At 60.9% G+C, this 55971-nt stretch carries 62 protein-coding genes and 2 tRNA genes (1 of these 64 running past the window's edge); 10 read left to right on the top strand and 54 right to left on the bottom strand.

Annotated features, from left to right (window positions below; translation table 11 throughout):
• From BMOU_RS08725 to BMOU_RS08705, 5 genes are all read left to right on the top strand, one after another.
• On the top strand, window positions 1-633 hold the final stretch of the coding sequence (locus tag BMOU_RS08725) for an amidohydrolase family protein (RefSeq protein WP_034876769.1). It extends 768 nt beyond the left edge of the window; 633 of the gene's 1401 nt are visible here — the last part of the coding sequence; its start codon lies beyond the left edge, outside the window; it ends in the stop codon at window positions 631-633.
• Between the two features lie 83 nt (window positions 634-716).
• Window positions 717-1181 carry a cupin domain-containing protein gene (locus tag BMOU_RS08720; protein ID WP_034876767.1) on the top strand — a complete coding sequence of 155 codons (465 nt, stop codon included), beginning with the start codon at window positions 717-719 and terminating at the stop codon, window positions 1179-1181.
• 149 nt (window positions 1182-1330) lie between these two features.
• Window positions 1331-2197, top strand: a complete 867-nt coding sequence (locus tag BMOU_RS08715) for an ABC transporter substrate-binding protein (RefSeq protein ID WP_034876765.1) — start codon at window positions 1331-1333, stop codon at window positions 2195-2197.
• Between the two features lie 26 nt (window positions 2198-2223).
• On the top strand, window positions 2224-3102 hold the full coding sequence (locus BMOU_RS08710; protein WP_034876763.1) for an amino acid ABC transporter permease: 879 nt from the start codon (window positions 2224-2226) through the stop codon (window positions 3100-3102).
• A complete protein-coding gene (locus BMOU_RS08705; RefSeq protein WP_034876761.1) occupies window positions 3099-3845 on the top strand; it encodes an amino acid ABC transporter ATP-binding protein in 747 nt (248 codons plus the stop codon). Before BMOU_RS08710 ends, BMOU_RS08705 begins: the two co-directional genes overlap by 4 nt.
• An 85-nt stretch (window positions 3846-3930) precedes the next feature.
• Here the strand turns inward: BMOU_RS08705 and ribF are convergent, their stop codons facing one another.
• The 5 genes from ribF to nusA form a co-directional block, all read right to left on the bottom strand.
• Entirely contained in the window at window positions 3931-5148 is a 1218-nt protein-coding gene (gene ribF, locus BMOU_RS08700) for a bifunctional riboflavin kinase/FMN adenylyltransferase (protein WP_034876759.1), read from the bottom strand.
• On the bottom strand, window positions 5145-6233 hold the full coding sequence (gene truB, locus BMOU_RS08695) for a tRNA pseudouridine(55) synthase TruB (protein WP_034876757.1): 1089 nt from the start codon (window positions 6231-6233) through the stop codon (window positions 5145-5147). The genes ribF and truB overlap by 4 nt, the downstream gene beginning before the upstream one ends.
• Window positions 6214-6723: a 30S ribosome-binding factor RbfA gene (gene rbfA, locus BMOU_RS08690; protein ID WP_034876755.1), complete on the bottom strand. Its 510-nt coding sequence runs from the start codon at window positions 6721-6723 to the stop codon at window positions 6214-6216. The genes truB and rbfA overlap by 20 nt, the downstream gene beginning before the upstream one ends.
• A 104-nt stretch (window positions 6724-6827) precedes the next feature.
• Window positions 6828-9620, bottom strand: coding sequence for a translation initiation factor IF-2 (gene infB / locus BMOU_RS08685; protein ID WP_034876753.1), 2793 nt, complete (start codon window positions 9618-9620; stop codon window positions 6828-6830).
• A gap of 208 nt (window positions 9621-9828) precedes the next feature.
• Window positions 9829-10869 (bottom strand): transcription termination factor NusA, encoded by a 1041-nt coding sequence (nusA, locus tag BMOU_RS08680; RefSeq protein WP_034876751.1) that lies wholly within the window; start codon window positions 10867-10869, stop codon window positions 9829-9831.
• Between the two features lie 75 nt (window positions 10870-10944).
• On the opposite strand from nusA, the gene BMOU_RS08675 reads away from it, so the two are divergent.
• Together BMOU_RS08675 and BMOU_RS08670 are read left to right on the top strand one after the other, a co-directional pair.
• On the top strand, window positions 10945-11808 hold the full coding sequence (locus tag BMOU_RS08675) for a hypothetical protein (RefSeq protein WP_235143756.1): 864 nt from the start codon (window positions 10945-10947) through the stop codon (window positions 11806-11808).
• A gap of 104 nt (window positions 11809-11912) precedes the next feature.
• A tRNA-Ser gene (locus tag BMOU_RS08670) sits at window positions 11913-12001 on the top strand.
• 114 nt (window positions 12002-12115) lie between these two features.
• Here the strand turns inward: BMOU_RS08670 and BMOU_RS08665 are convergent.
• The 34 genes from BMOU_RS08665 to adhE all read right to left on the bottom strand — a co-directional run bounded on the left by BMOU_RS08665 (window position 12116) and on the right by adhE (window position 35484).
• The gene (locus BMOU_RS08665; RefSeq protein WP_034877446.1) at window positions 12116-12916 is read right to left on the bottom strand and encodes a transglutaminase family protein; all 801 of its coding nucleotides are present in this window, start codon (window positions 12914-12916) and stop codon (window positions 12116-12118) included.
• A gap of 99 nt (window positions 12917-13015) precedes the next feature.
• On the bottom strand, window positions 13016-15196 hold the full coding sequence (locus BMOU_RS08660; RefSeq protein ID WP_034876747.1) for a circularly permuted type 2 ATP-grasp protein: 2181 nt from the start codon (window positions 15194-15196) through the stop codon (window positions 13016-13018).
• Between the two features lie 290 nt (window positions 15197-15486).
• Complete coding sequence (gene truA, locus BMOU_RS08655; protein WP_235143755.1) at window positions 15487-16395, bottom strand: tRNA pseudouridine(38-40) synthase TruA; 909 nt, start codon at window positions 16393-16395, stop codon at window positions 15487-15489.
• Between the two features lie 71 nt (window positions 16396-16466).
• The gene (gene rplQ, locus BMOU_RS08650) at window positions 16467-16961 is read right to left on the bottom strand and encodes a 50S ribosomal protein L17 (RefSeq protein ID WP_051428949.1); all 495 of its coding nucleotides are present in this window, start codon (window positions 16959-16961) and stop codon (window positions 16467-16469) included.
• A gap of 89 nt (window positions 16962-17050) precedes the next feature.
• A complete protein-coding gene (locus BMOU_RS08645) occupies window positions 17051-18046 on the bottom strand; it encodes a DNA-directed RNA polymerase subunit alpha (protein ID WP_003837338.1) in 996 nt (331 codons plus the stop codon).
• 80 nt (window positions 18047-18126) lie between these two features.
• The gene (gene rpsK / locus BMOU_RS08640; RefSeq protein WP_003827267.1) at window positions 18127-18525 is read right to left on the bottom strand and encodes a 30S ribosomal protein S11; all 399 of its coding nucleotides are present in this window, start codon (window positions 18523-18525) and stop codon (window positions 18127-18129) included.
• An 85-nt stretch (window positions 18526-18610) separates the two neighbouring features.
• Entirely contained in the window at window positions 18611-18988 is a 378-nt protein-coding gene (rpsM, locus tag BMOU_RS08635; RefSeq protein WP_003808138.1) for a 30S ribosomal protein S13, read from the bottom strand.
• 137 nt (window positions 18989-19125) lie between these two features.
• A complete protein-coding gene (rpmJ, locus tag BMOU_RS08630) occupies window positions 19126-19239 on the bottom strand; it encodes a 50S ribosomal protein L36 (RefSeq protein WP_003842636.1) in 114 nt (37 codons plus the stop codon).
• 22 nt (window positions 19240-19261) lie between these two features.
• Window positions 19262-19480 (bottom strand): translation initiation factor IF-1, encoded by a 219-nt coding sequence (gene infA, locus BMOU_RS08625; protein ID WP_003808114.1) that lies wholly within the window; start codon window positions 19478-19480, stop codon window positions 19262-19264.
• Window positions 19481-19624: 144 nt separating this feature from the next.
• Window positions 19625-20185 (bottom strand): adenylate kinase, encoded by a 561-nt coding sequence (locus tag BMOU_RS08620; RefSeq protein ID WP_034876739.1) that lies wholly within the window; start codon window positions 20183-20185, stop codon window positions 19625-19627.
• A gap of 20 nt (window positions 20186-20205) precedes the next feature.
• The gene (secY, locus tag BMOU_RS08615) at window positions 20206-21543 is read right to left on the bottom strand and encodes a preprotein translocase subunit SecY (RefSeq protein WP_034876737.1); all 1338 of its coding nucleotides are present in this window, start codon (window positions 21541-21543) and stop codon (window positions 20206-20208) included.
• A 225-nt stretch (window positions 21544-21768) separates the two neighbouring features.
• Window positions 21769-22215, bottom strand: coding sequence for a 50S ribosomal protein L15 (gene rplO / locus BMOU_RS08610; RefSeq protein WP_034876735.1), 447 nt, complete (start codon window positions 22213-22215; stop codon window positions 21769-21771).
• Between the two features lie 2 nt (window positions 22216-22217).
• Window positions 22218-22403, bottom strand: a complete 186-nt coding sequence (rpmD, locus tag BMOU_RS08605) for a 50S ribosomal protein L30 (RefSeq protein WP_012901881.1) — start codon at window positions 22401-22403, stop codon at window positions 22218-22220.
• Complete coding sequence (gene rpsE / locus BMOU_RS08600) at window positions 22400-23131, bottom strand: 30S ribosomal protein S5 (RefSeq protein WP_034876733.1); 732 nt, start codon at window positions 23129-23131, stop codon at window positions 22400-22402. The genes rpmD and rpsE overlap by 4 nt, the downstream gene beginning before the upstream one ends.
• The gene (rplR, locus tag BMOU_RS08595; RefSeq protein ID WP_034876731.1) at window positions 23128-23499 is read right to left on the bottom strand and encodes a 50S ribosomal protein L18; all 372 of its coding nucleotides are present in this window, start codon (window positions 23497-23499) and stop codon (window positions 23128-23130) included. Before rplR ends, rpsE begins: the two co-directional genes overlap by 4 nt.
• Before the next feature lies 1 nt (window position 23500).
• Entirely contained in the window at window positions 23501-24040 is a 540-nt protein-coding gene (rplF, locus tag BMOU_RS08590; protein ID WP_034876729.1) for a 50S ribosomal protein L6, read from the bottom strand.
• A gap of 16 nt (window positions 24041-24056) precedes the next feature.
• A complete protein-coding gene (gene rpsH, locus BMOU_RS08585) occupies window positions 24057-24455 on the bottom strand; it encodes a 30S ribosomal protein S8 (RefSeq protein ID WP_003808048.1) in 399 nt (132 codons plus the stop codon).
• 84 nt (window positions 24456-24539) lie between these two features.
• Complete coding sequence (locus BMOU_RS08580; protein ID WP_003808046.1) at window positions 24540-24725, bottom strand: type Z 30S ribosomal protein S14; 186 nt, start codon at window positions 24723-24725, stop codon at window positions 24540-24542.
• A gap of 1 nt (window position 24726) precedes the next feature.
• Window positions 24727-25299 carry a 50S ribosomal protein L5 gene (rplE, locus tag BMOU_RS08575; protein ID WP_003837355.1) on the bottom strand — a complete coding sequence of 191 codons (573 nt, stop codon included), beginning with the start codon at window positions 25297-25299 and terminating at the stop codon, window positions 24727-24729.
• Window positions 25296-25631: a 50S ribosomal protein L24 gene (gene rplX / locus BMOU_RS08570; protein ID WP_034876726.1), complete on the bottom strand. Its 336-nt coding sequence runs from the start codon at window positions 25629-25631 to the stop codon at window positions 25296-25298. The genes rplE and rplX overlap by 4 nt, the downstream gene beginning before the upstream one ends.
• A 1-nt stretch (window position 25632) precedes the next feature.
• Window positions 25633-26001 (bottom strand): 50S ribosomal protein L14, encoded by a 369-nt coding sequence (rplN, locus tag BMOU_RS08565; RefSeq protein ID WP_003837358.1) that lies wholly within the window; start codon window positions 25999-26001, stop codon window positions 25633-25635.
• Between the two features lie 91 nt (window positions 26002-26092).
• Window positions 26093-26353 (bottom strand): 30S ribosomal protein S17, encoded by a 261-nt coding sequence (gene rpsQ, locus BMOU_RS08560; protein ID WP_003837360.1) that lies wholly within the window; start codon window positions 26351-26353, stop codon window positions 26093-26095.
• Window positions 26353-26610, bottom strand: coding sequence for a 50S ribosomal protein L29 (rpmC, locus tag BMOU_RS08555; RefSeq protein WP_003808034.1), 258 nt, complete (start codon window positions 26608-26610; stop codon window positions 26353-26355). The genes rpsQ and rpmC overlap by 1 nt, the downstream gene beginning before the upstream one ends.
• Entirely contained in the window at window positions 26610-27029 is a 420-nt protein-coding gene (gene rplP / locus BMOU_RS08550; protein WP_034876723.1) for a 50S ribosomal protein L16, read from the bottom strand. Before rplP ends, rpmC begins: the two co-directional genes overlap by 1 nt.
• A gap of 8 nt (window positions 27030-27037) precedes the next feature.
• On the bottom strand, window positions 27038-27841 hold the full coding sequence (gene rpsC / locus BMOU_RS08545) for a 30S ribosomal protein S3 (RefSeq protein WP_034876721.1): 804 nt from the start codon (window positions 27839-27841) through the stop codon (window positions 27038-27040).
• 2 nt (window positions 27842-27843) lie between these two features.
• Window positions 27844-28203, bottom strand: coding sequence for a 50S ribosomal protein L22 (gene rplV / locus BMOU_RS08540; protein ID WP_034876719.1), 360 nt, complete (start codon window positions 28201-28203; stop codon window positions 27844-27846).
• A 16-nt stretch (window positions 28204-28219) separates the two neighbouring features.
• Entirely contained in the window at window positions 28220-28498 is a 279-nt protein-coding gene (gene rpsS / locus BMOU_RS08535) for a 30S ribosomal protein S19 (protein WP_003808025.1), read from the bottom strand.
• A 15-nt stretch (window positions 28499-28513) separates the two neighbouring features.
• Window positions 28514-29344 (bottom strand): 50S ribosomal protein L2, encoded by an 831-nt coding sequence (rplB, locus tag BMOU_RS08530; protein WP_034876716.1) that lies wholly within the window; start codon window positions 29342-29344, stop codon window positions 28514-28516.
• A gap of 36 nt (window positions 29345-29380) precedes the next feature.
• The gene (gene rplW, locus BMOU_RS08525; RefSeq protein ID WP_003808021.1) at window positions 29381-29677 is read right to left on the bottom strand and encodes a 50S ribosomal protein L23; all 297 of its coding nucleotides are present in this window, start codon (window positions 29675-29677) and stop codon (window positions 29381-29383) included.
• 5 nt (window positions 29678-29682) lie between these two features.
• Window positions 29683-30348: a 50S ribosomal protein L4 gene (rplD, locus tag BMOU_RS08520; RefSeq protein WP_034876714.1), complete on the bottom strand. Its 666-nt coding sequence runs from the start codon at window positions 30346-30348 to the stop codon at window positions 29683-29685.
• 6 nt (window positions 30349-30354) lie between these two features.
• The gene (gene rplC, locus BMOU_RS08515; protein WP_034876712.1) at window positions 30355-30996 is read right to left on the bottom strand and encodes a 50S ribosomal protein L3; all 642 of its coding nucleotides are present in this window, start codon (window positions 30994-30996) and stop codon (window positions 30355-30357) included.
• Window positions 30997-31013: 17 nt separating this feature from the next.
• Complete coding sequence (gene rpsJ, locus BMOU_RS08510) at window positions 31014-31322, bottom strand: 30S ribosomal protein S10 (protein ID WP_003808013.1); 309 nt, start codon at window positions 31320-31322, stop codon at window positions 31014-31016.
• 359 nt (window positions 31323-31681) lie between these two features.
• Complete coding sequence (locus BMOU_RS08505; protein WP_081738532.1) at window positions 31682-32488, bottom strand: YwiC-like family protein; 807 nt, start codon at window positions 32486-32488, stop codon at window positions 31682-31684.
• 263 nt (window positions 32489-32751) lie between these two features.
• A complete protein-coding gene (adhE, locus tag BMOU_RS08500; RefSeq protein WP_034876704.1) occupies window positions 32752-35484 on the bottom strand; it encodes a bifunctional acetaldehyde-CoA/alcohol dehydrogenase in 2733 nt (910 codons plus the stop codon).
• Between the two features lie 411 nt (window positions 35485-35895).
• Between adhE and BMOU_RS08495 the strand changes: the two genes are divergently transcribed.
• A complete protein-coding gene (locus BMOU_RS08495) occupies window positions 35896-37032 on the top strand; it encodes an ROK family transcriptional regulator (RefSeq protein WP_235143774.1) in 1137 nt (378 codons plus the stop codon).
• Here the strand turns inward: BMOU_RS08495 and BMOU_RS08490 are convergent, their stop codons facing one another.
• The 3 genes from BMOU_RS08490 to BMOU_RS08480 all read right to left on the bottom strand — a co-directional run bounded on the left by BMOU_RS08490 (window position 37033) and on the right by BMOU_RS08480 (window position 40048).
• A complete protein-coding gene (locus tag BMOU_RS08490) occupies window positions 37033-37431 on the bottom strand; it encodes a VOC family protein (protein ID WP_034876699.1) in 399 nt (132 codons plus the stop codon).
• Window positions 37432-37534: 103 nt separating this feature from the next.
• Entirely contained in the window at window positions 37535-38866 is a 1332-nt protein-coding gene (locus BMOU_RS08485; RefSeq protein WP_034876697.1) for an MFS transporter, read from the bottom strand.
• 177 nt (window positions 38867-39043) lie between these two features.
• On the bottom strand, window positions 39044-40048 hold the full coding sequence (locus BMOU_RS08480) for a zinc-dependent alcohol dehydrogenase family protein (protein ID WP_034876695.1): 1005 nt from the start codon (window positions 40046-40048) through the stop codon (window positions 39044-39046).
• A 294-nt stretch (window positions 40049-40342) separates the two neighbouring features.
• Here BMOU_RS08480 and glgX point away from each other — a divergent pair, with 294 nt between their 5' ends.
• Window positions 40343-42793, top strand: a complete 2451-nt coding sequence (gene glgX / locus BMOU_RS08475) for a glycogen debranching protein GlgX (RefSeq protein WP_034876693.1) — start codon at window positions 40343-40345, stop codon at window positions 42791-42793.
• A 69-nt stretch (window positions 42794-42862) separates the two neighbouring features.
• On the opposite strand, the gene rpsI is transcribed toward glgX, so the two are convergent.
• The 9 genes from rpsI to BMOU_RS08430 all read right to left on the bottom strand — a co-directional run bounded on the left by rpsI (window position 42863) and on the right by BMOU_RS08430 (window position 51430).
• Entirely contained in the window at window positions 42863-43354 is a 492-nt protein-coding gene (gene rpsI, locus BMOU_RS08470; protein ID WP_003837387.1) for a 30S ribosomal protein S9, read from the bottom strand.
• A gap of 20 nt (window positions 43355-43374) precedes the next feature.
• Window positions 43375-43824 (bottom strand): 50S ribosomal protein L13, encoded by a 450-nt coding sequence (gene rplM, locus BMOU_RS08465; protein WP_034876691.1) that lies wholly within the window; start codon window positions 43822-43824, stop codon window positions 43375-43377.
• 244 nt (window positions 43825-44068) lie between these two features.
• Window positions 44069-46231 carry a 4-alpha-glucanotransferase gene (gene malQ / locus BMOU_RS08460; RefSeq protein ID WP_034876689.1) on the bottom strand — a complete coding sequence of 721 codons (2163 nt, stop codon included), beginning with the start codon at window positions 46229-46231 and terminating at the stop codon, window positions 44069-44071.
• Between the two features lie 75 nt (window positions 46232-46306).
• A complete protein-coding gene (locus BMOU_RS08455) occupies window positions 46307-46975 on the bottom strand; it encodes an AbrB family transcriptional regulator (protein ID WP_034876687.1) in 669 nt (222 codons plus the stop codon).
• Between the two features lie 34 nt (window positions 46976-47009).
• Entirely contained in the window at window positions 47010-47648 is a 639-nt protein-coding gene (locus BMOU_RS08450) for an IMPACT family protein (RefSeq protein ID WP_034876685.1), read from the bottom strand.
• 34 nt (window positions 47649-47682) lie between these two features.
• A complete protein-coding gene (locus BMOU_RS08445; RefSeq protein WP_034876683.1) occupies window positions 47683-48672 on the bottom strand; it encodes a D-2-hydroxyacid dehydrogenase family protein in 990 nt (329 codons plus the stop codon).
• Window positions 48673-48736: 64 nt separating this feature from the next.
• A complete protein-coding gene (locus tag BMOU_RS08440) occupies window positions 48737-50104 on the bottom strand; it encodes a CapA family protein (RefSeq protein WP_081738531.1) in 1368 nt (455 codons plus the stop codon).
• A 145-nt stretch (window positions 50105-50249) separates the two neighbouring features.
• A tRNA-Ser gene (locus tag BMOU_RS08435) sits at window positions 50250-50337 on the bottom strand.
• Window positions 50338-50512: 175 nt separating this feature from the next.
• Entirely contained in the window at window positions 50513-51430 is a 918-nt protein-coding gene (locus BMOU_RS08430) for an EamA family transporter (protein WP_034876681.1), read from the bottom strand.
• Window positions 51431-51560: 130 nt separating this feature from the next.
• On the opposite strand from BMOU_RS08430, the gene dinB reads away from it, so the two are divergent.
• The gene (dinB, locus tag BMOU_RS08425; RefSeq protein WP_051428948.1) at window positions 51561-52853 is read left to right on the top strand and encodes a DNA polymerase IV; all 1293 of its coding nucleotides are present in this window, start codon (window positions 51561-51563) and stop codon (window positions 52851-52853) included.
• Here the strand turns inward: dinB and dapC are convergent.
• The 3 genes from dapC to BMOU_RS08410 all read right to left on the bottom strand — a co-directional run bounded on the left by dapC (window position 52850) and on the right by BMOU_RS08410 (window position 55959).
• Complete coding sequence (gene dapC, locus BMOU_RS08420; RefSeq protein WP_034876679.1) at window positions 52850-53998, bottom strand: succinyldiaminopimelate transaminase; 1149 nt, start codon at window positions 53996-53998, stop codon at window positions 52850-52852. The genes dinB and dapC overlap by 4 nt on opposite strands.
• A gap of 108 nt (window positions 53999-54106) precedes the next feature.
• Complete coding sequence (fdxA, locus tag BMOU_RS08415; protein ID WP_003837405.1) at window positions 54107-54427, bottom strand: ferredoxin; 321 nt, start codon at window positions 54425-54427, stop codon at window positions 54107-54109.
• Window positions 54428-54459: 32 nt separating this feature from the next.
• On the bottom strand, window positions 54460-55959 hold the full coding sequence (locus BMOU_RS08410) for an amino acid permease (RefSeq protein ID WP_034876676.1): 1500 nt from the start codon (window positions 55957-55959) through the stop codon (window positions 54460-54462).
• Window positions 55960-55971 lie beyond the last annotated feature (12 nt).

Raw genomic sequence — 55971 nt, 5'->3', positions numbered from 1 at the left:
TGGCGTGACAGCCACTGGACCAGCTACAGGCAGCTCAAGGCCGCCGGCAAAGGTGCCTCCGCCATCCAATTCGTCGACCAGCTGGGCTCGCTCGGTCCTGACGTGCATATCGCGCATGGCGTGTGGGCCGATGCGGAAGATCGACGCATCCTGCGTCAGCGCGGCGTCGGCGTGGCGTTATGCCCGCGTTCGAACCGCATCACCGTGACCGGCAGGGATGCCCCGATCCGCGAATATCTGGAGGAAGGCAACCTGCTGGCCATCGGCACGGATTCGCTGTCGAGCTCGCCGAGTCTGGACGTACTCGACGATGCCGCCATGATCTATGATCTGGCGCGGGAACAGGGCTATACGCGTGACGATCTGACCCACCGCATCATTCGCATGATCACCATCGGCGGCGCCGAGGAGATGAGTATGCATGTGGGGGCCGGCCGTATCGGACAGATCAACGCCGGGGCCACGGCCGACCTGGCGTTCTTTGACGTTCCCGTCGGCATCGATTCGCCGCACGCCATCGAACGGACCCTGGAGGATTTCGTTCGTCACGGGGCCGGCACCAACCGCGCGACCATCATCTCCGGCAATGTCGTATACGACGACGGTGCGCTCGATATACGGCAAGGGAGGTAGATCCCCGGACGCCACCCCATGCGGAAGCGTCAGGCACCAGCGATCACAGGCAATATCATCAGGGAAAACGGAAAGGAGCGGCCATGAACGTCGCGCTGGAGAACATGAGCGAATACGCGCGATCGGCGGTGTCCCGACTTGGTCTCGAGGCGCATCCGGAAGGAGGCTGGTATGTACGGGACTGGCAATCGCCCCGTACTGACGATGCCAGCGCACGTCCGTTGGCATCGCTGATCTACTTCCTGCTGCCGCAAGGCGATGCCAGCGCCTGGCATAAGGTCGACGCCGACGAGATCTGGCTGTGGCACGGCCCCGCCCCGGTAACGCTCCAGCTGGGCGGCGACGGCGACGAGCCCGCAACGGATGACCGGCTCGAAACCATCGTATTGGGTTCCGGTGTGGCCCCCGACCAGCATGATGGCATGGTTTGCGGTCATGCGGTGGTGCCGGCGGGCGTTTGGCAACGCACCGTGCCCGGTCCCGGCGACGCGCTGGTCTCATGCGTGGTGAGTCCGGGCTTCGTATTCGAAGGCTTCACCCTCGAATAGTCCGTTATCGAATACTGTGATAGCAACCAACGCATTTCGGAAATCCGGATACGCTATAGTGTGGGCACATTGTCATATCCCATCATCAGAAGAATCGTTCATAAGGAAGAAAGATACAAGGAAAAAATATAAGAGGAGAAGAGAAGAACATGACATTTTCCTACAAACATCTCATGCGCGCGGCGGCTGCGATCGTTTCCGCCGCCGCACTGGCCCTGTCCGCGGCATGCGGCTCGGGCAACGGTTCCGGTTCTGCCTCCGCAAGTTCCGACAGCTCCGACATCACCCAACAGACGGTACAGCCGGGCAAGCTGACCATTGCCACCGGCGACCCGGCCTATGAACCGTGGGTCATGAACGACAAGCCGGAATCCGGCGAAGGCTATGAGGCTGCCGTGGCCTACGCCGTGGCCGAGAAGATGGGCTTCAAGAAGTCCGACGTGGTATGGACCCGCACCACCTTCGACACCGCCATCGCACCGGGAGCCAAGGATTGGGACATGAACATCCAGCAGTTCGGCGTCACCCAGGAACGCAAGAAGGCCGTGGACTTCACCAGCAGCTACTACAACGACTCGCAGGCCATCATCGTCAAGAAGAACGGCAAATACGCCGACGCCAAGAGCCTGAACGACCTGAAGGACGCCACCATCGGCGCGATGGTGGGTACCGAAGGCTACAAGTACGCCAAGAAGATCAAGAGCGATGTGCAGACCTTCAACGATGACGCGGCCGTGGCCCAGGCGCTTGATGCCAACCAGATCGACGCCCTGGTGACCAGCACCGTGGAATGCGTGTACATGGTGCAGTCCGAACAGGTCAAGGATGCCGAAGTCGTCGGCCGTGTCGCCGGTTCCACCGACCCGAACGGCATGGGCATCGTGCTGCCGAAGGATTCCAAGCTCACCTCCGCCGCTTCCAAGGCCGTGGACGAACTGCAGTCCGATGGCACCCTGCAGAAGCTGCAGGACAAGTGGCTGGCCGAATATACCACCGATCTGGCGGAACTCAAGTAAGCCCCACCATCGCGAGGATCCCGTTCATGAGCATTTCGGAGAAGCGCCCGAATGACCCTGCCGGCCACCAGACCAGCGAGGTCGAGCTTGCCCGGCGCGCATACCGCAAACGACAGCAGCTGAAATCCGTCGTCACCAGCCTGATCAGCACCATCGTGCTGGCGGCCATCATCGTGGTCGGTCTGGAGATGTCCCCCGGCTGGCCACGGGTCAAGGAGACGTTCTTCTCCCCCGAATACTTCGCCGCATCGTTCCCCGAAGTGCTGGCCGGCCTGTGGCTGAACGTCAAGGTACTGGTCGTGGCCCTGATCGGCGTGGCCGTCTTCGCCACACTGATCGCTCTGGTGCGCACCAGCAACAATCCGGTGCTGTTCCCGTTGCGGGCGCTTGCCGCGCTGTATACGACGATCATGCGCGGCGTGCCGATGATCGTCGTGCTGTACCTCATCGGATTCGGCATTCCGGGATTGGGCATCTTCGGACGCATCGATCCGTCGATTCTGGGCACCATCGCCGTGATCATGGGGTATTCCGCATACGTGGCCGAAGTGCTGCGCGCCGGTTTCAACGACGTGCACCCGTCACAACGCGCATCGGCACGTTCCCTGGGCCTGACCGCCGGGCAGACGACGCGCATGATCGTGATTCCCCAGGCGTTGCGCAAGGTGGCTCCCGCACTGATGAACGACTTCATCTCCATGCAGAAGGATGTCGGTCTGATCTCCGTGCTGGGTGCCGTCGATGCGGTGCGCGCCGCACAGATCGAGGTGGCCAGCACCTACAATTTCACCCCGTATGTGGTGGCGAGCCTGCTGTTCATTCTGATGAGCGTGCCGTTCATTCTGCTCAACGACTGGTATACGGCGCGTCTGCGTAAGCGCGAATTGAGCGGAGGAACGGTATGAGCGATTCCAACACCCCGGTGCTGCGTCTTGACGGCATCCGTAAATCCTTCAACGGCAATGATGTGCTCAGGGGCATCTCATTCGACGTCAACCAGCATGAGGTCGTGGCTCTGCTCGGCCCTTCCGGTTCCGGCAAATCGACGCTCATGAAATGCGTGAATCTGCTGGAACGTGTCGATGATGGCCGGATCTGGCTGGCGGACACCGACATCACCGATCCGCGCGTGCGCCAGGATGAGATTCGTTCGCGCATCGGCGTGGTGTTCCAACAGTTCAACCTGTTCCCCCACATGTCGGTGATGAAGAACGTCACCTTGGCTGCGACCAAGGTCCATCATTGGAGCAAAGGCAAGGCCGAGGCTCGTGCGTTGGAACTGCTTGACCGCATCGGCATGCGCGCCAAGGCGGGTGCCTATCCCGATCAGCTTTCCGGTGGCCAGCAGCAGCGTGTGGCCATCGTCCGTGCGTTGATGACGAATCCCGAGCTGCTGCTGCTCGATGAGATCACATCGGCGCTTGACCCGATGCTGGTCGGCGAAGTGCTTGACATGGTGGCCGAGCTCAAGGAGCAGGGCACCACGATTCTCATGGCCACGCACGAGATGGGTTTCGCACACAACGCGGCCGACCGCATCGTGTTGCTACGCCATGGCGTCATCGCCGAAAACGGCACGCCGCAGCAGGTCATGGACGAATCCCAGGACCCCGAAACCCGGGAATTCTTCTCGCACTTCCGGAACTGACGGCATGTGCGGGGCATCCGAAAACGCCGAGGGCGGACTTCCACAGGGAGTCCGCCCTTTCAGTCGGCTGTACGGGCAACGGCCGTCACGCCGTAATCCGCTTCGTCTCATCGACATTGCGTCGGAGCTCGTCAACCAGCTCGTCGGCCGATTCGAATCTGACCTGCGGGCGCAGGAATCCGGCGAATTCCACACGCACCTGATGCCCGTACAGGTCGAGCCAGTCGTCGGTGATGGCGTAGGCTTCGACCACCCGCTCATGCGTACCGGTGGTCTCGTTGAACGTCGGCTTGGTGCCGATGGAGATCGCGGCCGGCCAGCGGTATGGCGAATGCGGCGCCAGACGCGCATCCATGGAACTGGAATCGTATGCGGTGGCGATGCCGTCCGTGGTCCTCTCTTCTTCGGACTCCGCCGCCCCCAGATCGACCAGCCATCCGGCATAGACACCGTCGACGGGCAGGTATCCGAGCACATCACGGCTCAGGTTCGCGGTCGGGAAGCCGATGGTGCGCCCACGTTCCTCGCCGTGCACCACGGTGCCTTCCACGGCGTGCATATGCCCCAAAACGGCGTTGGCGTCCTTGATGCGGCCCTGACCGAGCAGATATCGTACGTTCGTGGAACTCCACACGCGCACGGCCTTGGCCTGGTGCTTCTTGCTCCATGCCCGCCGCTCCGCCTTGGTGGCGCCTTCCAGGGGATCGGCCGGCTCACCGTATGCGACCGGCATGACCGGCTTGGCGTTGGCCGGCACCCGCGTCTCCCCCGGGCCAAGATCGTCGACCACGTCAAGCTGGAACACGCCGGTTGCCAGCGCAAGGTTCTCGATGGCCTTCACATCGCCGGCACGATTGGCGCCCATGGCCGCGTCGGAACCGAGTACGAGCGTACGCATGCCGAGTTTGCCGACCATCTGGCCAAGGAAGAACCGATAGGATTTCGCCGCGAATTCCAGCGTATAGCGCACGATGACCGTGTAGTCCACGCCGAGCGCGTCAATGCCGCGCAACCGCTCGTCGACACTGGTCAACGCCTGGGTGTCGAGCATGCCGATCGGCGGTTCCTGGCCGTCATGGGCGGCCGCATAGCCGTGCACCATGGCGGGACGCGGTTCGAAAAGCACCACCACGGAGAAGGAACGTTCCTTCCCTGCCAGTTCCACCACACGGCGGATCACCGCCTGATGGCCCTGATGCATGCCGTCGAAGGAGCCGATGGTCAGCACGGACTTCTTATCGTTGCTTAGGGTCGGCCAGTCGACCATGCCGTTTTCGTCGGGCGTAAGCGTGATTATCTTCATCGTTGTCCTTCTTGTTGTTGTGCGAATACGGCCACCGGCTTGGCCTCGCCTCGTTTGGCGCGTTCGATGATGGCCACCAGATCGCCGGTTTCGGGCACGTATGCGGCCGTGGTCTGCCGGATGTCGTGCGCGATTCTACGGCCGAAACGCAGATCGGACGCCTCACGATCGCTGATCTCCAGTGTGGGCATGCAGGCTTTGGCGCCGTCGACCACACCGAGTGCACGGTCGGCAAGATGCTCGGCATCGTCGATCACGGCACGATTGCGCGTGACCTCCACGCCATCCCGATTGGTGAAGGTTTTGGATTCGGTGTGCGCGATGACGGTGTTCGGCATGTCTACGGTAAAGCCGCCGACTCGAATACGCCGCAGCATGGTCAGGTATCCTCCAAGGCCGAGCGTCTCACCCAGATCGCGTCCCAACGCGCGAATGTAGGTTCCTGCGGAACAGCTCACCATAACGTCCAGTTCCATGACCGGCTGCGTATCCCCTTGCGCCGGAGCGGGATGCCACCGCTCGCTCGCGTCGATCCCTTGCATGCCGGCCAATGGCGCACCGGCGAGCTTCGTTGACGCATAGCCGTACCGCACGGCGTCAACGCGGAATTCCCCGACGGTCACCGGTCGGGCCTTCAACTCGACCTGTTTGCCTTCACGGGCCAGATCGTAGGCGCGTTGGCCATTGATCTTAATGGCCGAATAGGAATTCGGCACCTGTTCGATGCGACCGGTGAATCGCTCGGCGATGACCCGTTCCACGGTTTCGCGGGATGGAAGGGCTTCGGCCACCGGCATGGAGGACTCCAACAGCTCGCCATCGGCATCATCCGTAGTGGTGCGCTGTCCGAGCCGAATCGTGGCCAGATAGGTTTTGCTGTGGTCCACGATGTAGTTGAGCAATCGGGTGGCATTGCCGAAGCCTATCACCAGCACGCCGGTGGCCATCGGGTCAAGCGTGCCGGCATGGCCGACACGTTTCATGTGCAAGGCGCCGCGCACCGCGGCAACCACGTCGTGACTGGTGACGCCCTGCGGTTTATCCACGACGAGCAGGCCGGAAATATCAGGCTTTTTCGTCGTCATCGTCCCAATCTTCGACTTCGATGCCATCATCTTCGTCGAAATCGTCGTCGTCATCCGGCTCATCGTGCTTGTATGGATCGGCGTCACCGGCATATTGCGCACTCTCGCGGGCCTTGGCAAGTTCAGCATCACGCCTGCGTGCGATGGCGAGGATGTCTTCGATCTCGTGCGCCTCGCCCGGCACCTCGTCGAAGATGAATTCAAGTTGCGGGGTCAGTCGCAGACCGGCCTTGGAGCCTACGAGCGAGCGCAGACGGCCCTTGGCCTGGTTCAGGGCCTGCTGCGCACGGCGGCGCTCGCCCTGTTCGCGGCCTTCATGACCGAGCTGGGTCCAGTAGATTTTGGCGATCTGCAGATCGTTGGTCACGCGTACTTCGGTGATGGTCACGTTGGAGAGTCGCTTGTCGTGCAGCTGCGCCTCCATTGAGGACGCGATCACGCGCTGGATCAGCGCCGCGATGCGTGCGGCGCGGGGGTTGGTTCCTGCCATGGGTTTCCTTATAGGCTCGTATTTCTATTGCGGAACGCCCGCAGCCGGAATCCGACTGTGGGCGTTCCTCTCAACTTGTCAGGCAAGCCGTCGAAGGACTTCGACTACTTGCGTTCGACTTCCTGCATTTCGAAGGTCTCGATGATGTCGCCGATTTCGATGTCGTTGAAGGAACCGAGGTTGATGCCCGCCTCGTACCCTTCCTTGACGGAGGTGACGTCATCCTTGAAACGACGCAACGAGGAGATCTCGAGGTCGTTGACCGTGGCGATGCCGTTGCGCAGGATACGACACTTCGTACCGCGCTTGACCTCGCCGTCCTGCACCATGACGCCGGCGATGTTGCCGAACTTGGAGGAACGGAAGATCTCGCGGATTTCGGAGTGGGAGGTGACGACCTCTTCGAATTCCGGCTTGAGCATGCCCTTGAGGGACGCTTCGATGTCTTCGATCGCCTTGTAGATGATCGAGTAGTACTTGATTTCCACGCCTTCGCGTTCGGCCAGATCCGCCACCTGACGGTTCGGACGAACGTTGAAGCCGATGATGACGGCCTTGTCGACCGTGGCCAGGTTAACGTCGTTCTGGGTGATGGCACCGACGCCGCGGTGGATCACCTGGATGCCGACCTCGTCGGAGACCTCGATCTTCATCAAGGAATCTTCCAGAGCCTCGACGGAACCGGAGGAATCGCCCTTGATGACGATGTTGAGCATGTCGACCTCGGACTTGGCGAACTGCTCCTTGAGGCTTTCGAGCGAGACGACCTTGCGGCGCTTGGCCAGCTGGGCGGCGCGCTCGGTGGCCTGACGCTTCTCGGCGATCTGACGTGCGGTGCGGTCGTCGCTGGCTACCAGGAACAGGTCGCCTGCGGTCGGCACGGAGGTCAGGCCAAGCACCTGCACCGGAGTGGACGGAGTGGCCTCCTTCATGGCGGTGCCGTTCTCATCAAGCATGGCACGTACGCGGCCGTAGGAGGTGCCGGCTACGATGGCGTCGCCGATATGCAGCGTACCGGACTGCACCAGTACGGTGGCCACGGCGCCGCGGCCCTTGTCGAGGCGGGCCTCCACGGTGGCGCCGCGGGCGTCCATATCCGGGTTGGCGCGCAGGTCGAGCTCGGCGTCCGCGGTAAGCAGCACGGCTTCGAGCAGCTTGTCGACGTTGGTGCCCTGCTTGGCGGAGATGTCGACGAACATGGTGTTGCCGCCGTACTCTTCCGGCACCAGACCGTATTCGGTGAGCTGGCCGCGGACCTTGTCGGGGTTGGCTCCCGGCTTATCGATCTTGTTCACGGCGACCACAATCGGCACATGTGCGGCCTGGGCGTGGTTGATGGCTTCCACGGTCTGCGGCATCACGCCGTCGTCGGCCGCGACCACGAGAATCGCGACGTCGGTCAGCTCGGCGCCACGGGCACGCATTGCGGTGAAGGCCTCATGGCCCGGGGTATCGAGGAACGTGATCTTGCGGGGTTCGCCCTCAAGATCCACGGTGACCTGGTATGCACCGATACGCTGGGTGATGCCGCCGGCCTCGCGTGCGATGACGTTGGTGCGGCGGATCGTGTCGAGCAGTCGGGTCTTGCCGTGATCGACGTGGCCCATGACGGTGACGACCGGCGGGCGGGGGCGCAGGTCCTCATCCTCCTGCAGCTCCTCTTCATCCAGATCGATGTCGAACTGCTGCAGCAGCTCCTTGTCCTCCTCCTCGGCGGACACGATCTTGATGTTCCAGCCGATTTCCTCACCGAGGATCTGGAAGGTGGATTCATCCAGGGACTGCGTTGCCGTGGCCATCTCACCGAGATGGAACAGCACGGTGACAAGGGCTGCCGGATTGACGTTGATCTTCTCCGCCAGATCCGCCAGTGACGAGCCCTGACGCAGGCGGACGGTCTGTCCGTTGCCGGTCGGAATGCGAACGCCACCGATGACCGGTGCCTTCATCTCCTGGAATTCCTGGCGCTTTGCCAGACGGTTCTTACGCGCCTTCGAAGACTTGCCGCCCTGACGGCCGAATGCGCCTGCGGCACCGCCGCGGCCGCGACCGCCTCCGCGTGCCGGACCGTTGTTCGGGGCGTTGTTACCCTGATAGCCACCGGTGTTGCCCGCGCCGCCGAAGCGATTGCCGCCACCTGCGGGACGCTGGCCGCCGCCCTGACCCGGACGATGCTGCCCCCACTGGCCCGGCTTGGCACCGCCGCCCTGACCCGGACGGCCACGGAATCCACCGCGCTGGCCGCCGCCCTGACCCGGACGGCCGCCGCGACGCCCTTCATTGTTATTGGCGCTCGGACGCGCCATCGGATGCGGACGCGGAATGTCGCCCGGCGTAGGCGTATGCATGCCCTGCTTGCGGCTGAACGGATTATTGCCCGGACGCGGCCCCGGGGTATGCGGCTTGGCGTTGCCACCGCCCTGCTGCTGATTGTTGTTGCGTGGGGCGTGCGGACCCGGCACCGGTGCGGATTTGCCGCCGCGCATGCCCGCAGGAGACTGCGGGCGCGGTGCGTTGCCGCCCTGGCGATTGCCGTGCTGGCGCTGATCGCCCGGACGCCCGGCACGTGCGGAACGCTGGCCCGGCTTCGGAGCGGAGGAGCCACCCGGCTTCGGGGCCTCCGACCTCGGGTTCTGCTTGGCCGCCGGTGCAGGTTTCGGCGCGGCCGGCTTGGCCTCGGAAACCGACGCACGAGCCGGTGTTGCCGGCTTCTTGGATTCGGACGCGTTACCCGACGCATTGTTCGAGAACGCGTTCCTCAGCTTACGGGCGACTGGAGGTTCAACGGTCGATGAAGCGGACTTCACGAATTCGCCCATCGCCTCAAGTTTGCTTAAAACGGTTTTGCTGTCTACGCCAAATTCCTTGGCAAGTTCATATACGCGTGCTTTCGGCACTCATTTCTCCTATCCCGGGCCGCGCATACCAGCGCGACCGCTACTGATTCACGGCGAGCCTGCTCCGTCTCATCGTGCAACCATGTTCGTGATACCTCGTCTTTCCTGGCATGAAGGCATTCCGCCCCCATGCTTTGGACTATCGAATCCAGCATACTCGAGCCTGTGGATTGTACACCCACAGGCTCAAAGCATGCTCAAATGATGATTATTCGGCGCTTTCCCCGGCTGATTCCTGCATCTTCCTGGCGTGTGCCTCGGCGGATTCGATGCCGATCTTCCAGCCGGTCAGCTTGGCGGCCAGACGAGCGTTCTGGCCTTCCTTGCCGATGGCCAGCGACAGCTGATCGTCATGGATGAAGGCGATCGCGGTATTGTTCTTCTCGCTGATCACCTGCACACCGGTCGCCACGGCCGGCGACAGCGCGGCTGCGACGAATTCCGCAGGGTCGGCCGACCAATCGACGATATCGATCTTTTCCGGACCGAGGTTCTCCATCACGGCACGTACGCGGGCACCGCCGGGACCGATCAGGGCACCCTTCGGATTGACGCCCTCGGTGTTGGCCCGCACGGCAATCTTCGTACGGGCACCGGCCTCACGGGCGATGGCCATGATCGACACTGCACCGGAGACCAGCTCCGGAACCTCACGTTCGAACAGCCGGCGCACCAGCTCCGGGTGGGAGCGGGAGACTACGATCTCCGGCCCCTTCAGGCCGCGGGCCACATTCACCACATACACGCGGATGCGCTCGCCATGGCGGTAGCGTTCGCCCGGCACCTGCTCACGCCGCGGCAACAGGGCCTCGACGTCGCCGACAGCCACGTGCACATTGGCGGTGTCCTTGGCATCCTGCTGCACGATGCCGGTGATCAGCTTGCCCTTCTGACCGGAGAACGCGCCGAACACCTTGTCGTCCTCGGCCTTGCGGAACAGCTGGCTGATCACCTGACGCGCGGTGGCGGCGGCCAGACGGCCGAAATCGTGCGGGGTGTCATCGTATTCCTCGCCCAGCGTGGGTGCAGGATGCGGATCGTCCTCGGTCGGTTCGCCCGGAATCTCATCCTGGGCCCATACGGTAAAGCTTCCGGCACGCGGATCAAGCTCGACACGAGCATGCTTCGCCGCGTGCGGGGTTTTCAGATATGCCAGTCGCAATGCTTCCGAAAGAGCGGCGTCCAGCGTCTCGGGATCGATTCCCTGACCAGCTGCGAGCTGGTGCATTCCTGCCAGGTCCAGTTCCATCTTCAAGACCTCCTATATGAAGTTATTCCGAGCGCTTGGCCCAATGGTCACAGTCAACTATTAGTGTAATGATTCATGCAGACACGTCACCCTTTTCATCGTTCGGCTTCATCACTCGCCAGGCGTGTCTGTACCATAGCCACCACCCTCGCCCTGGCTTTGGGGGCGTCCGCATGCTCGACGCCGCGCGTCGCCGGACGAGCCGAATCGGAACGTAAGCTCAGCGCCTGCGAAAGCGCCTATCTATCGGCCTCGCGCAACAGCGGCAGGATGACCGGCGCGTCGCATCACGTCATCGAACGGTACCTATCGGCGCAACAGGCCTCCCTCGATTGGGTCGAAACGGCCGTACAGTGTTCCGCACGATTCGGCGAAGGCACGATGCGGAGCGCGCAGGCCCGCCATACCGTCCGGATGCTGGCGGCCAGCCTTGGCATCGCCATCGATCCGATAACACCGTCACGGCTCGATGACGTCTCCTCGCTGGACGTCGACGACGACTCGCTGTCGACGATGTCCGAAGCCGAGGACGCCGCGGGGTTCGCAACCGAGATCCTCGCCGCGCGCTCCATCGGCGACGTCTCCCTTGATCTGAGCGACCGTCATAAGGCGACCGCCCAGCGTCTGGCCTCCCTCGCCGGCAGTGATGACGATCACCGCGCCAAGGTCTATGACGCCGCGACGCTGCTCGCCAACCCCGACACCATGGTCGACGAGGCGAACGGACTCCAAGCTCCGACCAGCGCCATCATCGAAATGAATTGCGCGCGCGGTGAGATCGGCGCCGTCGCCGCGAGCTCCAACGCCGCGGGCGAACGGGCATCGTCCAACGAGTCTCGCAAAACGTCGTTGTGCACATTGGCCGACCTCATCGCCGATCGTGCGGAACTGGCACTGAATTGGGGATATCCCGCCTTCGATGAAGCCCTGTTCGACTGACAGCGGACCGCCCAACACTCCCGTGCGCAAGACCCGCCAGCGGAATTTGACAATCCTCGATGCTGTGGCACAATAGACAAGTTGCTTGCGTGCAAGCAGCATATGGATGAATGTCCGAGCGGTCTAAGGAGCACGCCTCGAAAGCGTGTGAGGGCGAACCCCTCCGCGAGTTCGAATCTCGCTTCATCCGCCACAACAAAGGTCGGAACAATGACGTTTCGACCTTTGTGTTTATGTTCCTCCCCGCAGCAAAGCGGCGGCTGCCGACGCCTGGCACAGGGAGGCAACGACGAACCGGCGGCAGCCCCTACAGCTCCTGCTCGTGCACGGACGCGTTCACCCACTGGCTCTGTTCCACGTTGCAGCCGGAGAAAATGCCGATATCAAGCATGCAATCACGATAATCACGGCCATGCGCGATGGTGATGTAGTTGTCGTCGACCATGCGGTTATGCGTCGGATCGAGACCGATCCAACGGTTCTCGTGGTAGATTTCCACCCAGGCGTGCGTGGCGCCCTCCCCGTCCAGCAGCCCCGCGATATAGCGCGCCGTCAATCCGACATGCCGGCAGACCGACAGCATGACATGCGCGTAATCCTGGCATACGCCTTTATGCTGGGCGAGCGCCTCTTCGGCGGTGGTGCGAATCGTAGTGGATGCAGGCGTATATACGAAGGCCTTGAACACCTCGTCCATCACCTCGCGGGCCTGATCGACCGGCGTGCCGTCGGACGGCAACGCATCGATGCGCGCCTTGCATGTTTCGATCAACGCATTGATGGTGGGTCCGGGAATGGTCAGCGCGGAGTTGAAACGGTACAGCGGCTTGTGGATTTCCGGTTTGATATGCTCGTTATCCACGAAAGCGATGCCCGTCACCGAATAGTTGAACATGGTATGCGGTTCGGGGATGAAACCGGTCATCACCACGGAGTCGAAGGAGTCGACGGTGGTGTCGAGCTCCACTTCGGGCTCGAGTCTGACCTCCACGTCCACGACCTGCTGGCGTGGCCCCGTGGTCGGAATACATCGCAATTGGAACCGGTGATCGGTTACGGGCGAGCTGAATGAGAGCTTCATCTCATAGTCAAACACCAGTTTCTTCACATCGTCTCCCAAGCGAAAAATCCTTGTACAACCCTATCACAGCGAAGCCGCTCAGGCCGTTATACACGACTTGAGCGGCTTCGGGCAACCCCCTGTTCACTACACGCGTCTGGCGTCCATGTTCATGGCGTTGAGCATCCCCAGATCCTTAAGATCGTTCGTGCATATGCGCTCATTGAAATCGTTGAGCAATGTGCCGAGCGTATCGGCCAGATCGGCATATCCACGGGACGGCAGCTGCCCGACCAGCCACCGCAGCCCATCGGCGAAGCACTGCGGCACCGGCAGTCCGTTCAACGGCATGATGTAGTTCGCGAGCTTGGCCAACGGCGCCTTGAGCTCCTCCATGGAGTAGCCGAACCGTGTATACAGATCGACGCGTTCCAGGTACTTGCCTACGAAGATGAAGGATTTCAGCGTCGAATCGACCGGGGAGTTCTCCACGCCGCCCCAGAAGGCGAGCATGTTGTCGGCGATATCGCGATGCTTGTAGATGTCTTCGTCGAAGGCGGCGCGATCGGCGGCCTCCACGATGGAGCTCATGGCGAGTTCCACATACTGCAGCAGACGGGAGCTGAGTTCCGGACGCAGAATCACGGCGTTGTTGAAGGCGCAGACGATGGCGCTGCGCACGGAATCCGGATTCTTCTCGTCGTATAGGAAGCTGTGGATGAACGCGTCGAAATCCTGGAAATCCTCCGGCAGGTCGAGCGCACGCGCGAACGGACGGAACGCATCCACATCGGTGTCCATCACGCGGTCATAGAAGGGGAAGAACTGGTTCAGCGTGGTGAACACGCGTTCCGTGTAACGTCCCAGCCAATACAGGTTATCGGCCTTGGATGCGGTGACAAGCGCCAGCGAATGCTTGCGGGACTGCGCCAGCAGGTTGATGCTTTCGGAGCCCGGGGCGGAATCATGCTCCACACCGGAATCCTTGGCCAGCACCCACGTATCCTTGAAGCCGCCGCCCTGCGAGGAGTTCACGATCATCTGACCGGGCACCGACGAGTAGCGGGTCAGGCCGGAATACCACACATGCGTGTTCTTGCCGGTCACCACGAAGGCGCGCAGATCGCATTTGCGAGGGCTCATCCTGCCGGTTTCGGGATCGACCACGTCGATGTCCTTGAACTGGATGACCTCCTGCGCGATGAAACGGCGTGGTTCCGCCTTGATACGGTCGGCCATCTCCTCGCGCTGCGCCTTGTCGAGCGACGATCCGAAGACCACGCCGTAACCGCCGGCCTCGGCGACGTCCTTGATGACAAGCTCACCCAAACGTCCGAGTACTTCCTTGCGATCCTGCTCGAACATCGGCATGTAGGTCGGCGCATTCTGCAGAATCGGCTCCTCGCCCAGGTAATAGCGGATCATGGCCGGCACGAAATAGTAAATGGCCTTGTCGTCGGCCGCGCCGTTGCCCGGGGCGTTCACGATGGCGACGTTGCCGGCACGGTATGCCGACAGGATTCCCGGCACGCCGATCACGGAGTCGGGATTGAATGCGAACGGGTCGAGATATTCGTCGGAAAGGCGACGATAGACCACGCCCACGCGATGGCGCCTGCCGGAGTAGTCGAGGAAGAACAGCTTGTTGTCGACGACCTCGAGGTCCTCCGGGAACGCGAGCGCGGCACCCGTCTTCTCAGCCAGATACGCATGTTCGAAGAAGGCGGAATTGTAGCGCCCCGGCGTAAGCACGACGGCGATGCCTTCCGTGGAGACGAAATCCATGGATTTGCGCAGCAGTCGCGGATAGTCGCGGTTGTCGCGCACGCGTACGTCACGGAAGAGCCGTGGCGTGATTCTGCGTTCGATATCACGCGCGAACAGTGGATAGCTGGCTCCGGATGGAATGCGTAGATTGTCTTCGAGCACCCACCATTTGCCATCCTGGCCCTGCACCAGATCCTCACCGGCGATGTGCGCGAACACGCCTCCGGGAGGGGTTACGCCGTTGACCTGCGGAAAGTAGCCGGCCGAGGTGTAGACATATTCCTCCGGCACGATGCCGTCTTTGATGGCGTGCTTGTCGGAGTAGATGTCGCGCAGATAGGCGTTGAGCGCGTTGACACGCTGCTTGAGGCCCGCCTCCATCTCATCGAATTCGTCGGATTCGATGATGCGCGGCACCGGATCGTACGGGAACAGCCGATCGTGGTATTCACCGTTCTTGTAGATGCCGAAACGCACGCCGTTACGGCTCAGCTCACGATTGATGGATTCCCTGCGATTGACCAGTTCCGTCGCCAATTTACGTGCAGCCGATTCAATCATCTTTCCGCGCTCCTTTATACCCCTAACAACGCATGCCAATCTACAGGGCCATGCCGTGACAGAAGCGACGGTAACGGCTATCGGTTACCGAAAACCACGTGGAATTGTTACATCCGTATCTCATCAATGGATGGAACAAGCCCCCCGTAACATAATCGTCACATCGATCCTCCGATCGCGCTGCGCGGGCCGGTCATCTCCGTCCGGCGAGCGAGGAGGCGCGAGGTGTCGGGGGGAACGGGGCCAGGAGCCAGCTCTTTGCCCGTTGACTCCCTGTGTCCGTCGGTTCGTCATAATGTGCGTTTCGCACGAATCGCTTCGGCCCGAGTCGCCAGCTGACTGTCATCAGGGTATTCGATATGCTCCAACGTCAATCCCTGTGGCGCGATCGGTCCCGTCGAGCCTTCACGCAGCGGCGTGTTCATCTTATCCGCGAACCAGTCGGGCGATCGTTTGCCGATGCCGACCTGTACGCAGCCGTTGACGAGTGACCTCACCATGTTACGGGCGAACGCATCGGCCACGATGGTGAAGCAGACGAGGCCGGATTCCACAGACGGCGTACGGTAGCGCTCCCCCATCGTCATCTCGTCGTCGATGAGCCGGCTCTGCGGTATGCGCCTCCAGTAGGCGGTTTTGACCTCACGTATGGTGGTGCCGCCAGGATTCGGCGTGGCGAACGAACCGAAATCATGCAGGCCGATGGCCATGGCCGCGGCCTGATTCATGGCTTCCAGATTCAGGTCGTCATCTATGTGCAGTACGAAGCCACGCATCCTCGGGTCGATTTCGCTGGCCCGATCGGCAATACGGTACACGTAGGTGCGTTCCAGCGCTGAAAAACGGGCGTCAAAGCCCCGGGGCGCCTCACTGATTCCATGGATTGCGATGTCATCCGGCAGCATACGTTGCAATCGGCGCGTCAATGCGACCACAGGCGGCACATCCATGTGCCCGACGCAACGGGCAAGTATGGTTTCGTCGACATCCAGATGACAGACCTGATGCGAGGCGTGCACGCCGGTGTCGGTACGTCCGGCAACGGTCAGGCGCAGTGGTTCCTCCGCGTCATCGATGGGTACACGCAGCACGGTGCGTATCACGCGTTCGATCTCCCCCTGCACGGTGCGTCGATCGGGTTGCTTCGCCCAACCGAAGAAGCCGCCGCCATCGTATGCCAAGTCGATTCGTAATCTCACGGCATTGAGCTTATCAAAGGGCGGGCATAGCAAAAGGGCCGGGAACCTTTCGATTCCCAGCCCTTGCTCAGCTAGAAAGCCAAATCACTCGGCGTTCTCGGCCGGAGCCTCCTCAACGGCGGCTTCCGGAGCTCGGTGGCCGGAGCCTCTTCAGCGGCAACCTTGGTTGCGGCTTCGGCTTCCTTCACCACGGCCTGCTTCGGGCTCACCGGCTCGGTGACGAGCTCGATGATGGCTGCCGGAGCGGCATCGCCACGACGCGGAGCGATCTTCACGATGCGGGTGTAGCCGCCCTCGCGCTGCTCCATCTGCTCGGCGATCTCAGTGAACAGCTTGTGCACAACGGACTTGTTGCGGATGACGCGCATCACGCGACGACGGTTGTGCAGGTCACCACGCTTGGCCAGGGTGATCAGACGCTCGGCCAGCGGACGAAGGCGCTTGGCCTTCGGCAGGGTGGTGGTGATGCGGCCATGCTGGAACAGGCTGGTGGCCATGTTCGCGAGCATCAGGCGCTCATGAGCCGGGCTGGAGGCCAGACGCGGACCCTTCTTTGGTGTAGGCATTGTTTCTCCTTGAAAAGCCCCGTTGAATTCAGGTGGGCAATCGCCCGAACATCCGAATTCAACGAAGCGGTTAGGTCAAAAGCGGCGAATCACTCGTCTTCCGGCGAGAAGAAGGTGCCGCCTTCGAGGTTGTTGGCATCGAAGCCGAGTGGCGAAGCCTTGAGAGCCAGGCCAAGAGCCTGCAACTTTTCCTTGACTTCGTCGATGGACTTCATACCGAAATTGCGGATGTCGAGCAGATCCTGCTCGGTGTGGGCGACCAGCTCGCCGATCGTGTGGATGCCCTCGCGCTTCAGGCAGTTATAGCTGCGCTGGGTGAGATTGAGATCCTCGATCGGAACGGCCATCTCCGGGTTGGTCTCCTCTGCCACCGGGGCAGGGCCGACCTCGACGCCCTCGGCCTGGGTGTTGAGCTCACGGCACAGGCCGAAGAGTTCCACCAGGGTGGAGCCTGCGGATGCGACCGCATCACGCGGGGAGATTGCCGGCTTGGTCTCCACGTCCAGGATGAGCTTGTCGAAGTCAGTGCGCTGTTCAACGCGAGTGGCTTCCACGCGATAGCTCACCTTGAGCACCGGGGAGTAAATCGAATCAACCGGGATACGGCCGATTTCGGCGTTGTCCTGCTTGTTCATCTGGGCGGGAACATAACCGCGGCCACGCTCGACGGTGAACTCGATCTCGAGTTCACCGTCGTCGGCGAGGGACGCGATATGCATATCCGGGTTGGCGATGGTGACGCCTGCCGGCGGGGTGATATCACCCGCGGTGGCTTCGCCCTTGCCGCTCTTGCGCAGATACATGACAACCGGCTCATCGTATTCGCTGGTGAGCACGATGCCCTTGATGTTCAGCAGGATCTCGGTAACGTCCTCTTCAACACCCGGCAGAGTGGTGAACTCATGCGGGACGCCGGAGATACGCACCGAAGTCACAGCCGCTCCGGGAATGGAGCTCAGGAGGGTGCGGCGCAGCGAGTTGCCAAGCGTATAGCCGAAACCAGGCTCAAGAGGCTCGATGGTGAAGCGGGAACGCTGAGGGTTGAGAGATTCCTCGGTAAGTGTCGGACGCTGTGCGATAAGCACTGTGGTTATCCTTTCAGCTTCAGACCGGTGGTGCACTCACCGGCCATAAGCGGCTTTGGATTGATGATTTCTTCTAGTGCTCAGACGCGGCGGCGTTTCGGAGGACGAACGCCGTTGTGTGCCTGCGGGGTGACGTCGGTGATGGAACCGACTTCGAGTCCGGCGGACTGCAGGGAACGGATGGCGGTTTCACGACCGGAACCCGGGCCCTTCACGAACACGTCGACCTTCTTGACGCCGTGCTCCATGGCCTTGCGGGCTGCGGATTCGGCGGCCATACCAGCGGCGTACGGCGTGGACTTACGGGAGCCCTTGAAGCCGACATCGCCACCGGAGGCCCAGGACACGACTGCGCCGGACGGATCGGTGATCGAAATGATGGTGTTGTTGAAAGTGGACTTGATGTGCGCCTGCCCGACCGGGACCGACTTGCGGTCGCGGCGACGCGGCTTGCGCGCGGCTTGCTTTTGAGCTGCCATTGACCCTCGTTTCCTAATAACGAATTTGCTTTGGTGTCTATGCGATGAGATCGTATGTCTCGTGGCTTAGACTCACCGCCACCGATTACTTGGTGGCCTTCTTCTTTCCGGCGACCGTACGCTTCGGGCCCTTGCGGGTGCGGGCGTTGGTCTTGGTGCGCTGGCCGCGCACAGGAAGTCCCTTACGGTGACGCTGGCCTTGGTAGCAGTTGATCTGGATCTTACGACGGATATCCGCATCGATTTCACGACGCAGATCGCCCTCGATCTTGTAGTTACCCTCGAGGTAGTCACGCAGCGTGATCAGCTGCTCATCCGTCAGGTCCTTGACGCGAATGTCCGGGTTGATACCGGTCGCGGCAAGCGTTTCCTTGGCACGAGTGCGACCCACACCAAAGATGTAGGTGAGGGCGATCTCGATGCGCTTCTCATTGGGGATGTCGACTCCGGCAAGACGTGCCATTGCGATTCCTTCTGTTTTCCGCAGGTCTTGCACCAAGTCGTCCGGTTTCCCGGCCCGGGCCTGCGTACCCGGGGTTCAGCTCGCCGATACGAACTGTGACTCAGCGCCTGTACTGTTTTGTGCCGCTGGATCTGCTCTCAGCCCTGGCGCTGCTTATGGCGCGGGTTGATGCAGATCACCATGACGCGGCCGTGACGACGGATCACGCGGCAGTTCTCGCAGATCCTCTTCACACTAGGGCTGACCTTCATGGTTTTCCTTTGCTTTTGTACCTTACTTGTAACGGTACGTAATACGACCGCGGTTCAGATCGTACGGACTCATTTCCAGCACAACGCGATCCTGCGGCAGAATACGGATGTAGTTCTTCCGCATCTTGCCGGAGATGGTTGCGAGCACGATATGCTTGTTTTCGAGTTCAACACGAAACATCGCGTTCGGCAGTGCTTCCACCACCTGTCCTTCGACTTCAATCACACCGTCTTTAGCCATGAGCCTCGTTCCGTTCCTTGGCGATTACTATGCGTGCCCGAAGACACACCAACTTGCAAGAATACACGGAAACGGGGATTACGACATACACGGCGTGTCGTAATCCCCGTTTCCCTGTGAATGTGCTATTGGCGCGAACCGGTATCAGCCCAGCTCGGCCACGATGGTGGCCTGGATGTCTTCGACGGAACCGACGCCGTTGAAAGTCTTGAGCAGGCCCCGCCCATCGTAGATGGCCAGCAGCGGAGCGGTCTCCTTGGCATAGACGTCGAGACGCTTGGCGATGGCTTCCGGGGTGTCGTCGGAACGGCCTTCGATTTCGGCGCGCTTCCTCATACGCTCCATGAGCACATCATGGTCCGCGTCAAGGGCGACCACGGCGTCAAGCGGAGTGCCGAGGTCGGCGAGAATGGCGTCAAGGGCCTCGACCTGGGAGGCGTTGCGCGGATACCCGTCAAGGATCCAGCCGTTCTTGGCGTCATCCATGGCCAGGCGATCCTTGACGATCTTGTTGGTCAGTTCGTCCGGAACCAGTTCACCCTTGTTGATATACGCCAGGGCCTCCACACCAAGTTCGGTCTTGTTCTTGATGTTGTAGCGGAAGATGTCGCCGGTGGAAATCGCCGGGATGCCATAATGCTCACTCAGCAGAGCGGCCTGAGTACCCTTGCCGACGCCCTGGGGGCCCATGATCAGCAGTCGCATAATCGTTAATTTCCCTTTCTTTACTTGCCCTCTTGGTGGTCAGTGCCCTCGAACAGGAAACCAGCATACTGGAACTGCTCGGTCTGGGCCTTGGCCTGACGCAGGGTGTCAAGGCCGACACCCGCGATGATCAGGATGGTGGTGCCGCCGAACGGCAGCTTGGTATTGAGATTCAGCGCCATGATGAGCACCGTAGGAATGAGGGCCACGAACAGCAAGTAGACGGCGCCCACGGTATTCAGTCGGTTCATCACGTAGCTGAGATAGCGGCTGGTGGCGCTGCCGGCGCGGATGCCCGGAATGAATCCGCCATACTGCTTCATGTTGTCGGCGGTCTCATCGGGGTTGAACGTGATTTCCGTGTAGAAGAAGCAGAAGAACACGATCATCAGCGCATACAGGGCGATGTACCACACGGAGGTGGTGTTGGCCAGATTGGAGTTGATCCACTTGACCCAGGACTGGTCCGAATTGCCGAACTGCGCGATCAGGGTCGGGACGGCCAGAATGGAGGATGCGAAAATCGGCGGGATGACGCCGGACATATTGACCTTCAGCGGCAGGTAGGTGGATGAGCCGCCGTACATCTTGCGGCCGATCATGCGGCGTGTGTACTGCACCGGAATACGTCGCTGGGAGAGTTCCACGTATACGACGAGAATCATGATGACGAGCAGTACGCCCACAACGGTGGCGAACTTGCCCCAGTTGCCGTCAGTGCCCTTGGTGCCCCAACCGATCTCCCACAACTGCGGCAGGAAGCCGGAGCAGATGGACATGAAGATAAGAATGGACATGCCCTGGCCAAGGCCCTTGTCGGTGATCAATTCGGCCATCCACATGATCAGACCGGTGCCGCCGGTCATGATGAGCACCATGACCAGGAGGTTCCAGACGGAACCGTCGGGCACGACTTGGGAGCACTGGTAGTTGAACAGCGCGCCGGAGCGTGCGGTCACCAGAATGGTGGTGGACTGCAGCACCGCGAGACCGATGGTCAGGTAACGGGTGTACTGGGTCAGCTTGGCCTCGCCGGACTGGCCTTCCTTGTGCAGGGCCTCGAAGCGGGGAATCACCACGCGCAGCAGCTGGATGACGATGGATGCGGTGATGTACGGCATGACACCCAGCGCAAAGATGGACAGCTGCAGCATCGCGCCGCCGGAGAAGAGGTTCACCAGGCCGATGAAGTTTTCGGAGGTGCTGCTCATATTGCCGACGCACTGCTGGACGACCGTGTAGTCGACGCCGGGGGTCGGGATGAACGAACCAATACGATAGATGATGATGATGCCGAGGGTGAAGAGGATCTTATTCCTCAACTCCTTGGTCTTGAAGGCCTGGATTAACGTCCTCAACTGGGATTCCTTCCAACGACGTGCGCGCCCGCGCACCCATGCAAACAGACTCTAACGCACGAGTCTAGCGTACGGCGTCTACCGATACGCGGATTTTTCCACCCTTTGTCTGTTTTTATTCTTTTCACGGCCTGAAACCAATCCATGAAATGAGTGAGGCTCCTCCCACAATCGTGTGGGAGGAGCCTCACTCATTTACGCTTAGGTCAGCTTCACTCCGTGGACTCAGTCCTCGGAGATGGAGCCGCCGGCGGCCTCGATCTTGGCCTTGGCGGAAGCGGAAGCCTTGACACCCTTGATGGTGAAGGCGACCGAAGTCTCGCCATCGCCCAGGACCTTGACCGGGTAGCCCTTACGGACGGCACCCTTGGCCACCAGATCGGCAACGGTGATTTCGCCACCCTGCGGGAAGAGTTCCGCGAGGGCTGCGACGTTGACGACCTGATACTCCTGCTTGAACGGGCTCTTGAAGCCACGCAGCTTCGGAAGGCGCATGTACAGCGGCAGCTGGCCACCTTCGAAGCCCGGACGAACCTGGTAACGCTTCTTGGTGCCCTTGTCGCCACGGCCCGAGGTCTTACCCTTGGAACCTTCACCACGACCAACGCGAATGCGATCCCTCTTGGCACCCGGAGCCGGCTTCAGGTCATGCATCTGCAGAATGTCTGCCATAATCAGTCAGCCTCCTCAACGGTGATCAGGTGACGCAGCACGAGCAGCTGGCCACGAAGGGCCGGGGTATCCTCGCGGGTCACGGTCTTGCCGATCTTGTTCAGGCCCAGAGTCTGAGCCGCGGCACGCTGCTTCGGAGTGGAGTTCACCAGACCGTGGTGCAGCTTGATGTTCAGGTTAGTCATCACTCACCGTCCTTCTGAGCGGCAGCGGCCTTGGCCTGTGCCTCTTCGCGAGCCTTGCGGGCCTCGGCGATGCCTTCGGCGCGAGCACGCAGCAGAGCGTCCGGAGCCACCTCTTCGAGGGACATGCCGCGGCGGGCTGCGATCTCTTCCGGCTCTTCAAGCTTCTTGAGAGCGTCGACGGTAGCGCGCACCACATTAACGGCGGTGGCGGAACCCATCGACTTGGTGAGGACGTCGGTGATGCCAGCGCATTCCATGACTGCACGAACCGCGCCACCGGCGATAACGCCGGTACCCGGGGCAGCCGGGCGCAGCAGCACGGTGCCGGCGGCATCATGGCCGATCACCGGGTGGGTGACGGTGCCCTTGATGCGCGGAACGGTGAACATGTGCTTCTTGGCATCCAGCTGGCCCTTGGCGATTGCAGCCGGGACCTCGCGGGACTTGCCATAGCCGACGCCCACGGTGCCGTTGCCGTCGCCCACCACCACGAGGGCGGCGAAGCTGAACGTACGGCCACCCTTATGGGTCTTGGACACACGGTTGATGGTCACCACACGGTCGAGCATCTCGTTTTCGTGAGATTCCTCACGACGGTTGCGGCGCTCGCCACGACGACCCTCGCCACGCTGGCCACGACGGGACTTGCGGTCCTCGTTGCCGGTCTCGGCAGCAGCCTGAGTGTTCTGAGTTTCTTCAGCCACTTGGGTTTCCTTTTCGTTGTCGCTCACAGTGCCAGACCTCCCTCGCGGGCGCCTTCAGCGACAGCTGCGACGCGGCCATGATACTTGTTGCCGCCACGGTCGAACACCACCGCGGTGATGCCTGCGTCCTGAGCCTTCTTGGCGATCAGTTCGCCAACCTTCCTGGCGGCTTCGGTCTTGGTGCCCTGGAAACCGGCGAAATCACTCATCAGAGTGGATTCGCTCACCAGAGTGACACCCTTGGTGTCGTCGATGATCTGGGCAACCATGTGACGGTTGGAACGGGAGACCACCAGACGCGGACGCTCCGGGGTACCGCTGATGCGCTTGCGCAGACGAGCGTGGCGACGCTGGAGTGCGACCTTCTTGCCCTTACCGAAAATCTGGACGCTCATATCACTTACCAGCCTTTCCAGCCTTGCGCAGGATGTGTTCATCCGAGTACTTGATGCCCTTGCCCTTATACGGTTCCGGAGCACGAAGCTTGCGGATGTTTGCGGCGCACTGGCCGACAGCCTGCTTGTCGATGCCCTTGACGATCACCTGATTCGGGTTCGGCAGTTCGAACTCGATGCCGGCCGGCGGCTCGACGGTGATGGTGTGGGAATAACCGAGGGAGAACTCGATGCCCTTGCCCTTCATCTGGGCACGGTAACCGGTGCCGACGATTTCCAAGGTCTTGGCATAACCCTCGTGCACGCCCTTGACCATGCTCGCGATGATGGAGCGGGCCAGACCATGCTTCGCACGGGTCGGACGCAGGTCGTCGACCGGGACGAGAACGATCTCGTTGCCTTCGACGCTTGCAGTGATGCCTTCCGGAATCACGTAGGAGTCAGTGCCCTTGACGCCCTTGGCGCTGAAGGACTGACCGTCGATCTTGACTTCCACGCCAGCAGGAATGGTGACGGGGAGCTTACCAATATGCGATGCCATGTTCAGCTCTCCTTTCTCACCAAACGAAAGCGACGATTTCGCCGCCGATGCCTCGGTCGAGGCATTCCTTCTGGGTCAGTAGTCCCGAGCTAGTCGAGATGATTGCGATGCCAAGACCACCGAGCGGCATCGGCAGAGCATCGGACTTTGCGTAGCGGCGCAGGCCCGGCTTGGAGATGCGCTTGATGCCCTGGATGGAACGCTCGCCGTTCGGGCCATACTTGAGGGTGACCTCGAGGGTCTGGCCGACCTTGGCTTCCTTGGCGGTGAAGTCCTTGATGTAGCCTTCACGCTTCAGGATCTCGGCGATGTTCGCCTTGAACTTGGAGTACGGCATATCCACGGTCTCGTGCTTTGCCGCGCTCGCATTACGCAGACGCGTAAGCATGTCTGCGATCGGATCTGTCATTGTCATTTGGGCTAACGCCCTTTCTCGCCATGGTTTCCGCCGCCCTCACGCCTTAATGGCGATCGGGCCGCGGACCTTCAGCGTCGATATTTACCAACTGGACTTCGTAACGCCGGGCAGCTCGCCGCGGTGGGCCTTCTCACGAAGGCAGATGCGGCACAGGCCGAACTTGCGGTAGACGGAGTGAGGACGACCGCAGACCTGGCAGCGCGTGTACGCGCGCACCTTGAACTTCGGCTTAGCGGCCGCCTTGTTCTTAAGAGCGGTTTTTGCCATATCAGTTCTCCTTGAAGGGGAAGCCGAGGTGCTTGAGCAGCGCGCTCGCTTCCTTGTCGTCCTTGGTGCTGGTCACCACGGTGATGTCCATACCACGCTGGTGATCGATCGAATCCGGATCGATTTCGTGGAACATGGACTGCTCGGTGAGGCCAAAGTTGTAGTTGCCCTGACCATCGAACTGGTTGCCGTTGATGCCGCGGAAATCGCGGATACGCGGCAGAGCGAGGGTCAGCAGGCGATCCAGGAACTCCCACATGCGCTCGCCACGCAGGGTGACGTAGGCGCCGATGGCCTGGCCTTCGCGCAGATGGAACTGTGCGACGGACTTCTTGGCCTTGGTGATCTTCGGCTTCTGGCCGGTGATCAGGGTGAGGTCCTTGACGGCGCCTTCGATGAGCTTGGAGTCGCGGGCTGCGGCACCGACGCCCATGGAGACGACGACCTTCTGGACACGGGCGACCTGCATCGGGTTGGAGTAGTTGAATTCCTTCTCCAGCTCCGGCACGATCTGCTCGATGTACTTCTGCTTCAAGCGCGGAGTTGCCGGCGCTTCGACAGTGGTATCGGTCATGCCAGCTCCTTTCCGGACTTCTTGGCGACACGCACGCGCACGGTCTTCACCTTGCCGTCACGAGCCTCTTCCTTCACGATGACGCCCACGCGGGTCGGCTGCTTGGTCTCCGGATCGATGACCATCACGTTGGAGCGATGAATCGGAGCCTCGACAGCCACGATGCCGGCCTGCTGGCCCTGCTGCGTGGCACGCACGTGCTTCTTGACGATCTGCACGCCTTCGACGATCAGACGGTCGTTCTTCAGCACCTGCTTGACGGTGCCTTCCTTGCCGCGGTCCTTACCGCGGATGACCTTGACCAGGTCGCCGCTCTTGATCTTGGCTACCATGTCAGATCACCTCCGGGGCGAGGGACACGATCTTCATGAAGCGCTTGTCGCGCAGTTCACGACCGACCGGTCCGAAGATACGAGTGCCCTTCGGTTCGCGGCCGGAGCCGAGAATGACGGCGGCGTTCTCGTCGAACTTGATGTAGGAGCCGTCCACACGACGGTGCTCCTTGACAGTACGGACGACGACAGCCTTGACGACGTCGCCCTTCTTGACCGACCCGCCAGGAATGGCGTCCTTGACGGAGGCGACGATCACGTCGCCGATGCCGGCATAGCGTCGCTTCGATCCGCCGAGCACTCGGATGGCGAGGATTTCCTTCGCACCCGTGTTGTCGGCGACATGAAGCCGCGTTTCCTGCTGAATCATTGATTCTCCTTAGCCGAGCTGGTTCTCCCCGAGCACCCCGCCTGCCTGCTTGAAGCAGGCGGGGTGACTCACGGAGCCTTGCCGAACTTATTTACTTAGCGCGCTCGATAATGCTCTCGAGACGCCAACGCTTGGTCTTGCTCAGGGGCCGAGTCTCCATAATACTCACGAGGTCGCCAATATGCGCGTCGTTGTGTTCATCATGGACCTTGACCGTACGAGTAGAACGAACGACCTTGCCGTACAGCGGGTGGGTCGAACGCTGCTCGAGCTCGACGGAAATCGTCTTGTCCATCTTATCGGACACGACGTAACCGCGACGAACCTTGCGGAAGTTACGCTCTTCAGCCATTACTTCTCCTCAGCTTTCGTTTCGGTCGCCTCGGGGGCCTGGCTGATGCCGAGCTCACGCTCACGCAGGATGGTGTACATCCTGGCGATGTCGTGCTTGACCGCCTTGAGGCGGGCGGTGTTTTCGAGCTGACCAGTGGCGGACTGGAAGCGCAGGTTGAACAGCTCTTCCTTGGACTTCTTGAGGAAGCCCTCGATCTCCTCGTTGGTCTTCTCGTTCAGATTCTTCATGGTGTAGTCTGCAGTTCCGACTGCCATCAGATGTCACCGCCTTCACGAGCAATAACACGGCACTTCATGGGGAGCTTGTCGATGGCGCGGCGCAGGGCCTCGCGAGCGACTTCCTCGGACACGCCACCGATCTCGAACATAACGCGACCCGGGTGGACGTTGGCGATCCAGAATTCCGGAGTACCCTTACCGGAACCCATTCGGGTGCCCAGCGGCTTCTTGGTCAGCGGACGATCCGGGAAGATCGTGATCCACACGCGGCCACCACGCTTGATGTAGCGGGTCATGGCGATACGAGCGGCCTCGATCTGGCGGTTGGTCACATAAGCCGGAGCCAGAGCCTGGATACCGAAATCGCCGAAAGCGATTTCGTTGCCGCCCTTGGACATGCCACGACGGACCGGACGGTGCTGCTTACGATACTTGGTTCTCTTTGGGATAAGCATTTCTCAGCTCACTCCTTCGTTTCCGTTGCGGCAGGAGCCTCAGCGGCGGCCGGAGCCTCGGCTGCGGTGTTCTGCTGCGGGGCAGCGTTGCGCTGGCCACGACGCGGACGACGATCGCCGCGGCGGCCCGGGCGATTGTTGCCCTGCTGTGCCTGCTGCTCTTCGAACTCACGCTCGGTCATATCGCCCTTGTAGATCCACACCTTCACGCCGATGCGGCCGTAGGTGGTCTTGGCCTCGAAGAAGCCGTAATCAATCAGGGCGCGCAGGGTCTGCAGCGGAACGCGACCCTCGCGATAGAACTCGGAACGGCTCATTTCGGCGCCACCAAGACGACCGGAGAGCTTGATGCGGATACCCTTGGCGCCTGCGCGCATGGCATCCTGCTGGGCCTTACGCATCGCGCGACGGAAGGTCACGCGGTTGGTCAGCTGCTCAGCGATGCCCTGGGCGACAAGCTGGGCGTCCAGGGCGGCGTTCTTCACTTCGAAGATGTTGAGCTGGACCTGCTTGCCGGTGAGCTTCTCGAGCTTGGCGCGAACGCGCTCGGCTTCGGCGCCACGGCGGCCGATGACGATGCCCGGACGAGCGGTGTGGATATCCACACGCACGCGGTCGCGGGTACGCTCGATGACGATGCGGGACACACCCGCACGCTCGAGATCCTTGCTCATGGCCTTGCGGATGGCGTCATCTTCGAGAACGAAGTCGCGGTAGCGTTCGCCAGGCTTGTTGGAATCGGAGAACCACTTGGAACGATGGTTCTCAGTGATGCCCAGGCGGTAGCCAAATGGATTGATCTTCTGACCCATCTTTAGCGGTTTCCTTCCTTGCTAGCGACGACGACCGTGATGTGGCTGGTGCGCTTGTTGATACGAGCGGCACGGCCCTGTGCACGAGCGCGGAAACGCTTGAGCGTCACGCCTTCGTCCACATAGGTCTCCTTCACGACCAGGTCGTTCTCACGGAACGGCTCGCCGGCCTTATCGGCCTTCACACGAGCGTTCGCGATGGCGCTCTCCAGGACCTTGCGCACCGGAAGAGATGCGTCCTGCGGAGCGAACTTCAGAATGGTGATGGCTTCGGTCGCCTTCTTGCCTCGGATGAGGTTGACCATACGGCGAGCCTTGCGCGGCGTCACGCGGACGTGACGAGCGATTGCTTTAGCTTCCATGTGTCTTTACTCTCCTTTAGCGGCGTGCCTTCTTGTCGTCCTTCACATGACCCTTGAAGGTCTTGGTCGGGGCGAACTCACCGAGCTTGTGGCCAACCATGGATTCGGTGACGAACACCGGAACATGCTTGCGACCATCGTGAACGGCGAAGGTGTGTCCGATGAAATCAGGGGTGATCATCGAACGACGGGACCACGTCTTGATGACGTTGTGCGTACCCTTCTCGTTCTGCTCGTCGACTTTCTTCTGCAGGTGGGCGTCGACGAAGGGGCCCTTCTTGATGCTACGAGTCATCTACTCGACACTCCCTTACTTACGGTTCTTACCATTCGGGCGACGACGAACAATCATCTTGTTCGAAGCCTTCTTCGGACGGCGGGTACGAACCTCGCCCTTACCCCACGGGGAGACCGGCGGCTTACCACCGCGGGTACGACCGCCGTGCGGGTGATCGACAGGGTTCATGGACTCACCACGGGTGATTGGGCGCCTGCCCAGCCAACGTGCACGACCGGCCTTGCCGAGCTGGATGTTGGCGTGGTCGGAGTTGCCGACCTCACCAACGGTGGCGCGGCAACGAGCGTCCACGTTGCGGATTTCGCCGGACGGCATACGCAGCTGGGCGTAAGCACCGTCCTTGGCGACGAGCTGCACGGCGGCACCTGCGGAGCGGGCGATCTTGGCGCCGCCCAGCGGGCGGAGCTCGATGGCGTGCACCACGGTACCGGTCGGGATGTTGCGCAGCGGCAGGTTGTTGCCCGGCTTGATGTCGGCCTGGGCGCCGGTTTCGATGATGTCGCCCTGCTTGACACCTTCCGGAGCGATGATGTAGCGCTTCTCACCATCTGCATAGTGCAGCAGCGCGATGCGGGCGGAACGGTTCGGGTCGTACTCGATGTGAGCGACCTTTGCCGGTACGCCGTCCTTGTCCCAACGCTTGAAGTCGATGAGACGATACTGGCGCTTATGGCCGCCGCCGCGATGGCGGGAGGTCATACGGCCGTAAGAGTTGCGGCCGCCAGTCTTGCTGAGTTTGCGAACCAGCGACTTCTCAGGCGTGGAACGCGTGATCTCGGAGAAATCCGAGACGGACGCGTTACGGCGGCCTGCAGTCGTCGGCTTATAAACGCGGATAGCCATAATCTAGTTCTTCCTTTAACTTTTCTCGGCTAGCCTTCAGTTACCGAAGATGTCGATGGTCTGGCCCTCGGCGACGGTCACGATGGCGCGCTTCTGATTGACGCGCTGGCCGAAACCGTTGCGGGTGCGCTGACGCTTGCCGGCGCGGTTGAGGGTGTTGACGTTCGTCACCTTGACATTGAAGATCTCTTCGATTGCCTGCTTGATCTGCACCTTGTTCGCGTTCGGGGCCACCACGAAGGTGTACTGGCCACGATCGGACAGGGCGTAGCTCTTCTCGGAGACGACAGGCTTGAGGATGATGTCGTGTGCGGGCTTGTGAATAGCGACCATGAAAATCAGGCCTCCTTTGCAGCCGGCTCGGTCTTCGCGGCAATGAAGGCGTCGAAGCCTTCCTTGCTGAAGACAACGTACTGAGCGGTGACCACATCGTACGTATTGAGCTGATCGGCGAAGATCGGGTGAACGGTCGGGATGTTACGAACGGAAAGCCATTCGTTCACATTCTCGCGAGAGAGCACCACGGTGGTGAACTTGTTCTCGGTCACCGGGGTAAGAGCGGCAATGGCGGCCTTGGTGGACGGGGCTTCGGCGACGCCGAAGTCCACAACCGCCACACGACCTGCGTTGGCGCGATCGGAAAGCACGTACTTGAGAGCAGCGGCCTTCATCTTCTTCGGGGTGCGCTGGGAGTAGTCGCGCGGCTGCGGACCGAACACGGTGCCGCCGTGGTACCACTGCGGTGCACGGATGGAGCCCTGACGAGCACGACCGGTGCCCTTCTGCTTCCACGGCTTGCGGCCACCGCCGGAGACCATGCCACGGGTCTTGGTGGCGTGGGTGCCCTGACGGGCGGCGGCGAGCTGAGCCACGACAACCTGGTGGATCAGCGGGATGCGGGACTGGACCTCTTCGGCGGAGAAGCCGAAGATCTCGGCCGGTGCCTCAACGGTGCCGGCGGCCTTGCCCTGCTTATCGGTAACGTTCAGAGTAACGTTTGCCATGATGTATCAGGCTCCCTTCACTGCCGAACGGACGAGAACGATGCCACCCTTCGGGCCCGGAATGGCGCCCTTGATGGCGAGAACGCCGTTCTCAACATCCGACGAAACGATGGTGAGGTTCAGCGCGGTGTTGGTCACATGACCCATGCGACCGGCCATACGCTTGCCCTTGAGGATACGGCTCGGGGTAGCGCATGCGCCGACCGAACCAGGACGACGCTCGTTCTTGTGAGAGCCGTGAGTACGGCGGTAGGACTTGAAGCCCCAACGCTTGATGGTGCCGGCAAAGCCCTTGCCCTTGGTGGTACCGGTCACGTCGACCAGGGTGCCTTCCGGGAACAGCTCGGCGGTCAGCTCCTGACCCAGCTCGAACTCTTCGGCGTTGTCGGTGCGGACCTCAGCGAGGTGACGACGCGGGGTGACGCCGGCCTTGGCGAAGTGTCCGGCGAGCGGCTTGGTCACCTTGGTCGGGTCAACCTGGCCATAGCCAAGCTGGACAGCCTTGTAGCCATCGGATTCCTCGGACTTGACGGCGGTCACCACGTTGGTGGACACGTCAACGAGGGTCACGGGAACGAAGAAACCGTTCTCGTCCCAGACCTGAGACATGCCGAGCTTCTTACCCAGCAGTGCAGTGCGATTAGACATAATGGTTCCCTCCTCCCTTACAGCTTGATCTCGATGTTCACATCTGCGGGCAGATCAATGTGCATAAGGGAGTCCACGGCCTTCGGGGTCGGGTCCACAATGTCGATGAGACGCTTATGAGTGCGCATCTCGAAGTGCTCGCGAGAATCCTTGTACTTGTGAGGAGAACGGATAACGACGAACACGTTCTTCTCGGTCGGGAGCGGAACCGGGCCAACCACAGTCGCGCCCGCGTTCGTCACCGTTTCGACGATTTTCTTCGCCGATTGGTCGATGACCTCATGGTCATAGGACTTAAGCCTGATGCGGATTTTCTGTCCCGCCATTGCCTTCCGCCCTTTCTAGCGATTCGTTAGTTACTGTTTACCAGCCTGCTTCTCAAAGGGCACCGGCGCAGAAGGCCCCAGAGCCATACAGCCCTGTGGTCATGCCACATCAGTGCGCAGCCATGCAGTCGTTCACACATGTGAACATCTGTGCCGCGCTCGCTTTTTTAATTCCAATTTGCGAGCCCTAAAATCAGGCAACTTCTTTATTTAAGCATCAGGGGTGGCCTTAAGGAATTCGGGCGTGTCGCCCGGATGCCGCCACATTCCCTTGGAACCGCCGCACCTCGTCGTCACCTACGGACGATCCCATCGTGCCGCCCGCCACACGGCTCTGCGGACATGTCAGCCGAATATCGTCACAGCAGGAAGAGGATGATGAGTATCAGGGCGGCCGTGCTGGTCACGAATTCGGTGATGCCGACGGCCAGCGGCCTGACCGTATGCCGGCGCGCGATCATCGGCAACGCGACGGCCCGCACGAACAGCATCACCGCCAATGCGATCAGATATCCGTTACCGACAAAGGCCCACCATGCCAACATGACGGCGTGCCAGATCCAGGAGGCCGCGATGTACGGCCATCTTCCCCGCTCGCGGATCATCGTCTTGACAAACAGTACCGAGCCGAACTGCACCATGAAAAACGTAAGGAACAACGTCAGCCCGGGCAGGCTGGGATACGGGATGGACGGCGTATCGACGCCGTAGCAGAACGTCAGCGTCGGCATCAGGCAAGAGGCTGACACCGCCGCGGCGTTCGACCACAGCGAACGTTCCTTACGCACCCATGAGGCACGGAACGAAATCGCGGCAAGCAGCGCGAACAGCGGCGCCCAAGCGAGTATCCCCGGATGCAGCGCCACGAACGGCAGACCGACCACGCAAAGCGCAATGCAATACACCAGCGGCTGCAGCCTCCAACGGCTGGCGCAATGCGATTTGAACCAACGCGCGGCGGAAAACTGCACGCAGTAGCACAGCAGCCAGCAGACCAGCAGCCACCAGGGCGTCCACGTGAATCCCCTGAATGCCCACGCGACCACGATTCCGGAGACGGCCGGGGAAAGCACCATCATAAGTGCGCCCGGTTGCCCGGGTAGCCATAGGCGCAATCCTCCACGCCTTCGTGATGGTGCAGATCGTCGATTCGAAATAGTGGTCATTCCTCCACGCTACGAAAAACCAAGGTCGAAATCCAGCCCCATTACGCTCAAGGCCACGCCGCATCACTCTCGCCGAAGGCGAGCATGTGCCTGTGGGGTCGGCATATGCGTGGAAGAACGGCCATAACGGCAAGGAGCCCAGCGGGATCGCTCCCGACCGGGCTCCTTGCGGATTTGCTCCTTAATATATGGACACTTCACAGTGCATGGACGCTTCATCCAGCAGGAGTCCGTATATATGAGGGGCGTTCATCACGCGGGTCTCACACGCGCTCGGAGGCTTCCTCCGTGGCGGCCTCGCCCTGACGCTGAACGCGTAGCTTGTGGCCTTCCTCCTGGCTCACGCCGTAGTAGGCGGCGATGGCGATGTCCTTCATATCCTCGATCTGCGGGATGCGCGGATTCGCCGGAGCGCACTGGTCTTCGTAGGCACGCATGCCGATCTGATCGAGTACGGACCAGAAGTAGTCCTCGTCCACACCGCACTCCTGGAAGCTCTTGTTCATGCCGAGCTTGTTGTCGCGGTAGTCCTCGACGGCCTTGGCCAGATTCTCTACGCCCTCAGCCGGGGTCTTGCCCGGGTTGATGCCGAGGTTCTTGGCGATCTCCTGATAGCGTTCCGGGGCGATGTACTTGTTGTACTTCGGCCAGCTGGTCGGCTCCTCCGGGATGGAACCGTTGTAGCGGATCACATACGGCAGGAGGATGGAGTTGGTGCGGCCGTGGGCCACGTGGCACAGGGCGCCGATGGTGTGGGCCATGCCGTGGCACATGCCGAGGAAGGCGGAGCCGAAGGCCATGCCCGCCATGGTGGCGGCGTTGTGCATCTTCTCCTGGGCCTTGATCTTGTCTTCGCCCGGCTCGCCGTTGACGGATTCGGCCAGGTTCTCCCAGACCAGCTTGGCCGCATGCAGTGCCATGCCATCGGTGAAGTCGTTGGCGTAAACGGACACGAAGGCCTCGAAGGAATGGGTCAGGGCGTCGAAACCGGCATCGGAGGCCAGCTTGCGCGGCTGGGTGCGGGCCAGCACCGGATCGACGATGGCGACGGACGGAGTCAGCGCGTAATCGGTGATCGGGTACTTGTAGCCGGTCTTGTGGTCCGTGATCACGGCGAACGGCGTGACTTCGGAACCGGTGCCGGACGAGGTCGGGATGCACACGAGCTTGGCTTTCTTGCCCAGCGGCGGAATCTTGAAGGCGCGCTTGCGGATATCGAAGAACTTCTCTCGCACGTCGGAGAAGGAGATCTCCGGGTGCTCGTACAGCAGCCACATGATCTTGGAGGCGTCCATCGGAGAACCACCGCCAACGGCGATGATGGTGTCCGGCTCGAACTCCTCACGCATCATGGCGGCGCCGCGTTCGACGGTTTCGACGCTCGGCTCCGGCTCGACGTAGTCGATGATGCGGAAGGTCACGCGGTTGGCACGCGCACGCAGCTGGTCGATGATCTTGTCGACCACGCCAAGCTGCTCCATGACCTTGTCGCACACGATGACGGCCTTTTCGATGCCGTACATGTCGCGCAGGTACTTGATGGCGTTCGGCTCGAAGTAGGTCTTGGCCGGAATCTTGAACCACTGCATGTTGTTGTTCCTCCGAGCGATGCGCTTGATGTTGAGAAGATTGACTGCCTGGACGTTGCCGGACACGGAGTTGCCGCCGTAGGAGCCGCAGCCCAGAGTCAGGGACGGTGCGATGGCGTTGTAGATGTCGCCCACGCCGCCAAGGGAGCCCGGAGAATTCCAGATGATGCGGCATGCGTGCATACGCTGGCCGTACTCGCGCACCAAGGCCTGATCGTTGGTGTGGATGACCGCGGTGTGGCCGGCACCATGCTTGAGCATGGCCTCGCACATCTCGAAGCCCTGCTCCTTGTTATCGGACTTCAGCACGGCATGCACCGGAGCGAGCTTCTCCATGGTGAGCGGTTCGTTCTCGCCGACTTCCTTGCATTCGGCGGCAAGAATGGTGACGTCTTCCGGGATCTCGAAGCCGGCGGCCTTGGCGATGTATTGCGGTGACTTGCCCGGCACGATGGAATTGAGCTTCGGGGTCTGGCCGGAGTAGGAGGTGCAGCCGAACATGTACTGTTCGAGCTTGGCCTTCTCCTCCTCGTTCACGAAGTAGGCCTTGCGACGCTTCATCTCCTTGACGAGCGGGGCGTAGATCTCCTTGTCGGCGATGATGGCCTGCTCGGTGGCGCAGATCATGCCGTAGTCGAAGTGCTTGGACAGAATCAGGTCGTTGGTGGCGCGCACCACGTCCACGTTCTTGTCGACATAGGCCGGGGCATTGCCCGCGCCGACGCCAAGGGCCGGCTTGCCGGAGGAATATGCGGCCTTGACCATGCCCGGGCCACCGGTGGCGAGGATGGTGGCGACGCCGTCATGCTTCATCAGGGCGCCGGTGGCTTCGATGGACGGATGCTCGATCCACTGGATGCAGTTCTCCGGGGCGCCGGCCTCGATGGCGGCGTCGCGCACGATCTTCGCGGCGGCCACGGAGCTGTTCTGCGCACCCGGGTGGAAGCCGAAGACGATCGGGCAACGGGTCTTGAGCGCGATCAGGGACTTGAAGATGGCGGTGGAGGTCGGATTGGTGACCGGGGTCACGCCGGCGACGACGCCGACCGGTTCGGCGATCTCGTCGATGCCCATCACGTCGTCTTCGCGAATGATGCCGACGGTGCGCTGACCGGCCAGATAGTTGGTGACATGTTCGCAGGCGAAGATGTTCTTGGTGGCCTTGTCTTCGACCAGACCACGGCCGGTCTCCTCGACGGCCATCTTGGCGAGCACCAGATGCTTGTTCAGGGCGGCGACGGAAGCCTTGGCCACGATGCGGTCAACCTGCTTCTGATCGAGTTTCTCGAATTCGTCGAGAGCCTTCAGACCCTTCTTCACCAGCTCATCGACCTCGGCCTGGGCCGCGGCGAGCTTCTCCTCCGGAGTCGGTTTGGTCGGCTCTTCCTTCTTCTTTGCGTCTGCCACTTGAAGTCCTCCTCGATTCTTAGGGGTTTGCAAAGCAGTGTTCATTTATTCCTATCCACCCGTGCCGGATGGACACATTACCGGGCACTGTTGTGACCTGAGTCACAATCTACCTAAGTTGTGCACGCTTGTATAGTGCGCGTCGTGTCGTGCACTTAATGTTTGAATCTTTGCTTTTTTTTGTTCATTTCACAGCCTGATTCACACATACTCACGCTCAAATCAACCATTTTGTTATATTTTGTTCGTATTATGAATACATTAAACACACGTGAACAACAATTTTTTTCAATAACTTTTAAAAAAAGTAATTTCTCCTTTTGGACAAAACGCCACAACTTCTTGAAAATACTTTTATAAAGTAGGATAATTCCAGGACCATAGACCACGGAGCACGAACGGAGCTCAATGATGAAGACGACGCCTCCCGCATCCGTCAAGGAACTCAACAAACGCGCCATCACGGCGTATCTCTATTCCAAAGGCCCCGCCACGAAACAGATGCTGGAGCGCGAACTGAACCTGAGCCTGCCCACCATCACGCAGAACCTGCGCACGCTGGAAGGTGAGGGTCTCATCCGCAAAGGCGAGCAACTCGAATCCACCGGCGGACGCAAGGCGCAGACATTCGCCTTCGCCTGCAGCGCCAAAGCCGCAATCGGCGTGACCATGCGCGCCAACGGATTGACCCTGTGCGCGGTCGATCTCGGCGGCAACGTCATCTCACGCAGGTTCAAGCTCCTGCCCTACCGCAACACCGACGCCTATTACCAGCAGATGGGCGTCATCATCAACGCCTTCGCCGCGGGCATCGAAAAGAACGGCAGCAGCATCCTCGGCGTGGCCTTCAGCATCCAGGGCATCGTCTCCGCGGACGGACAGACCATCACCTTCGGCAATATCATGGGCAATACGGGCCTTCAGCTTGGCACCATCGCGCAGAACGTGAAGTTTCCATGCATCATGATCCACGATTCCGACGCCGCCGCCATGGCCGAACTTTGGTTCGACCATTCGCTCACCGACGCCGTATGCGTGTATCTTGAGGTTCGCCCGGGTGGAGCCGTCATCGTCGACGGCCAGCTCTATCAGGGACCGAACCTATGCAACGGCACCATCGAGCACATGACGCTGAGGCCGGACGGAGGGGAATGCTACTGCGGGCAGCGTGGTTGCATGGACGTCTACTGCTCCCCCGAAGCCCTGACCGAAGACGGCGAAAGCCTATCCGGCTTCTTCAGCGTGCTCGAGCAGGGCGAACAGGAGCATCGGCAGCGTTTCAACGGATGGCTCGGCAACGTGGCGCAAGCCATCCGCAACATCCGATCCATGCTGGCCGGCGACATCATCATCGGCGGCGAGGCCGCGCACTATCTCGACGACGACGACATCGCCGCCCTCAAAACACTCGTCGAGGAACGCAGCGCCTTCCACACCGACCATTTCACGCTACGTAAGAGCCTGTGCCTGGAGAACCAGAACGAGATCGGTGCGGCGTTGCGCTTCGTGCAGACCTTCATCGACGAGATCTGCGGCGGCGAGGCGTGATCAGACGATCTGGCAGAATTCAATGGTCTCGCCGTTGGGACCATACACATTGAAATAGCGGATGCCATGGTCCCAGAAGCTGTCGATGTGCTGGATCTCGGCGTCCTTGAAGTTCAGCCCCAGCTTCTTCGCGTTCTCGAACGCCGCCTCGATGTCGGGCGTATCAAAAGCCCAATGGTTGATGGCACCGGTGGTCATCGGCGCCGGCTCGCCCTCCCACGTTTCGATGGTCAGATGACCATACCGCAGGAAGGCGCAACGATTCCCACCGTTATGGAAGATGCCGGCGACCTCGAAGCCAAGCTTCTCGGTGTAGAAGGCGATGGTCTCGTCCAGATCCCTGGCGACCATGCCGGAATGCTGCAGATCCGTGGTGAATGCGTTCATGGGCTTGTTCATGATGTTCTCCTTGTGTATATCAGTTGATGTGAGGTAACGGCAATGGCCGTAATCGATACGGCCTGCCGAAGATGATGACCGGCGGCATGGCCCGATCCACGAATCAGGCGGCGGCCTTCGCGACTTTCTCGATCTCTTCCGCGCAGACCCTTGGTGAAGCCGTGTGCCTGATGCGGTGGCCATGGCTGTCGAAGCCGGGCTGCTTCGGGCGGATGAATAACGTCAGCACGAACGCCAGCACGTACAGTGCGGCATAGGTCCAGCACACGCCGCCGTAGCCGATGGTCGGAAGCAGTATCGTCGCGATGCCGGGGCCCGCGAACGTGGTGAGGCCGGCGGCGAGATTATATGCGGAAAGAGCCGCGCCCTGCTTGCCTTCACCGGCATACAGCGTCATGATGGTCGGGAGGGACGAGAAGGCACAGGTGCCGATGCCCACGATGACCGAGGCGACGATCATCATCAGCGCATTCGCACCGAACCATTGCGGAATGTAATAGAACGCCACGGAACCGATGGCGAGCACCGCACACCCGAACCAGCGCATCGGCCACACCCAGCCGAAGCGGTCCATGAACCAGCCCCAGAAGGTGTTGAAGATCAGCGTGACCACGAACACGAATCCCCAGATGCGCATCCATTCCTCGGTCTTGAAGATGTTGATGCCACCGTTGTGCGCGGTGCACAGGTAGAGCGGCATGATGACGGGGAAGCCGTACAGCAGCAGATTGTTGATGATGCGGATGATGGCACAGATGAGGATCTTACGATTCGTGACCAGGATGGTGGCGCCTGCGGTCAGTTCCTTCAGCTGCTCCTTGCGGCTCAATCCCTCACCTTTGACGACCTTGTTCTTCGGCACGAAGAAGAAGCACATGACGGTGCCGACGATGGAGAAGGGCAATGCGAACCAGAAGGTCCTGTACTCGCCGAAAACCGGCATGATGAAACTCGGCAGATAGGCGCCGAACACACCGATGCCCAGGGAGAAGCAGGTCCAGAAGAAGCCCGTGGCCGAAGCCAGCCTGGCCGGAGAGATGTATTGCGCCATCAATACCACGAAACTGTAGATGAACAGCGGGTAGCCGATGCCTCGCAGGGCATACAGGCCGAGGATTAACAGGTAGATATGGCTTGGAATGGCAACGCCGAGGAACAGCAGGTGCACGCCGATCCACCAGCACGCACCGAACATCATGACCCTGCGCGCGCCGAACATTTCGGCCAACACACCGGCCGACCACCCGCCGAGCGCCGCGAACAGGCCATATACAGTGACCAACAGCGAGGCCTGGGATGAGGTGAAACCCTGATCCACCATGAATTTCGACAGGAACGTCAGTTCGAAGCCATCACCGGTCATAAAGATCGCGACGGCAAGAAAGCCAAGCATCAAGGAGCGGGGAACACCCAGTCGTTCAAGAATCCTGATCATGTGAGCACCTTTACTCGATTTCCATTCAGCATTGAGGAAATCGTCCGAATCATCATTAAGGGTTTGGATGCGGGGACCACGGCCTCATCGCCGTGGCCCCTGGTCTGTACGGGGGTGGCCGCCGCAGGAGGGGATGGGCGGCGGCCATAAGCACCGGAAATCACACCCCCTATAAGGTCAGTCTCCGATCTTGACAACGGCCTTGGAAACGCCGGAGATCCTGCCATCGAGGAAATCCTGCACCTCTTCGAGTCCGAGCTCGTGGCTGATCAATCCACCGATGTTCATCTTGCCCGACGAAACCAGCGAGATGGCGTCACGGAAGGTCAGCGGGTTGATGAAGGACCCCTGGATGGTCAGCTGCTTCTTGTAGATGTCGTAGGTGTTCATCTCGAAATGGGCCTCCTGCGGGCCGACGCCGAACATCAGCACCTGGGCCCCCTTCTTGGCGGTGGAGACGGCCTGTGCCTGCGTCGACGGAAGCCCGACGGCCTCGACGATGATGTCATAGGCGTCGGAAGGAATCCGTTCGCGGGTCGTATTGTAGGTTTCGGTGACGCCGAACTGGGCCTTGTTGCGTTCCAGCTTCTCATCGAAGATGCCCGCCAGATCGACCTGATGCACACCATAGGCCTGCAGCAGCTGGGCGAAGATCTGGCCCATGAAGCCGTCGCCGATGACCAGGGCCTTCTGGTATGGGCGCAGCCTGAGCAGATCAAGGCCATGCACGGCGCAGGAAACAGGCTCGATGGCGGCGGCGTCGCGCAGGGAGACGTTGTCGGGCAGTTTGTAGACCACGGTGGCCGGAGCAGTGAACTGTTCGGCCAGACCGCCGTCACGGGTGACGCCGACGGCGCTCAGATGATCGCACAGTTCCGGGCGCTGGGTCAGGCAGTATTCGCACTGGCCGCAGTAGATGTTCGGATCGACCGCCACCCGATCGCCGACCTTGACGTTGGTGACCTCGGAACCGACCGCGGCAACGACACCGGAGTTCTCATGGCCAAGCACGATCGGCGGAACCGCGGAGGCCGAGCCCGGGCGGCCCGCATACAGATCGTGATCGGTGCCGCACACACCCGCATACGCGGTGTTGATCAGTACCTCGTTCGGCAGAATCTCAGGAGTGTCCAGGTCCTGAATCTCGAATTCCTTTACGCCGGTAAGCACCAGAGCCTTCATGATTGTTCCTTTCCGCACTGAAAGTTTGTGTTCTTTCGTTATCCTCCCGCAGATCCTTCTGCGTGATGGCTCACACTATACGCTTTTTTTAAATAGTTTTACAAATTCCTTTTCTTAAAGTGTTTTGCATAGCGTGTCGCGCGGAATATCAAGGATCCCCCAATGTCGGAGGCACTCATCATCACAAAAAACAAGAATCCGTACACCGCGACCGGACGCCGACGGCTGGTCTTCGGATGACACCCACCCCCTAAAGTCAAACGGTCAACGCGCTCCGTCGCTTACAATAGGTCTATGAGAAACCCACCCTTGCATCGTTACGCAACCCGACCTGGTCTCTATTTCACCGATGATGGTGGCGCGGACGCGGTAGTCCGTTCCGAGACCGCGGATCAGATGTGGTTTTGCGTACTTGAGCCACTCGATCAGCCCAGTGCCTTCTACGCCGAGGCGGTACGTCTGTTCAACGAACCGGACATCACGTTCATCGAACAGGCCCAATCGCAGAAGGTCTGCACCAGGCGCGTCCCCTCACTCAATCTGCGGGAGACGCTGTTCATGATGGACGGCCCGAATTACGGCCTGTGGTATGTACATGTGCCCAAGGCGTGGGACGGCATGCATTACGGCTACCGTGTGAATGGCCCGTGGGATCCGAACCACGGGGTGAGTTTCAACCCGTACAAGCTGCTGCTCGACCCTTACGCGAAAGGCATCGACGGCTCGATGAGGCTTGACCCAGGCGCCTTCGCCTACGCATGCGAGGTCGTGAGGGGCAGGGTCAAGGGTTCGCCGTTCGGCCCGATGAGCACCGTCGACTCACTCGGCCATATGCCGGTTTCCGTAGCCATCGACGATCGCGACGCGAACAAGCATGAAGGTGAGCCGTCGCATCCGCATGTGTCATGGAGCAAAACCGTCATCTACGAGCTACATGTCAAAGGATTCACGGCCAATGCACCGTGGCTGCCGAAGGAATTGCGCGGCACCTACGCGGGTCTGGCCCACCCCTCGACGCTCTCCTATCTGCAGGATCTGGGTGTGACCTCCATCGAGCTATTGCCGATCCAGGCCAAGCAGCCGGAACTGTTCCTGCAGGAACAAGGCCGTACCAATTATTGGGGCTATTCCACGCTCGGATATTTCACCCCGGAGCCCTCGTACGCCACCAAGGCTGCGCAGGAGGCCGGAGCCGCGGCGGTACGCAAGGAAGTCATCGACATGGTGCGGGCCCTGCACGAGGCGGGCTTCGAAGTGATCATGGACGTGGTCTACAACCACACCTGCGAATCCGGGCCGGAAGGCCCCACCATCTGCTGGCGCGGCCTTGACAACCTCTCCTACTACAGGCGCAACAAGGAGAAGATCAGCCGCCTGTACGACACCACCGGCTGCGGCAATACGCTCGACTTCACCAACACGCATGTCGTCACCTTCGCGGTGGATTCCCTGCGATACTGGGCCAAACGCATCGGCATAGACGGTTTCCGTTTCGACCTGGCGGCCACGCTGGCCCGCCTCGACGGTGATTTCACCAGCTACCATCCGTTCCTGTATGCGCTGCGCTCCGACATGCTGCTGGGCAATCTGAAGATGATCATGGAGCCGTGGGACGTCGGACCGGGAGGTTGGCGTACCGGCCAGTTCGGCATTCCGTTCGCCGAATGGAACGACCGGTTCCGCGATACCACACGCAGATTCTGGTTGACCGACGTGGAACGCAATCGCGGTGGCGAATCAGGTGTGGTGACCATGCAGGAGATGGCTACCCGCCTATGCGGTTCGGCCGATCTGTTCGCCACCGATCCCGGACGCGGCTCGACCGCCTCCGTGAATTACGTGACCTGCCATGACGGCTTTACCCTGGCCGACCTGACGCGCTACCGCAACAAGCACAATGAGAACAACGGCGAAGACAATCGCGACGGCACCAACGACAATCATTCGGTCAACTTCGGCTACGAAGGCCCCAGCGACGATCCGATCATCATCCAACAGCGCGAACGGGCCATGGCGAACATGCTCGGCATGCTGTTGCTGTCGTTGGGCACTCCGATGCTGCTTTCAGGAGACGAATTCGCCAATTCGCAGAACGGCAACAACAATGCCTACATGCAGGACAATCCGACCACATGGCTGGATTGGGATTGGCTGTACAGCACTGAGCAGACGCCGGAACTCAGGCAGTTCGACCTGGTGTCGCGTCTGATTGCGTTGCGCAAATCCCGCGATCTGTACGATCATGAGGATTTCTTCACCAGGCTGAGCGAAATCGGCCTGCTCAAGCGCTCCGATCGCGTGCACTGGTTCCTGCCGAACGGCCACGCTCCGCACGATGCCGATTGGACGAATCCCGCGGTACGCGCCTTCGCCATGCAACTGCTCTCCCCTGACGGCTCGAACCTGATGATCCTGATCAACGGTTCCGACGAGGTCTCCCGCTTCCATCTGCCGGCCGACAAGGAATGGGAGATGGTCTGGTCCTCCGCCGAAATTTCAGGTGAATACCCCGGTCAGGGCATGTCGGTGGAACGTGTGGCCGAGCTGGATGAGGAGTCGGAAAGCAAACCGGCGGGACGTTTCAGCGATCATCTGCATCGTCTGAATATGATGTACTGGCACACCGGTGCGGACGACAGGGCCGCGTCCGAAGACTTCTATGACACCGAAAGCGTGGATGATCCGACCTTGTGGACGGTTCCCGCGTTGAGCATCAGCGTGATGCAGCAGATGCCCACCGACTGATCGCCCCACAACAAGGAAACCCCTCGAAGGATCGAATCCTTCGAGGGGTTTCGCATAAGCCGTAAAGCTTTAGCGCTTCGAGAACTGCGGAGCGCGACGAGCCTTGTGCAGACCGGCCTTCTTGCGTTCCACGACGCGGGCGTCGCGGGTCAGGAAGCCAGCCTTCTTCAGGGTGGCGCGGTTCGCATCACGATCGATGGCGTTCAGAGCGCGGGCAACACCCAGGCGGATCGCGCCTGCCTGGCCGGTGGTGCCGCCACCGTCAACGAGGACGATAGCGTCGAACTTGCCTTCGAGCTTGAGCAGAACGATCGGGGAGTTGACCTCACGCTGCAGCAGCTTGGCCGGGAAGTACTCTTCCAGGGTGCGGCCGTTGATGGTCCACTTACCGGTTCCCGGAACCAGACGGACACGGGCGACGGCTTCCTTACGACGACCGGTGCCGTAGCCCGGAGCGATGGCGGAAGTGCCGGTGCCAGCGCCAGCGTTGGTTTCGGTGGTGTATGAGGTAAGCTCCTCTTCGGTCTCGAGAACCGCGGAGTTGTTGGTGTTTTCAGCCATGTTTCTTATCTCCCTTCGGTTCACTTAGCCTGCTGCGAGACCTGAGCGATCTCGAAAACCTGCGGCTGCTGTGCGGTGTGCGGATGCTCGGCGCCACGGAAGATGCGCAGGCGACCCAGCTGCACCTTGGCCAGACGGTTCTTCGGCAGCATGCCCTTGATAGCGGAGCGGATGATGCGCTCAGGATTCTTTTCCAGAAGCTCGGCGTAGCTATCGCGACGCAGACCACCCGGACGACCGGAGTGCATGTACAGTTCCTTGCCCATCTTGTTGCCGGTCAGAGCGATCTTGTCGGCATTGATGATGATCACGTGGTTACCGGAATCGGCGTGCGGAGCGTAGGTCGGCTTGTTCTTGCCACGCAGCAGGATGGCTGCCTGGGATGCGAGACGGCCGAGCACCACGTCGGTGGCGTCGATGATGTACCAGTCGTGAGTCAGATCAGCTGGCTTCGGAGTGAAAGTTTTCACGATGTACCTTTTCTATATTGTGTTCCGGACCCTCCGACAGCGCCGAACGTTGGTTAGGCGTCGCAATGGTGCCGTTTTCGGGTCTCATTATCCGTGGGCTCCCTGAAAGTCCTCGATGGCGAGTGGGAAAAGCGCTTTGAAGGACCCCGTAGGGAAACACAACAATCTACTAGTATATCGCCTGCCTTGACATTCGGCAACACCATACGTTGCCTTCTTCCCTGACGGGGGAGGCGACAAGGCGCTAACCACGCATGATGGCGGCGATCTCCTGCAGGCGCGGATTGTCGAAAAGCCCTTCAAGCGGTACGACGTTGCCCTTGCCGTCGGCCAGCGGGATACGCCAGTTCGGATACTCGTTGTTGGTGCCCGGCTGGTTCTGCGTTCGCCTTTCCCCCACCGCGTCGACGATGGAGGCGGCCATAAGCTTGCATGGCGACCCCTTGAGACCGCGGTACAGCGCGTCAACGATCTTGTCCTCGCTGGCGGGCTCATCGTCGAGGGCGGCCTTGTCGAGATAGCCTTCCTCGACGAGCATGTTCAGCATGGCGTCGTGTTCGGCGGTCGCCGAGGCCTGGAACTCCTCCACCGGTCCGGACAGCAGGCCCAGCTGTTCACGCAGTTTGACATGGCCATATTCGAGATAGCCTGCCGCCGGCGGCATGTCATGCGTGTTGACGGAGGCCAACGCGTACGGGCGCCAATCGCTCGGCGCGCGGAACTCGCCGTCGAACTGTTCGAACCATTCCACGGCACAGCCGAGGATGCCGTGCGCGGACAGCGATTTGGATACATACGGCGGCACCACACCGAGATCCTCGCCGACCACCACGCCGCCGGCGCGGGAGGCCTCAAGTGCCAGCACGCCGAGCATGACGTCGGAGTCGTAATACACATAGGTGCCATCGGTGGCCTTCCTGCCTTCCGGAATCCACCACAAACGGAACAGGCCGAGAATATGATCGATGCGCACGGCACCGGCATTGGCGAACATGCCATGCACCATATCCCGGTACACTTTGTAGCCGGTCCGCTCGAGGGCGATCGGATTCAGCGGCGGCTGACTCCAATCCTGACCCTGTTGGTTGAACATGTCAGGCGGGGCGCCGACCGTGGCGCCCTTGGCGAAGCGTTCCGGGTTCCACCACACGTCGGAACCGGACGGGTGCACGCCCACGGCCATGTCGGCGATGATGCCGATCTTCATGCCGGCTGCGCGCGCGGCCTGCTGCGCCGCATGCAGCTGCTCGGTGGCCACCCATTCGAGCCAGCGGTAGAATTCGAGCGTGTCGGGGAATCGACGTCGGAGTTCCCGAATCTCAACGGAATCACGGTCGAACGTACGTTCCCAATTGTCGGGCTTGCCATTGGGCGCACCCCACTTGTCGTAGCACAGGCACCATGTGGCGTAGGATTCGAGTTCGTCACCGCAATCGGCCAGGTATCGCCCGAACTGCGCCTGACGTTCGGCGGTACGCCCGGAAGTGAATATGATCCACAACGCATGCATCTTGGCGCGCCACATGGAGTCGCGGTCGATGACCTGCGCATCGCCGTTGAGCGGCTCGACCTGCGCATGCAGCTCGTCGACCCGCGCCTTGTCTTTGGGGCTCAGCATGGCATACTCCGGTACGGATTCCGGGCGGATGTAGCTGAAGTTGACGAAACGGCGGGAAATCGGCAGGTATGGCGACGGCGTCAGTGGCGGCACCGGCTCGGCGGCGTGCATCGGATTGATAAGCATGAAGTCGGCACCGGTCTTCTTCTTGGCTTCGACCAGCAGGGTCTTGAGATCCTCATAGTCGCCCACGCCCCAGGAACCAGTGGAACGAATCGAATACAGCTGGCTCATCCAACCCCACAGGGAGCCTTCCTTCATATCGTCGAGCAGCTTGATCTTTTCCGGAGCGCTGATAACGGTTGCATCCTGAACATGCTCCCCCACCCGCACATGTAGGGTATGGTAGCCCGCCGGCAGGTCCTTCGGCAGTATCACCGAAGAGGTGGAGATGAACGTGTCGTCAAGGTCATGGATGGAGCCATCACCGGCACCGTAGGAGATCGTTCCGGTAAACTCGCTGCCGTCCTCCAGCGTGATACTGGCCTGCGGCACCTCGAGCACGCCGACGTTGACCAGCACCGTGCTTGGCTCGCCCACCGTATGCAGCACGGTGGGCGCAACCAGTCGCGAGCGGCGTTCGTGAAGAATGGATTCCATGGACTGCTCGATCGCCTCGTCGTTGGAAGCGTCGATGCCAAGCGCCTTGAGCACCGCCACCAGGACATCGTCTTCGATTTCGTGGTAGTCATGGCTCATGCCCACGTAGCTGGTGGCGACGCCAACCAGCTTGGCCAGGCGAATGAGCGGACGGGCGAGACGCGTTGCGTTTTCGGTCTGTTCTGTCATAGTCAACAGTCTAGAGCCTTTCAGCATGCGCCACGCGTATTTTTCAAACGAAATGACAACGTATTCAAAAATTTGTCACTCGTGGCGCGACCGTACGGCCCGGACCACCTCTCCGGAGGGATCCTCGGCAAGCTTGGCGAGCATCGCCGCCGATGTGTTCGGATTGAGCGCCACGGCCCTGCGCACCATGGAAGCCAACACCGCCGGGGCTTTCGGCTCATATTCGGTGCCGAGTGCGCCAAGAAAGTCAAGGGTTTCCGTATCCATATTCGGATCCTGCGCCCCTTCCAGGCGCATCTTCCAGGATGTGCGCTTGTTCCGCAGGGCGATATCCCGCACCTCCGGAGATTCATCCTTGGTGAGGCGGCCCACCAGCCAGTTCTTGTCATCGGTGTTGCCGGCCACGGCCTTGCGCACTTCGACGGATCCGTCGGTGGACAGTTTGACCAGAATGTTCGGGAACGGCATGGTCTCGGCAAGGAAAACACGATCCTCCAACGGAGTATGAGGATTGCCCGCCACGGCCTCCAGCAGTGCAGTGGCACGCGAGAACGCGGCCTGCTCGGCACGGTCCGGCAGCGGACGGCGGGCGAATTCGCTCAGCTCGTCGGCGTCGGTGGAATGACGAAGACGCTCATATGTGGCGGTCAACGGTTCGAAATCGGCGGGAACCTCCTGCACAGCCGACTGATCGGCGGCGTTCCCTGCATGTTCGGCATTTTCGATGTTCTCGGCATCAGTCATAGTCTTCACCTTACGCCATACCGTAATCGACGGCTCACAGTCTGACCGGTCGGTTGGACGCGCCGATCGGTTCCGGCGTGACGGCCGCGTTGAAGGCTTCGATCACACGGGATTCGAAGGCCCCGGCACGCTCCTGCGGCACGATCACACGCATTTCGATGCGGTCCGTATACTGCGTGTCGGCCTGTTCTCCCTCCACGGATGCCAACAGATTCTGGAAGCTACCGAGTTGCGGGTAATCCAGCACCATCCGGTATTCACTGCACGGCACGATCCTCGCCTTGCTCGCCGCCTTCACCGCAATGGACGCACCGGTCGAATAGGCTCGGACAAGTCCGCCCGAGCCAAGCAGAATCCCACCGAAATAGCGGGTGACGGCAACCACGCAGTCGGTCATTTCATTGGCGCGCAGCACATCGAGGATCGGCTTGCCTGCGGTGCCCGACGGCTCTCCGTCGTCACTCATCCGCTCCGCAAGGCGACCGTCGGAGCCTCCGCAGACCGCGGCATAGGCGACGTGGCGGGCCTTCGGATGCCTTTCACGAATCATCGCGACGAAGGCGAGCGCATCATCCAGCGAATCGATGTGACAGGCGTCGCCGATGAATTCCGACTTCTTTTCGACGAACGCGTCATGCGCCGGCCGATCGGCGGAATCAAGTATGGTCTGCATGCCTTCAACCTACCCGATTCAGCCGACCTGGCGATCAGACGACGACGTTGAAATCCCCGCCCTTGAAGAATGCGGCGACGGACTGCACGACCTGCCTGGTGATGCCGACGTATGCGCCATCGGTACGCCATGCGGTGTGCGGGGTGAGCACGATGCCGGGAATCCGGCATAGCGGGTCATCGGCGCTGAGCGGCTCATGGTCGAATACGTCGAGTGCGGCCGGAATGTCACCGCGCTCCAGTCGCCTGAGCAGTGCGCCCGGCTCGAGGATTTCGGCGCGTGCCGTGTTGACGAACAGCGTACCGGGCCGTAGCGCCTCGAGGTTTTCGGCGGTGACGATGCCGCGCGTGGAGTCGAGCAGCGGCATGTGGATGGATACGACGTCGCTGCCGGCGATCAGTTCGTTCATGTCGTCGACCGGCGTGACATTGCAGTCGGTGAAGACCTGTTCGGGCACATGCGAATTCCAGGCGGAGACCTTCATGCCGTAGGCGTTCGCGATACGGGCCACGGTCTGGCCGATGCCGCCGAGACCGATGATGCCGAGCTTCTTGCCGAACAGCTCATAGCCGTCCACGCCGGACCAATCGCCCGCCTTGACCTCGCTGTCGAGCAGCCCGACATGCCGGGTGAGCTCCATCAGCAATGCCATGGTGTGCTCGGCGACGGCATGGTCGCCGTAATGCACCACATTGCAGACACGGATGCCCTGCGCCTTGGCCATCTCCAGATTGATGTAGCTGGCCACGCCGGTGCCGCCGAACGCATAGCACCTGGCATGGGTGCGTTCGAGAATCGAGTCGGTGCAGTGGAAGCCGATTACCATAACGGCATCGGCCCCGGTGCAACGGGACACGATGGTGTCCTCATCCAACGTGAAATCCTCGAACATGCGCACCCGTGCAACGTTCTCCAACAGTCCGAAACACTGTTTGAACGGTTCGACCATGGACTCGAGAACCACCGGCATGACGACCAGCGGCAGATCGGTACGCTCCGGCTGGGTCTCAACAATCTCGACCATATACGGTTCCTTTCCGAACGGCTTGTGATGGCATTATGATTACGTGGCATATTCTGCCACAATGCTATTTCCCGGAAGAAGTCGTCTGCTCCGCGGTGATGTCCCACTCCCGTACGACGCTCTGGTCGGCGCCCATGGAGTAGATGACGTTCCATATGCGTTGCCGTTGGTTCGCGTCCTCGGCGTCGTTCCAGCATGTGCCGTCGGGATGGTCGCTGGCGAGCGAACACCACTGGTACTGCCCCTGCCGCATATTGGCGGTCGGTATCCAGTCGATGCGGCTGACGCGCCAGGAACCGGCCACGCCCTTCTTGCCGGCGAACTGCACGCGGGCGGTCACACCCTGATTGTTGACCTCGTTGCCGGGGATGTAGGAGGTCACGGTCACCGCATTGCCCAGGCCGTAGATGATCCAGGTGCCGTTGTAGTTCTCGATGGGCTGCGCGCAATGGCATCCTGCGCCGTAGATCACGTCGAATGCACCGGTATCGGCCAGTTCATGCGCTTCGGACTGCTGCCATGAATCGGCGTAGTCCAGATACTCCTGCACCGAATGCATGGCGATGGCCACCACGTCGGCCCCCTGTTCGCGCGCGGCCTTCGCCTTGGCCACGGCTTTGTCGATATCGGCCTGATGATTGGGATCGCTCGCTTCGCGCAACCGGTCGACACGCCAGTCGAAATCGGGAGTCTGCGCATTCAACGACACCGTTCCCGAGATGAGGCCGAGTTTGCCGCCGCCGGTCGGCGAGTCGATGACGAGCGGTTTGGTGGAATCCTCTTCGGTCTTATAGGAGCCGGTCTGTGCGATGCCGTCGGACTCCAGGGTGTCCCACAGGCGCGAGATGCCATCCGCACCTTGGTCCCATGAATGGTTCGACGCATGCGTGCAGGCACGATAGCCGACGTTCTTGGCGGCATCGGCGACCTCCGGCGGAATGTTGAACACCGGATAGCCGGTATACGGACCGCCACGTTGGGCGATCGGGGTCTCGAACTCGCACACCGCGATGTCGGAGGCATCGATATATTGGCGCATCGGCTCGAACAGGCTGGTGAAGTCGAAGGCCGTACCATCGGTGGCCGCAGTGTCGGCACTCGCGAAATTGTTCCACAGGCCCTCATGGAACAACAGGTCGCCGTTGACGAGCATGGCGATGCAATCCGTATCCGGGCAGTCCGGGGAGTTGCCGTGATGTTCCGTCGCCTCGGTCTGTTTCGCCGTCGCACTTGCCTGCGATTGCCGCGTGGACGTCGTTGCCGGATTCGCCGCATGTGTCGTCTCCTGCGAGCGCACCTGCCGCACTACGAACCACCCCCCGACCGCCAGCACGGCAATGATGATGATTGCCGCAATTATTGCGACTCTGCGCCTGCCGGTGGTCAGCAATTCCGGATTGGATGCATGCAAGGCATCTTTTCTGATACGCATGGCCGTACCCCTCTTCTTCGATATTCTCTCTAGTCCAAGGATATCGAAAAGGGCGGCGAACAAAGGGCATGCCGCCTCGCATACCGGTTCTTTCCGCTATAACAAAACCGGAATCACTGCAATTCCAGCGATTCCGGCCCATTCGCGGAGTCAGAGGGATTCGAACCCTCGAGCCGCTAAACACGACTAACACCTTAGCAGGGTGCCCCTATCGGCCACTCAGGCATGACTCCACTGTTGTGACGTTGTCACGACGCAACAGCATGTAACTATAGCATCTATCCGGAGGCAAAACACCAGAAACCGGAAAAATCGTAAGCCGTTGGCGTGATTCCGCATGACACGCGATGCACACCGACATCCAATCGACCTGGGGAATTCGACCCGCAGCCATCCGATGACCGGCCTCTACGCCGGATTCGCATCTCCGGAAAACGTGACGATCACCGCCACAATCACCAACGCGATGCCTGCGCACTCCCCCAGTGTCGGAATCTCACCGAAAGCAAGGGCGATGAACGTGGCCATGGCGGGATTGATGGACTGCACCACGGAATAGCGTGCGGACGGAATGCGTCGCATCACCACCTGATCGGTCAGATACGGCAGGAACGAACCGAACAACGACACCAGGAACAGCAATGCCAGCAACGCCGCGACGCCCCACGAGGCATGAACCCAGGTCGCGTCGGCCTTGGGCCCCGCCAGATGGACGATGGCGCCCGGAGCTAGGAACACCGACTGCATCAGCCAACCAAGTACGGTACCCCAGCACAGCATGTCGATCGGATGACCCTTGGCCGCGACTTTGCCGCCGAGCACGATATAGCAGCCCCACATGGAACCGCCGACCAGAATGGCGATCAGGCCGATCAGAAAGCTGCCGCCGTTCTCGCCACCAAGCGAGATGCCGGCCAATAGCACCACGCCACCGGCCGCGATGCCGATGCCGACGCGCTCGCGCCAACTATGCCCGGTGATGACGGCCACGCCAAGAGGCCCGATGAATTCGATGGCGGTGGCGATGCCGATATCCATATTGCTAATCGCCACATAATACATGGTGTTCATCAACACCAAAACCGCGCCGAACCCCGCCAGCAGGCCCCAATCCCTACGGGTCCCGGGCAACGAATCGCGCCTGTCGGCCTTCCACGGCCTGCGCCAGGCCAGCAGCATCAGAGCCATGAAACCGACGCGGTACCATGCGGCGTATACGGCGTCCAATTGAGTGAACGCCACCTTGGCCACGCCGGTGGCGGTATAGATCATCACCGCCTCGCAGACGGCGATGACGACGATCGGCAAACGGTTCAATGCCGTCATGATGACTCTCTTCACGGGGTACCAGCGTACTCGCGAGACGGTCCGGAGACGACACGCAAAAAGGCGCGGCGATCACACCATATTCGAACATTTGTTTCAATCCTCGGTGGGAATCGCATATCATGGAATCATGAGCACGGCACCACGAATCGCAGCGGCCAAACGTGACTGGGGTCACGACGAGACCGGTTGTACGGTGCTACATATCGATATGGATGCCTTCTACGCCTCGCTGGAAGTGGCACGGCACCCGGAATATGCGGGCAGGCCGGTCATCATCGGCACCGGCAACCGGTCGGTGGTGTCGGCGGCCAGCTATGAGGCGCGCGCATACGGCATCAATTCGGCCATGGCGAGCTCGCGGGCACATCAACTGTGTCCGAACGGCATTTTTCTGCCGGTCGACATGCAGTACTATCGCGCGATGTCACGGCGCATCTTCACCGAAGTGTTCAGCCGGATCACCGATCGAATCGAACAGGTGTCGGTGGATGAATGCTATATGGATGTCTCCGGCGCACTGCTGCGCTGGCATACCCCCTCCGCAATCGGCGCATGGATTCGCGAACAGGTGGCGGCGCGTTACAACGTGACCTGTTCCGTCGGCATCGCGGCGAACAAACTGGTCGCGAAGATGGCGTCGACGAACGCCAAACCGAACGGCATGCTGATGATTCCTCTGGCCCGGCATGCCGAATTCGTGCAGATGATGCCGTTGCGCGGCATTCCGGGAGTCGGGCCTTCACTCGAGCGGCGGCTGCATGCATGGGGCATCAATTCGGTCGCCGATTTGGCAAGGATGGACGAAACGACCCTGGCCGAGGCCACGGGATCGACGATTACCGCACATGGTCTGCATATGGCATCACATGGTCTGGATGACCGTCCGGTCACGCCGTATACACCGGAGAAATCGATAGGTTCGGAGCGCACGTTCGATGCGGATACGCAGGACATGCGGCAGGTATGCTCGATGTTGCGGCATTGCTGCGATGAGGTGGCGAGCTCGTTGCGTCGACGTGGACTGATGGCACGCAAGGTGATGGTGAAGCTGCGTTTTCCGGATCTGAGCTATGCCACGAAGGGGCGCACCATGGAGCGGCCGGCGGATGCGGCAAGCGCGCTGTATCCGCAGTGCGTCGACCTGCTGTTGCGGATGATGGGCATGGAAACCGGTTCGGTGCATGCGATTTCGCTGCCCCGACCGGTACGTTTGGCCGGCATGAGCGCCAGCGGGTTGGTCGAGGCTGGTTCCGCCATCATTCAGCCTTCGCTGGAGGATCTGCTGGAGGAAGCGGACACGGCGCAGGATTGCGACACCCGCAGGAAAGAGCCGAAAACCGAACGCCTGCGCGGGGCCGAGCAGGCGTTGGACGCGGTCCGGCGCAAATACGGCGACGATATCGCCAGTTTCGGCATCTAGCGGGCCAGACGTTCGGCGGCGTCCGCGATGGCGGCGTCACTGGCGGTGGCGGAGAACCGCAGATACCCCGGAGCCCCATAGAATTCCCCGGGGCTGGCGATGATGCCGATCTGAGCGAGCTGCTCCATGTCCTTCCAGCAGTCTCCGGACTTGGCCTTCACCCACACATACAGGGCACCATCGGGCATATCAGTGCAGTACCCGTAGGCACGCAACGCACTGACCAGTATGCCGAGGCGGTCCGCATACCGCCTGCGCTGCGCCTTGACCGATTCCAGATCGCGAAGCCCTACGGCCATGGCGGCCTGTACCGGTCCGGGAATGATCTGCCCGATCTGCTTACGGTACGCGGTCATCGGTACGATCAGCGATTCGTCGCCGGCAATGAATGCCGTACGATAGCCGGCCATATTGGACTGCTTGCTCAGGGAGTACAGTACAAGCACGCCTCGCGCGGATCCGCCGCACGCATCCGGGCGCAGGGCGCAGGGCGAGGATTCGAGCGTCTCAGTCCCATCCTCGGTATCCGCATTCCCCCATTGCATCAACGCATAGCATTCGTCGGAAAGCACTACGGCCCCGACCTCACGGGCGGCCGCCACGATCGAGGCCATCTGCCCGGCGTCAAGTGCCACACCGGTCGGATTGCACGGCGAGTTCACCCATACGGCCCTGACACCCGGCACATGCTTCCAGGATTCCACATCGGCTACATCGTCGACCTTGAGCGCCTCGGCGCCGGCCAACTGGGTGCCGATCTCATAGGTCGGATAGGAGACCTTCGGCTGCACCACCACATCTCCGGTGCCCAAGTGGAGCAGGGAGGCCATCAGCGCCACACCTTCCTTGGAACCGACGGTTGGCACCATATCCGCTCCGATCGCCTTCAGATCGACATCGCGCGCCAGCGCAAACCATTCGGCGATGGCGGAACGAAGGTCGGCGGTGCCGGCGGTGACCGGATATCCATAGGCATTGGGGTCGTTCGAGGCCGCACCAAGCGCCTTACGCACCGAATCCGGCACCGGATCGACCGGCGAGCCCACGGACAGGTCGACCATGCCGCCGAATGCGGCCTTCGCCGTGCGCTTGTAGGGGGCAATCCGAGACCAGTCGTACGGCGATGAAAACTCGTGGAAACCCATCCGTGAACTCCTTACGTCAGTGCACTGCGATACTCGTTCCAGCATACGACGAAAAGCCGCCACTCTACGTGACGGCCTTCGCCAGAGGAAATGGGAGCAGGGGGAGCCTCACTGATTCTGCGGAGGCAGGGCCGCCACCTGCTCGGGATCCTTACCGATTGGGCCGGCCGCGGAGGCGCCGCCCAGGTCACCGACCTCAGCGAAGAAGCTGACGGCGGCATCCTTATACCAAGCCCACTCATCGGGCAGATCATCCTCATAGAAAATGGCCTCGGTCGGGCACACCGGCTCGCATGCGCCGCAGTCCACGCACTCATTCGGATTGATGTACAGGGAGCGGGAACCTTCATAGATGCAATCAACCGGGCATTCATCCACGCATGCCTTGTCTTTGACATCGACGCAAGGCTGAGCGATCACGTATGGCATGGTTACCTCCTTACAAACTTGTCGGTTCCAGACTACTCTTGCTCTCGGGCAACATCCAACTCACCGGTGCCGAGGCGGGCATGCCGGTAGCCGTAACCAAAATAGATGGCGAAACCGACCAGAAGCCAGATCACGAAACGGATCCAGGTGAGTACGCTCAGGTTGAGCATCAGCCATACATTGGCGAGCGCAATGAGGATCGGGACCCACGGATTGCCGGGCATTCTGAACGTACGCTTCAGATCGGGGCGTTTCCGGCGCATGATCGGAACGGAAATCGCGACCAGCGTAAACGCCGACAACGTACCGATATTCACCATATCGGCAAGCACGTCGACGTTGGAGCAGGCGGCGATCAGGGCCATGACCGCACCCACGATGACCTGCAGGCGAACCGGGGTGCCGTGCTTGCCGGTGTGGCTCAATCCACGTGGCAGCAGACCGTCACGGCTCATGGCGAACACCACGCGGGTAAGCCCCAGCAACAGCACCATCACCACGGTGGCCAGGCCGATCACGATGCCGAAGCTGATGATTTTGGCGGCCCAATTGGCCCCGACCATTTCGAAGGCGGTGGCCAGGGACGGACTCGACTGTTTGGCGAGGTCCTTATAGGAGACCATACCGGTGGTGACGATGGCGACAAGGGTGTACAGCACGATGATCAGGCCCATGCCCACACCGATGCCCAACGGCACGTTCCGCTTCGGATTGATGGCCTCTTCGGACGTGGTGGCGACCACGTCGAAGCCAAGGAAGGCAAAGAACACGAGAGCCGCGCCGGAGATGATGCCAGCCACGCCGTAGATGCTCGGGGTCATGCCGGTGGCCCACTGCCACAACGGCTGGTTCATTGCGGTGCTCACACCGGAATCGGAGGATGCGGCCGGTTCGCTCGGTGGAACGAACGGGGTGAAGTTCTCGGCCTTGATGTAGAAGAAGCCGACGACCACCACGAACAGTACGATGGCGATCTTCAGTACGGTCAGCGCGCCATCCACACGGGCTCCGATCTTGGTGCCGAGCACGAGCAGCGTGGTGAAGAAGGCCACGATGATCAGCGGCGCCACGTCGAAGTTGAACGATCCGATGGCGATGTTGGTGTTGATGTTCCAGCCGACCAACCGGAAGAAGTCGTTCAGGTACACGCCCCAGTACTTGGACACGACGGAACCCGCCATGAGCATTTCCAGAATCAGATCCCAACCGATCACCCACGCGATGATCTCGCCCACCGTGGTATAGGTGAAGGTGTAGGCGGAGCCTGCCACCGGAATCATCGACGCGAACTCGGCGTAGCACATCACGGCGGCGCCGCACACGACGCCCGCGATCAGGAAGCTGATGATCACCGCCGGCCCGGCATGGAAGGCCGCAGCCTGCGCACCGATGGAGAAAATGCCCGCTCCGACGGCCACGGCAACGCCCATGATGGCCAGATCCCACCACGTGAGGTCACGTTTGAGGGAACGTCCCGACTCACCTGTTTCCGCGATGGTTTGCTCAACGGATTTCTTACGGAATACGTTCACCGTAATCCCCTT

Source organism: Bifidobacterium moukalabense DSM 27321 (assembly GCF_000522505.1).
Classification (GTDB): Bacteria; Actinomycetota; Actinomycetes; order Actinomycetales; family Bifidobacteriaceae; genus Bifidobacterium; species Bifidobacterium moukalabense.
This window is presented reverse-complemented; position numbering and strand designations above follow the sequence as displayed.

What these genes read in the sequence shown, in the direction of transcription:
- BMOU_RS08495 (WP_235143774.1), top strand. Translation starts at nt 35,896, where the DNA reads ATGAAGACGACGCCTCCCGCATCCGTCAAGGAACTCAACAAACGCGCC.
- rplQ (WP_051428949.1), bottom strand. Translation starts at nt 16,961, where the DNA reads ATGCCTACACCAAAGAAGGGTCCGCGTCTGGCCTCCAGCCCGGCTCAT.
- rpsS (WP_003808025.1), bottom strand. Translation starts at nt 28,498, where the DNA reads ATGACTCGTAGCATCAAGAAGGGCCCCTTCGTCGACGCCCACCTGCAG.
- rplO (WP_034876735.1), bottom strand. Translation starts at nt 22,215, where the DNA reads ATGGCAGACATTCTGCAGATGCATGACCTGAAGCCGGCTCCGGGTGCC.
- rplW (WP_003808021.1), bottom strand. Translation starts at nt 29,677, where the DNA reads ATGGTCGCTATTCACAAGCCCGCACACGACATCATCCTCAAGCCTGTC.
- BMOU_RS08490 (WP_034876699.1), bottom strand. Translation starts at nt 37,431, where the DNA reads ATGAACAAGCCCATGAACGCATTCACCACGGATCTGCAGCATTCCGGC.
- BMOU_RS08660 (WP_034876747.1), bottom strand. Translation starts at nt 15,196, where the DNA reads ATGATTGAATCGGCTGCACGTAAATTGGCGACGGAACTGGTCAATCGC.
- BMOU_RS08710 (WP_034876763.1), top strand. Translation starts at nt 2,224, where the DNA reads ATGAGCATTTCGGAGAAGCGCCCGAATGACCCTGCCGGCCACCAGACC.
- fdxA (WP_003837405.1), bottom strand. Translation starts at nt 54,427, where the DNA reads ATGCCATACGTGATCGCTCAGCCTTGCGTCGATGTCAAAGACAAGGCA.
- rplC (WP_034876712.1), bottom strand. Translation starts at nt 30,996, where the DNA reads ATGTCTAATCGCACTGCACTGCTGGGTAAGAAGCTCGGCATGTCTCAG.
- BMOU_RS08430 (WP_034876681.1), bottom strand. Translation starts at nt 51,430, where the DNA reads ATGACGGCATTGAACCGTTTGCCGATCGTCGTCATCGCCGTCTGCGAG.
- rplX (WP_034876726.1), bottom strand. Translation starts at nt 25,631, where the DNA reads ATGGTAGCCAAGATCAAGAGCGGCGACCTGGTCAAGGTCATCCGCGGT.
- BMOU_RS08485 (WP_034876697.1), bottom strand. Translation starts at nt 38,866, where the DNA reads ATGATCAGGATTCTTGAACGACTGGGTGTTCCCCGCTCCTTGATGCTT.
- malQ (WP_034876689.1), bottom strand. Translation starts at nt 46,231, where the DNA reads ATGACAGAACAGACCGAAAACGCAACGCGTCTCGCCCGTCCGCTCATT.
- BMOU_RS08580 (WP_003808046.1), bottom strand. Translation starts at nt 24,725, where the DNA reads ATGGCAAAAACCGCTCTTAAGAACAAGGCGGCCGCTAAGCCGAAGTTC.
- rplP (WP_034876723.1), bottom strand. Translation starts at nt 27,029, where the DNA reads ATGCTTATCCCAAAGAGAACCAAGTATCGTAAGCAGCACCGTCCGGTC.
- nusA (WP_034876751.1), bottom strand. Translation starts at nt 10,869, where the DNA reads ATGGAACTGGACCTGGCAGGAATGCACCAGCTCGCAGCTGGTCAGGGA.
- BMOU_RS08480 (WP_034876695.1), bottom strand. Translation starts at nt 40,048, where the DNA reads ATGAAGGCTCTGGTGCTTACCGGCGTAAAGGAATTCGAGATTCAGGAC.
- glgX (WP_034876693.1), top strand. Translation starts at nt 40,343, where the DNA reads ATGAGAAACCCACCCTTGCATCGTTACGCAACCCGACCTGGTCTCTAT.
- infA (WP_003808114.1), bottom strand. Translation starts at nt 19,480, where the DNA reads ATGGCTAAAGACGGTGTGATTGAAGTCGAAGGACAGGTGGTGGAAGCA.
- rpsI (WP_003837387.1), bottom strand. Translation starts at nt 43,354, where the DNA reads ATGGCTGAAAACACCAACAACTCCGCGGTTCTCGAGACCGAAGAGGAG.
- rpmC (WP_003808034.1), bottom strand. Translation starts at nt 26,610, where the DNA reads ATGGCAGTCGGAACTGCAGACTACACCATGAAGAATCTGAACGAGAAG.
- rplB (WP_034876716.1), bottom strand. Translation starts at nt 29,344, where the DNA reads ATGGCTATCCGCGTTTATAAGCCGACGACTGCAGGCCGCCGTAACGCG.
- BMOU_RS08715 (WP_034876765.1), top strand. Translation starts at nt 1,331, where the DNA reads ATGACATTTTCCTACAAACATCTCATGCGCGCGGCGGCTGCGATCGTT.
- dapC (WP_034876679.1), bottom strand. Translation starts at nt 53,998, where the DNA reads ATGGGTTTCCACGAGTTTTCATCGCCGTACGACTGGTCTCGGATTGCC.
- BMOU_RS08450 (WP_034876685.1), bottom strand. Translation starts at nt 47,648, where the DNA reads ATGCAGACCATACTTGATTCCGCCGATCGGCCGGCGCATGACGCGTTC.
- ribF (WP_034876759.1), bottom strand. Translation starts at nt 5,148, where the DNA reads ATGAAGATAATCACGCTTACGCCCGACGAAAACGGCATGGTCGACTGG.
- rbfA (WP_034876755.1), bottom strand. Translation starts at nt 6,723, where the DNA reads ATGGCAGGAACCAACCCCCGCGCCGCACGCATCGCGGCGCTGATCCAG.
- rpsQ (WP_003837360.1), bottom strand. Translation starts at nt 26,353, where the DNA reads ATGGCTGAAGAGCGTAACTTCCGCAAGGTTCGTCGCGGTTACGTCGTG.
- rplR (WP_034876731.1), bottom strand. Translation starts at nt 23,499, where the DNA reads ATGAGCGTCCAGATTTTCGGTAAGGGCAAGAAGGTCGCACTCCAGCGT.
- rplE (WP_003837355.1), bottom strand. Translation starts at nt 25,299, where the DNA reads ATGACCGATACCACTGTCGAAGCGCCGGCAACTCCGCGCTTGAAGCAG.
- BMOU_RS08440 (WP_081738531.1), bottom strand. Translation starts at nt 50,104, where the DNA reads ATGCGTATCAGAAAAGATGCCTTGCATGCATCCAATCCGGAATTGCTG.
- BMOU_RS08675 (WP_235143756.1), top strand. Translation starts at nt 10,945, where the DNA reads ATGCAGACACGTCACCCTTTTCATCGTTCGGCTTCATCACTCGCCAGG.
- rplV (WP_034876719.1), bottom strand. Translation starts at nt 28,203, where the DNA reads ATGGAAGCTAAAGCAATCGCTCGTCACGTCCGCGTGACGCCGCGCAAG.
- rplD (WP_034876714.1), bottom strand. Translation starts at nt 30,348, where the DNA reads ATGGCAAACGTTACTCTGAACGTTACCGATAAGCAGGGCAAGGCCGCC.
- BMOU_RS08620 (WP_034876739.1), bottom strand. Translation starts at nt 20,185, where the DNA reads ATGCGACTGCTGATCATGGGCCCCCAGGGCGTCGGCAAGGGTACTCAG.
- rplN (WP_003837358.1), bottom strand. Translation starts at nt 26,001, where the DNA reads ATGATTCAGCAGGAAACGCGGCTTCATGTCGCCGACAACACGGGTGCG.
- dinB (WP_051428948.1), top strand. Translation starts at nt 51,561, where the DNA reads ATGAGCACGGCACCACGAATCGCAGCGGCCAAACGTGACTGGGGTCAC.
- rpsH (WP_003808048.1), bottom strand. Translation starts at nt 24,455, where the DNA reads ATGACAATGACAGATCCGATCGCAGACATGCTTACGCGTCTGCGTAAT.
- BMOU_RS08445 (WP_034876683.1), bottom strand. Translation starts at nt 48,672, where the DNA reads ATGGTCGAGATTGTTGAGACCCAGCCGGAGCGTACCGATCTGCCGCTG.
- rpsJ (WP_003808013.1), bottom strand. Translation starts at nt 31,322, where the DNA reads ATGGCGGGACAGAAAATCCGCATCAGGCTTAAGTCCTATGACCATGAG.
- rplF (WP_034876729.1), bottom strand. Translation starts at nt 24,040, where the DNA reads ATGGCATCGCATATTGGTAAGCTCCCCGTCACCATTCCTGCTGGCGTG.
- rpsM (WP_003808138.1), bottom strand. Translation starts at nt 18,988, where the DNA reads ATGGCACGTCTTGCCGGAGTCGACATCCCCAATGAGAAGCGCATCGAG.
- rpsK (WP_003827267.1), bottom strand. Translation starts at nt 18,525, where the DNA reads ATGGCAGCTCAAAAGCAAGCCGCGCGCAAGCCGCGTCGCCGCGACCGC.
- BMOU_RS08705 (WP_034876761.1), top strand. Translation starts at nt 3,099, where the DNA reads ATGAGCGATTCCAACACCCCGGTGCTGCGTCTTGACGGCATCCGTAAA.
- BMOU_RS08720 (WP_034876767.1), top strand. Translation starts at nt 717, where the DNA reads ATGAACGTCGCGCTGGAGAACATGAGCGAATACGCGCGATCGGCGGTG.
- truB (WP_034876757.1), bottom strand. Translation starts at nt 6,233, where the DNA reads ATGACGACGAAAAAGCCTGATATTTCCGGCCTGCTCGTCGTGGATAAA.
- BMOU_RS08505 (WP_081738532.1), bottom strand. Translation starts at nt 32,488, where the DNA reads ATGACCACTATTTCGAATCGACGATCTGCACCATCACGAAGGCGTGGA.
- rpsC (WP_034876721.1), bottom strand. Translation starts at nt 27,841, where the DNA reads ATGGGTCAGAAGATCAATCCATTTGGCTACCGCCTGGGCATCACTGAG.
- rpmJ (WP_003842636.1), bottom strand. Translation starts at nt 19,239, where the DNA reads ATGAAGGTCAGCCCTAGTGTGAAGAGGATCTGCGAGAACTGCCGCGTG.
- BMOU_RS08455 (WP_034876687.1), bottom strand. Translation starts at nt 46,975, where the DNA reads ATGACTGATGCCGAGAACATCGAAAATGCCGAACATGCAGGGAACGCC.